The sequence below is a fragment of the Neobacillus sp. NPDC097160 genome (genome assembly GCF_044762155.1).
Lineage (GTDB): Bacteria > Bacillota > Bacilli > Bacillales > Cytobacillaceae > Neobacillus.
Map to the genome: position 1 here is coordinate 369,802 of NZ_JBIWDU010000003.1, position 57,671 is coordinate 427,472.

The window sequence follows — 57,671 nt, forward strand, 5'->3', positions numbered from 1 at the left end:
GGAGCAGCAAATCCGTTTAGCGATTGAAACGATGGTCCACTATGATTTTTTATTCGCTAAAGCGAAGTATTGCAGGTCTATTAATGGCTTTAAGGTTGGGATTAATGAATCAGGTGAATTGGAATTGATACAAGGAAGGCATCCCCTTTTAGGAGAAAAGGCAGTCCCATTGTCATGTAAGCTTGAAAAAGAACAGCGTGCTTTAGTGATTACCGGGCCAAATACCGGCGGCAAAACGGTGACAATCAAAACCATCGGTCTCTTAACCTTAATGGTACAATGCGGGCTCCATATCCCTGCGTCTGAACAAAGTAACCTTAGTATTTTTGAACGGATTTTAGTGGATATTGGGGATGGGCAAAGTATTTCTGAAAATTTAAGTACATTTAGTTCAAGAATAGTCAATATCATCGAAATATTAAAAGATACGAATGAGCATACATTGGCATTGTTAGATGAACTAGGTTCAGGAACCGACCCTGGTGAAGGAATGGGGCTTGCGACAGCTATTTTAGAAACTCTTTATGAAAAAGGAGCAACAATCCTGGCAACCACACATTATAGCGAAATAAAAGAGTTTGCCGAAACACATCAAGGATTTATCAATGGATCGATGGAATTTGATTTATCAACGCTGAGTCCGACATACCGCTTGAACTTAGGTAGAGGAGGAGAGAGCCAGGCATTTGCCATTGCATTAAAGTTGGGAATTCATCCGAAAATCATCGAAAGAGCCCATCAGGTCACTTACAAGGAAGAGAAGTGCTATCCAACCGATATTACTGATGCATGGAAGCTAAGGGAACTGGAAAAACAGGTGATTATCAATAAATATCAAAATGGAAAGAAAACACCCAAAACAGAAATGAATTTACCACTCTATCATCAAGGGGACAATGTGAAAATATCTCCGACAAATGAGTTTGGCATTATCTATGCAGGGCCGGATCAGCTAGGAAATTATATATTTCAAATAAAAGGAGAAAAGGTTTCAATTAATCATAAAAGAATCAATCTTTATATTGCTGCAAATGAGCTCTACCCTGATGATTATGATTTCGATATCATTTTTCTATCAAAAGAGAATAGAAAAAAGAGTAAACTTCTTTCAAAAAAACATGATGAAACGATTACGATTGAATATGATGAATAAGGAACACAAAAAGCAAAGGGTCAAACAACCCCTTTGCTTTTTCAACGTATTATTCCATTTCAAATAATGAGGTTTCCTCTTCATGGTTATGTAGCTCAAAAACAACGAGCAGTGCATCAAAATATGGAAGAATCTCTTCGGTCACTCCTTTATCTTCCTTCTTCTCCTTAATTGACATCACGATTAATTCTAAGATTTGATGGTCCCGTTTTAGTTTTATGATGGTGTCGTGCAGGTCAGGCTGTTCTTTTAGCTTTTCGACAAAAAAACCTTCCTCTTCGGATTGGGCATGTGCTAAGGTTCGTGTCTCCCAATGTTCAATCAGCGCATCACATACCTCATTACTATTTTCTGCTTTTTTTTCTCGCACTTGTTCTTTTAAGACATTTGTTAAATCCCTTGCCTCCGTAAAGATTCCATTGCTGCTTACCCTCATTATTATTACCGGATTTTTTAACACCGTTTGGATTACAGGCAGAGGGGTAGCCTTCGAATATAGGGAAACCATTAGTCCGTGGTTTCGTGGCATCCTTTCCCTTAATCCTATAATCCTACGCCTAGTTTAATGATTGGTATTCCGCTTGGCTTTCAAATCCATGTTGTTTCAGCCCTGTTACTGTTTGGACTATGGCCATTTACAAGACTTGTTCATGTGTGGAGTTTACCGTTAGAGTACTTAAGCCGCAAATTTGTTGTATATCGAGCAGTTTTTGGAAGGCGCCATTTAGCCATGTCTGCTGACAGGAAGGATAAAATAGAGTAAAAAAACGGAACCAACGGTTCCGCTTTTTTACTGTTTATTTTGCAGGTATCTTTCTGCAAGTAATTTTTTTACTTCATTATAACTTAAGCCCGACTTGCTGTTTAATCGTTTCACTTCATCGATATCTGTTCCGGCTTTTGTATATTGTTTATGATGAAATGCCATTGATTTTCAACGCTCCTAATTTAAATAGAATTTCTGGAAATGAAAAGATCATTTTTTGTGCATACTATAATAAAAGGAGGCGGTTCCCATTTTTTACGGTAAAAGGGCCAAAGAAGAAGAAATTGAGACCATACTCGTGGATACCGAAATCTATTCTTGTATGGATGATTCCTGTATTGGCTGGATGAGAAAGGACTTTGTCGCTGATGACCTGCTTTGTCCAATGTGTGGCAATGAAATGATACAGGAAATAAGAGAGCTTCCTAAGATTTAATGAGAATCATGCAATCAAAGACTGTCATCATAATTGGACAGTCTTTATTTTTAACCTTTTTTATCAAACAGCTTTTAAAGATTTTCATTTTGTTGGCGAATTTCATCCCCGCTTATAATGGTGTTTGCTTCTTCAAGATATTTATGCTCATCAACAGAATTTCCCGCCACATTCTTTTTATTAGGAAAAATGGAACCATTCGCAATCGTCATTTGAGGTTCTTTAGCCGCCGGTGTTATATAATCTTCCTTTTTAGTCATGCAACATCATCTCCTTACTTAAAGGGTTTGCATTGCAAAAAGGGTTTATACGTGCCTATTCATCCCCAATAAAGGAATATATTGGACATAAAATAAAAGCTCTCCGGAAATCCGGAGAGCTTTTGGCGTTATTCTTCACGTTTAGATAGGCAGCGATCGCATTCCATTAAATAACTTTCGGCTTGTTCCTCCATGTGCTGACCACATTCTGGACATTCCTTTTTTGGCAGGTTACGGAAAAATTCAACTGGACTCATTAACATTTTAAAACTCCTCCTTTATTAATACAGTTTATTTTATTCCCTCTTGTTATAGTACAGTATAAACAAAAATGACAAAAATGTGTAGACTTTTTTTAAAAAAATCTGCAAATTCATTAAAAATAAGTCTTTTATCACAAAAATCAATATTACGATTTTCCACGTTTAATAATATTGGGGAACTTAAATCTGGTTAAAATAAGCGACAGCTTGATAATTATTGCTTCCATAAGCAACTACTTTACATTACAATCATAGTAGAATGATATTGTGAAAATGAGGGGGGATGCTGGTCAATGAATGCGATGCTCGGGACTTTTCATCCTTATTTTATTATTATTGCCATCGGGTTAACCATCATGGCATCATATACAAGCTTGGATATGTTTACCTTAATAAGGTCTTCAAATCAAAATAAGAGGCTTCTCTTTATTGGTGGAACATTATCAATGGGAATTGGTATATGGGTGATGAATTTTATGGCACTCATCTCAGTAGATACAAATCGGTTTGCAAGTTATCATATACCACTGACAATTCTTTCTATTTTTATTGGAATCGCATTTACCGGAATGGCTTTCCTTGCGTTTTTTGGCAAAACCATTAGATTCTATCATTTGCTTGTTGGCAGCATATTTTTAACGTTTGCGGTTATTGCCATTCAAGTAATCGGTTTATATGCCATGAACGTAAATGTTACTTACAATATTGGTCTGCTGCTTTTTTCAGGATTAGTTATTTTTGGATCATTTTTATTTTCTTTGTGGATTCTTTTTTCATCAAGCTACTCACAAGGAAATCAGGCGTGGTTAAAACCAGTAAGTGCGCTGATCATTTCGGGCGCGATAGCTGAAGGTCATTTCCTATTAAAAAGGGCTGCTATTACGACAAGCGAAGTGGTAAATGACGCGAACGCAGATAGTCCATTCTTTATTTATTTGGTCTTATTTGTATCTGTTTTAATTACCGGCGGACTGATTATTTCGAGTACCTTGATTAGTAAACAATTAGCAGCAACGGATACAAATTTTAAGGACATCAAGGCAGCACTTGATGCTTCGACCATTGTGGCCATTACAGACCAGCATGGAACCATTGTGTATGTAAATGATAAATTTGAGGAGATTTCAAATTATAATAAAGAAGAAATTATTGGGAAAAATCATAGGATATTAAACTCAGGGTATCACCCGAAAGAATATTTTCAAAACCTATGGAAAACCATTCAATCCGGTCAAATTTGGCGTGGAGAGATTCGAAATAAAGCGAAGGATGGCTCGTTTTATTGGGTGGATACAACAATCGTTCCTTTTTTGAATAAAAAAGGGAGACCGATTCAATATATCGCTATTCGCTCAGATATCTCAAATCGGAAAAAGGCAGAAGAGCATCTTAAAGAGACAATTAAAGAGAATAATGATATTAAATTTGCTCTCGATCAATCTTCCATCGTGGCCTTTACGGATGCAAAAGGAAAAATTACAAGTGTAAATGAAAAGTTCTGTGAGATATCAAAATACAGTAGTGAAGAAATCATAGGAAGAGATCATAATATCCTTAATTCTGGTTACCACTCAAAGGAATTTTTCAAGCACCTTTGGAAAACCATTGGGGAGGGAAATGTATGGAAAGGGGAACTCAGGAATAAAGCCAAGGATGGCAGCTTTTATTGGGTGGATACCACGATTGTTCCCTTTTTAAATGAACATGGAAAGCCGTACCAGTATCTTGCCATTCGTAATGATATAACAGAACGGAAGAAAACTGAAGAGGTCCTTCACCGCCAGGATAAGCTTGCTGCCGTAGGTCAGCTGGCCGCAGGCGTCGCCCATGAAATTCGAAATCCACTTACCTCAATGAAGGGTTATACAGAATTCTTACAGTTAGATGAAAAAGATCCGGAACGGTTAGAGTTTTTAAATATCATTCTTGATGAAATTGAGCGGGTTAATACGATTGTTGAGGATTTTATGGTATTAGCTAAACCAAAGGCAGTCGAATTAGAGGAAAAGAATGTTGTTCCGGTAATAAGAAATGTTGTTTCTCTGCTTGAATTTGAAGCAAGGAAAAAGAATGTACGTTTGACATTCGATTGTAATCAAGAAATTATTCAAATTGAATGTGACGAGAATCGCTTAAAGCAGGTATTTCTGAACTTCATCAAAAATGGAATTGAAGCAATGCCAAATGGCGGAGATTTGCATGTTAAAACGATCATTCACGATGATAATGTTCAAATCTCGATTCAGGACTCTGGGGTCGGGATTCCGAAAGACAAATTGCAGAAGCTTGGCGAACCGTTTTACACCACGAAAAGGAATGGTAATGGACTAGGTTTAATGGTTAGCTTTAAAATTATTGAAAGTCATAACGGTAAAGTATTTGTTGAAAGCGAGCTAAATAAAGGAACAACCTTCAATATATTATTACCTGCAAAAATTGCCTAAAAACGAGAGGTTTTCTTTCTCGTTTTTTTATTTTTGGAAAATAGACATAATTTTTTATAAAAAGGAGCCTATTCATGTAATAAATAGATTAATATTATGATATAGATAGTAATGTTATTTTGGGGAGGGAAAATAGTGAGTGAAGCAAGTTTTGTAAAAACAATCTGCGGGTACTGTGGTACTGGATGCGGGTTAGTCCTTGAAGTTCAGGATAACAAAATTATGAAAATCCGCGGAGATAAGGAAGCACCGGTTAACAAAGGGCAAACATGTGTAAAAGGTGCATTTGCCTATGAGTACGTCCATGCAAAAAATAGATTAACATCACCGCTTATTCGTAGAGGCAGCCAGTTAGTTGAAACCACATGGGAAGAGGCCTATCAATTCATTGCCAAAAAATTAACAGGGATCAAAACTACATGGGGTTCAAATGCGATAAGTATGTTTGCTTGCGCCAGAAGCACGAATGAATCCAATTTTATTACCCAAAAGTTTATGAGAACGGTTGTTCAAAGTAACAATATCGACGGTTGTAACCGTACGTGACACGCTCCTAGCGTTGCCGGTCTGGCAACTGTTTTTGGAAGCGGTTTCCCAACAAATACGCTTGAAGATTTTGATAAGGCAGAGGTATTGCTTTTAATGGGCTCAAACACTACTGAAGCCCATCCTATCATTGCGAATCGTATGAAAAAGGCAGTAAAATCAGGACTAAAGATCATCGTAATTGATCCTAGAAAAATAGATATGGTGAAAGTGGCTCATCGCCATTTACAAATTAATGTTGGTTCAGATATCGCCTTAATAAATGCTTTTATCCGCGTTATTCTGAAGGAAGGCTTATATAAGCCTGAGTTTATCGAGCAATTTACGGTCGATTTTGATCTGTTAGCCAGCCAAGTTGAACCCTATACGCCTGAATATGCAGCATCAATCACAGGGGTTAACGCGGAAGAAATTGTGGCAACTGCTAGGGAATACGCAGGATCAAGCGGTTCGATGATTGCCTATACACTTGGGATTACAGAACATCATTGTGGTGTAAATAATGTGTTTGATATTGCGAATTTGGCATTATTAACTGGTAATATTGGGAAAAAAGGTACCGGTATCATGCCGCTTCGGGGACAAAACAATGTCCAAGGGGCAGGTGATATGGGTTGCTTACCAAACCAATTGGCAGGTGCGATGAGCTTAGCAAATGAGGAGCACAGGGCCCGTTATGAAATGGAATGGAAGGTAGAACTGAATCCACAAGCAGGTGATACACAAACCCGCACTTTTGATCGATTGGAGATGGGGGAGTTAAAGGCTCTTTATATTATTGGAGAAAATCCGTTGCTTGCTGATGTTAATATGAATCACACGAAAAAGCTTTTTGAAATGCTCGATTTGTTAGTCGTCCAGGATATTTTCATGACTGAAACGGCGAAGATGGCCGATGTTGTCCTGCCTGCTCGTTCATGGGGAGAAGTGGATGGGACGTATACCAATACTGACCGCAGAATTCAACGTGTTCGTAAAGCTGTCGATGCCCACCCTAATACGAAGGAAGACTGGGAAATTCTTTGTGAGCTTTCCACTCTTATGGGATATCCGATGCATTATCAAAACAGTGAGGAAATCTGGAATGAAGTGAGAAAGCTTGCGTGGGAGATGTACGGCGGTATATCTTATGAGCGGCTTGAAAAGGAGTATAGCGTTCATTATCCATGCCCTGATGAAAACCACCCGGGAACATTCATCATGCATGAACGGTTCCATAATCAGCAGCCAGTTGTGAAAAAGTCGCCATTTGTCCCAGTGGACTATACAGAACCATTAGAACTGCCCGATGCAGAATATCCATTTACGCTAACAACGGGAAGGCGATATGAGTCGTACAATACCCATACCCAGACACGCCACTATGCAGCAGGTGTCAAAGTGAAACAAACAGAAGAGACGGTCGACATTCATCCGGATGATGCGGCTATACTAGGTATTACCAACGGTGAAGTAGTACAGGTTCGTTCCCGAAGAGGGGAGCTGGAGGTGAAGGCGAAGATAACGGAGCAAGTGGTTCCTGGTCTTGTCTTCATGAGTTTTCACTGGAGTGAAACACCAACAAATGTGTTAACATTAAATGAGTACGACCCTATTTCCGGTACTGCTGAATATAAAGCATGTGCGGTTGCCATTTCGAGGGTTTAAAGAAAATTATTTTTATAGAATAGTGCAGAAAAGAATCCTGCACTATTCTTTTTTTGTTCATCATGGTAATAAGTGGCAACTAAAGCAATATCAAATGTATTTTCTAAATGTTCTGCTACCTAGAAATATTATTGTAATATAATTGCCATTCTTGTAAACGAATTAACATCCCCTTGTTCTTTGTATCAATAAAATCCATGTTATGATTGGTACAGTTAGCCACGAAAGAACATGGGAGGTAAAGAAATGATCAAAAAAATAAAAGCATTTATTGCAGTCGCTGCACTCTCAGGAACTGTAGGTGCTAATGTACAGGCGGCAGAGTTAACCGTGAAGAATGGGGACACCCTTTGGGAGCTTTCGCAGTTACATAATACATCTGTAGAAAATATTGAAAAATGGAATCACCTTACTACTGACATTATTCATCCTGGAGATGTATTAACCATTGCAACGGAAAAAAATTACACTGTTCAGCAGAATGATACATTATGGGATATTGCGATGAATTATCAGGTTTCAGTTAATCAAATTAAAGAGTGGAACAAATTAAATACAGATCTTATTCATCCAGGATTAAATCTTATCATTTATGATGAATTAAATGATAATGTTAAAACTGCTGAGTCAGCGAAAGTAGCTCAGAATAGTACAAGTAATCAAGCAGATCGTGTTCCTGACGCAACCTCTGCACAACCAAGGGAAACAGCAAGCGATAGTACTAAGACTGAGACAAATCAGGATAACAATGTGATTGAAACTTCAAATAGTGAAGAGAAGGCCACAAGGGAAATTACCGTTAAGGCAACTGCATATACAGCGTCCTGTGAAGGATGTTCCGGCACTACGGCAACTGGTGTTGATTTAATTGCTAACCAAGATGCAAAGGTTATCGCCGTTGACCCAACTGTCATCCCTTTGGGAAGTAAAGTATATGTCGAAGGGTATGGTGTGGCGACAGCTGCCGATACTGGCGGAGCGATTAAAGGAAATCGAATTGATGTGTTTATCCCTTCGGAACAAGATGCAATTAACTGGGGTAAGAAGCAAGTTACAGTAAAAATTTTAAATGACTAAATAAAATCACACTTCATCAATTAAAAATGAAGTGTGATTTTTTTCGGACTTTATTATTGTAAATTTGCGAACTTTTCTAGATCTCGATTTTCTCCAATGACTACTAGGACGTCACCATAATTAATCTGCTCATCTGGTAATGGTGAGATATTTATGTCATCATCATGGCGAATGGCAATAACGCTTAAATTAAATTTAGCCCTTAGGTCCAGCTCTCTTAGGGTTTTTTCCTTCATCCGGTCCGGGATTCTCACTTCTTCGACACTATAATTTTTGGATATCTCAATGAAATTTAAGACATTAGGTGATAGTAACTGATGGGCAACACGAATGCCCATGTCCCGCTCAGGAAATACAACCCAGTCTGCACCAACCTTTTTTAACACTTGGCCATGCAGCTTGTTAATAGCTTTGGCGATTACTTTCTTTACACCAAGCTCCTTCAAGAGTAAAACCGAAAGAATACTTGCCTGTATATCACTGCCAATCGCGACAATGACCGTATCAAAATTACGTATTCCAATCGATTTTAGCGCCTCTGCATCTGTTGAATCCGCAATTATGGAATGTGTTGCATATGGATGTGACTCTTCAACCCGTTCCTCATTTACATCAACTCCAAGTACTTCTTGACCGGATTCATACAACTTATTAGCAACGCTAAGCCCAAATCTACCCAAACCAATTACTGCGTATTGATCAGCCATATTACTATGATCCTCCTTGATGTAAAAAAACTACCCAATCATGATTTTTCCCTTAGGATATCGGAATGCATCAGGGTTTCTGCGCATCGTAACTGCATAGGCGATGGTTAATGGACCAACCCTGCCAGCAAACATTGTAAATGTTATTAACATCTTACCTAGAGGTGATAAATCACGTGATAAATCCATTGATAAGCCTACAGTTCCAAAAGCGGAGGTTGCTTCAAATAGAAGCTTTAAAAAATCTGTCCCTTGTTCAGTAATTGTCAATAACAGCGTAATGATCAAAACAAGAAACAGGGCACTAAAGGAAACGGTTAATGCTTTGTATATTGTTTCATATTCAATCCTCTGCCGATAAAAAATTACATCTTCTTTTCCTCGAATTTGCGACCAAACTGCACCTAATAATGTAGTAAATGTGGTTGTTTTAATACCACCTCCAGTTGAACCTGGGGACGCACCTACAAACATTAAAAATACAATTAACAATAAGGAAGACTGGGTCATTTCGGCAATATTTAATGTATTAGCTCCGTCTGTTCTTGCAGCAACAGATTGAAATAGCGCTCCTAGAATTTTCCCTGAAAAGGATAATGGCCGTAATGTTTTTTCGTTAGAATATTCAAATAAAAAGATTCCAAGTGTACCGACAATCAATAAAAAAGAAGTTGTTATCAAAACAATTTTGGTGTGCAAGGATAATCGTTTAGACCTACGGAACTCAAAAAGTTCATTCATGACGATAAAGCCAATGCCGCCAATTATAATTAATGCACAGATGGTTAACACAACTGTGGGATCACTTACATAACCTGTTAAACTTTGAAAATGGCCGATAATATCAAACCCTGCATTGTTAAAATTAGAGATTGAATGAAAAATTCCAAAATAAATTGCTGTTCCTAATGGCATGTCGAGAGAAAATCGAATGGATAAAATTAGTGCCCCTACAAATTCGATTACCGCCGTAAATACTAAAATCCGTCTTGCAAGACGAACTACCCCCTCCATCGATAGGTTGTTTAAAGATTCTTGCAGCAGAATTCTTTCCTTTAGGGAAATTCTTTTCCCTAGTAGAAATGCAAAAAGGGTTGCAAACGTCATAAATCCAAGTCCTCCGACTTGAATCATAAACAAAATAACTAATTGGCCAAATAAAGTAAAGGTGGTACCAGTATCCACAACCACAAGTCCTGTTACACATGTGGCTGAGGTGGCAGTAAACATGGCATTTAAAAAAGACAAACCATGACCATTCGTTGTTGCTGCCGGTAGTGTTAAGCAAATGGTTCCTAATAATATAATAATGGCAAATCCCAAAACAAGAGTCTTAGGTGGATCAAGAAAGTTCCTTTTTTGATGCATATTTTTCGTCCTATCCCATTTTTTTTTGACAATAAATCTTCTATATATATATAATGCGTAATGATAAAATACATATTACAGGAAAAATATACTACTAGATTAAATTTATGTAAATAATTTCTTTCATTTGTGTCATACCTCACTGTTTTATATAGGAAAGTGTTCTATAATACTGAAAGAAAATTTTTCAATTGTCTGGATTTACATCGTAAATATATAACGGTTGTTTAAGGGGATAATTAGTGGAAAGGGATTATGTGGGGGATGAAAATGAAACAAGGAACAAAACAACTTTTTGTTCAAACAGGAAGTCTTGTCGCTGGATTTATGGTTTGGGTGCTTATTTCCTCACTTATGCCTTTTATAAAGGCAGATACTCTTTAATTGGACTGGACATTATGCGATCGGGTTTATGTCCCTATCTGAATTCTCACTTGCTAGTCTAGTCATCGTTGTTTGGCTTTACTATCAAGATAAGCTCGACATATCAGTTAAGATCGTGAATCATGCATTGGATGGTATTTGTGTAACGGATGTCAATGGAATCATTCAAAGCGTCAACCCAGCCTATACAAAAATTACGGGCTATAGTCAGCAAGAAGTCGTGGGAAAAACACCAAGCGTTCTTCAATCTGGTGAACATGATAATGAATTTTATAAAAAAATGTGGTATAGCCTAAAAACAGAAGGAATTTGGAAAGGCTACATCTGGAATAAGCGGAAAAACAATGAGATTTATAAAGAATGGTTAACCATTACGGCAATCAAAGACGACGCCGGATAAACAAAAAACTATGTAGGAATGTTCAACGAAGAAAATAAAAATTCTACGGAAAAATAAATGCAAACAAAGAGATCTTCCCAAAAAGGAGGTCTCATTTTTTTGGGATTTTTCCGGATTAGGTAAAAAATATTACAACTTTTTGTCAAACCGCTTGAGTTCACAGTTCCTTCACTATTTTTGTGACGTACGTCACAAAAATCATGTTACTATGTGGTTTATATTAATATCATCAACACAACAACACAGATAATTAAAATTTTGATAACCATATAGGGGGAGAAAAGTATGGCACGATTAAATTATTGGAATCCAGAAGACGAGAAATTCTGGAACGCAGAAGGAAAAAAACATGCAAAAAGGAATCTATGGATCTCAGTACCATCATTGATGCTCGCTTTTATCGTGTGGCAAATTTGGTCAGTGGTGGCAGTCAGACTTAACGATATCGGCTTCCACTTTACCGAGGAACAATTATTTACCCTAGCAGCAATCCCAGGTCTTGTCGGTGCAACACTTCGTTTTGTCTACACATTCGCAGTTGGATCAATAGGCGGGAAGAACTGGACAGTAATTTCAACAGCTATCCTTGCGATTCCAGCAATTGGTATTGGATTTGCAGTCCAAAATCCTGACACACCATTTTCAATCATGCTATTACTAGCAGCACTTTGTGGACTTGGCGGTGGGAACTTTTCATCTTCTTCAGCTAATATTAGCTTTTTCTTTCCGAAAAAGGAAAAAGGAACAGCACTTGGAATTAATGGCGGATTAGGAAACATGGGTGTATCAGTTGTTCAGTTCGTTACACCATTAATTATTACTTCAGGAACTTTCGCACTTGTTGGCGGAAAACAAGTTCTAGCAAATGGCCAGGAAGTATGGTTACAAAACGCAGCATTTATCTGGGTAATCCCAATTGTGATTATGACATTGCTTGCCTTCTTTAAAATGGATAATGTTCCAGGTGCGACACAATCGGTTGCAGACCAATTCGTGATTGTAAAACGGAAACATACTTGGATTATGACGGCCCTTTATGTAGCAACATTTGGTTCATTCATTGGTTATTCTGCGGCATTCCCGCTTTTATTAAGGTCACAATTTCCTGAACACATCTCACTTGCATTTCTTGGTGCTTTAGTTGCAGCAGCTGCAAGACCAGTAGGAGGGTGGATGGCTGATAAACTTGGCGGTGCAAGAATAACAGCCTATGTTTTAGTCATTATGGGAATTGGAGCAACTGGAGTTATTTACTTCTTAAATGGTAAACAATTTGCAGGCTTCTTAATTGCTTTCTTAGTTCTATTCTTAGCATCAGGTATTGGTTCTGGTTCAACATTCCAAATGATTCCAAACATCTTTATTCTAAAAGAAGCAGCACCAGTGATCGGATTTTCAGCAGCATTTGCGGCATATGGCTCATTCTTTATTCCAAAGCTTTTCGGATGGTCTGTTAATGCGACTGGTACACCTGTAACTGCTTTCTACTTCTTTATCGGTTTCTACGTAATTGCTTTTGGACTTAACTGGTTCTTTTATCAAAGAAAAGCTACAGTGGCAAAATCAATTGCAAAACAAGTTGGATAATTTCCATTACATGAACAAAGGTGTGGTGTGAGGCAGGAATCCTATCCTGCCTTTCATTTTTTTTGTGCATGTAGGAAAATGAAAAAGGCCATCTCTTCGATGAAAAAATGGCCTAAACATGTTAATCTTCTACTAGTTCCCCAATTTCAACATTAGATCGTTCTTCAAGCGGGCCGCGCAAATGAACTGTTGCTGTTTTTCCGTCTTCATTTAATTGGTCAATCCATACGGAAGCCCCATTGTATTTAACTTCTATATTTGCTGAGGAAGACAGAATTTGTTTTACTCGATTAGCGTTCATGGTTTCACTCCTAAAAGAATAGTCATTATATTATTTGAACTGAATTATTTTTTCATACTAATGTCTATTTTGTAATCGCTTTCTTCTATTATATACATTTTTTTAGTGATCGAATGGATATTGAATCTGTACACCATTTAGAGTTCCAGGCTCTTCAAGAGTTTCAAGGCTAGCCAAGTAATTGTCTAACTCAATTTGTAGTCCTTTTGGGGCACCAGATTTTAAATGCCAATTTCCAGGTTCATCAACGAAATAAGGACTTTTTGTAAACTCAGGCCTAATTCTCGGCATAAATGATTCCTCTTTTCAGTTTAATTCTTATGTCCTTCGCGGTTATGCTTTCCAACAAAAAATAAAATTATTCAGTACACATTCTGTAAAAGATAAGACTAAATTCATCTTGCACCACACAACTTTCGAGTTTATGATATGTAGAAATGTTATCCCGATTTGGATTGTTTTTGGAAGATGCTGCCTGTAATGGTAAATTGAAAAAATATGAAACTATTTTTATGTCAATTCGTCTTATATAAATGAAGAATGAAAACAGTCATGTCCCACAAATGACGAACATACAAATTAAAGGAATGTTTCGATCAATGGAAACAAGCAAATTGTCATCACGATCGATGAATTCCGTCGAAACAATAAAAATAATGACATAAAATATTGTCATTAATAATACATTAAATGGCATGGTTTATGTTTTTATTTTTAAAGAAAATGTGATATAGTAATTGAGGTTCGTTTACCGAAGCTTAATTGGTAAGTGAGAGGAGAAGTTAGAAATGAATAAAATAAGACTACCTAAAAAATTCAACAATAGTCATATTACATTCTTCGCTATTGCGGTTATATTATTCTGGATCAAAACATATGCGGCATATCAAATTGAATTTAACCTTGGCATTGATAATAACCTGCAGAAATTTTTGTTACTAATCAACCCATTAAGTTCAGCGCTTTTCTTTTTTGGATTTGCACTGCTCTTTAAGAAGCGTACAAAGCTTGTTATGATTATCACTAATTTCCTATTATCTTTCTTGTTGTACGCAAATATTGCGTATTATCGTTTTTTTAATGACTTTATTACAGTACCTGTTTTAATGCAGACTAAAACAAATGCAGGACAATTGGGTGACAGTGCACTTTCTTTAATGTCCCCATTCGATATTTTATATTTCACTGATTTTTTTATTTTAATTGCGCTTGCACTAACAGTTTTCAAGAATGTTACGGTAACGAACAGGAAGTCATTTAAAATTGTGCTTTTATTTGCTATTACTACCTTTTTGTTTAATTTAGGATTAGCAGAAAAGGATCGTCCGCAATTACTTTCACGATCCTTTGACAGAAACTATTTAGTAAAATATCTAGGTGCGTATAACTTTACGATTTATGATGTCATTCAAAACGTAAAATCATCCAGTCAGCGGGCATTAGCGGATAGCAGCGATATTACTGATGTTGAGAACTATCGTAAGGCAAATTATGCAGCACCAAATCCTGATTACTTTGCTAAAGCAAAAGGAATGAACGTCATTTATATTTCTATGGAATCGTTCCAAAGCTTTATGATTGATTATAAAATGCCTGATGGTCAGGAAGTAACACCATTTTTAAATTCATTAGCACATGATGGCAGCACCTTTTATTTTGATAACTTTTATCATCAAACAGGACAGGGGAAAACATCTGATGCCGAATTTTTGATGGAAAACTCTTTATATCCAATGGCTCAAGGTGCTGTTTTTGTTAATAAAGCTCAAAATACGTATCAGGCTATGCCTTCCATTCTAAAAGGACAGGGTTATAGCTCGGCTGTATTACATGGGAACTATAAAACGTTCTGGAATCGAAATGTTATCTATAAAGCATTTGGTTACGATCAATTTTTTGATGCTGAATACTATAACATGACAGATGAAAATACGAAAAACTATGGTATGAAAGACAAACCATTCTTTAAAGAATCGATTCCGCTGCTTGAGAGCTTAAAGCAGCCGTTCTATACAAAGTTTATTTCTTTGTCAAACCATTTCCCATTTGAAATGGATCCAGAGGATACAGATTTTCCTGCCGGTGATTATGGTGATACGGTTGTTAACCAATATTTTCAATCTGCACACTATATGGATCAGGCTTTTGAACAGTTTTTTAATGACTTAAAAGCAAACGGTATGTATGATAATACTGTTATTGTTATGTATGGTGATCACTACGGTATTTCAGAAAACCATAACGAAGCAATGGCAAAGGTTTTAGGGGTAGACGAAATCACTCCAGCCATTAATGCTAAGCTGCAGCGTGTACCATTGTTTATCCACGTACCTGGTGTAAAAGGTGGAGTACAGCACCAAGTTGGCGGAGAAGTAGACGTAAGGCCGACAGTGCTTCACTTATTAGGAACAGATACAAAGGATTACATGGAATTTGGCTCTGATTTATTATCACCACAACATCGTAATTGGGCTTTATTTAGAAATGGTGATTTTGTTTCATCTGATGTCATTCAAATAAAGGATAAATGTTACGCTGATGCTACCGGTGAATTAATGGAAAATCCTGAAGCATGTAAGGATATTTCAGAAAAAGTAAATACAGAGCTGCAAATGTCCGACGAAATTGTCTATAAAGATTTATTACGTTTCTATAAACCTGAAGGATATACCCCAATTAACCCTAACGATTATGAATATTTAGGGCCAAAAGGGAGAACGACAAAAACAACTGAAAATAATTAATCAAGAGAGAAGATTTATTCTTCTCTCTTTTTTCAATATAGCCATATTGGACATGTTGGCATATAATAAGTAAAATCGTTATTTTGAAATATTTAGGAGGGAAAACGCATGAGAGACGTCACCTTATTAAATATATTCGAGCATCACATTGCTCAAAAATATTTGAACCGTTCCGGACTTGCCCATGCGATTGCTGTTGCTTATCATGCCTTTCATTTAGGAAAAGAACATCAACTAGATATCGATATAGCTGCCAAAGCAGGACTACTCCATGATATGGGTCATTATACCTGGTATAAAAATGGAAAATGGGATTATGACTTGTATAAGCAGAATGATATCCATCCGATTAAAGGGGCAGAAAGGGCACACAAGCTGCTAATTCGTCTTGGTGAGAATCCAATCAAAGCCAAAACCATTGCACTCGCCATACTCTTCCATACAGATTCCTTTTTACCTTCGAATGATATTATAAGGACGCCGTTACAGCAAATTGTGAAATGGGCGGATGAAAAGGATGAGGAAGAGGGTGGGATGCACCATTATCGTACCATTGACTATGAACGGGCCAGACAAATCATTATCCGCTTAGATCAATGGATTGACAGGGAGTATGAATAAGAAAAGCGCAAGCGCCCTGGAGCTGGACAATTCTCAAAGTCGAAATTTATACTTTTTTATCTTAAAAAAATAGAGGCTGTGCATATTGTATGCACAGCCTCTTGCCTTATCTTCGAGTAAATCCTTCTTCACGCAAAAATTCCTCTGCTTCTTCATATGTATCGAAGCTAGCATCAAGGTTTAGCCCAAAGTAAATATTCCAGGCTTCGTTTTCATAAACCAAGATTAGAAGATTGTTTTCCCCATCAACCCAACGCTCTTTATCTGAATCACCGACAATTGCTTCCTCTGCTGCAGTTTTTTCAATTGGTGATAGAGCTCGGATTGCTTCTTTTAACAAATGGTGCAATTGATCTGCAGAAAAATCGCGGATATTTACCAAACCTTTTTCATCACTGTCATAACTCGCCAAATGTCCGGCGTAAACATAGCCATTTCCATTTGGATGTAAGTGATAAACAATATTTTTCTTATCGGAAATACTGTTTTGAAATTGGAAATTGACACGTCCAAGTGAAACGTTTTTTCTTTCTAATTCGTCAAAAGCTTCGATAATCACTAGTTTTTCATTAAATGTAAGCATAATTTCCTCCATCTGTTTTTGTACATAATCCTTAATAATACAGATTTTTCACCTAAAGGTAAAACTAAATCACTTTTAGGAAAAAGAAACTATTTGTAATTTTTTATATATGGTGTAAAATTACACTAAAGAGGAAAAATAAGGTATGCCTTAGAGTTAATAATTGAGCTTTTACTATCAAGGGTATGAATTGAGGGGAGATTGAATGGAGCCGAATAGTAAAGAAGAGAGAAGAAGGATTTTTAGGACTGAGCTATTCACGTTAGGAGAAGAAGGATATTTATCTGCGGGAATCGTCGAGACCGTAGCTAAAGCACATCATCAATACCACTTAGATTTAGCAGATATAGAGGCAATTCCACTCACCACTGAACCGGATGCACCGGATGAACTTAAACCAAAATCAGTTCCGCAAAAACCGCAAAAGGTGAAAAAGACACTTACACCTGAAGAGGTTCGCGAAAGAAATATTACTTGGTTATTAAATATTGGGGTCATTTTTTTATTAATTGGCGGTTTGTTTGTGGCAACAAGTAATTGGGAATCAATGACAAGCTTTATGAAAAGTGGGTCTATTGCTATCGTATCGTTACTTTTTTACTTCATTGCTCTCTTAACGAGAAAAGTGTTGCATATCGATAAAACGGCATTTGCTTTTACTGTCCTAGGAAGTTTATTTCTGCCGATCTTTATCCTTTCCTTAGGCTGGTTTGGCCTTTTAGGATCGTATTTATCGATAGGTGGTGAAGGACGATATTTTCTCGGGATGCTCGGAAGCTTACTGCCGCTGATTGTTTATTTGTTATTTGCCAAGAACTTAGCTTCTAGACTATTTGTTTGGTTTAGTTATATTTCGCTATCTACTGGGGTGGCCTTTTTATTGGCAGGCGGCAAACTAAAGGTGGATTACTTCTATCTAGGGATGATGGCTTTTAACGCTATTCTCATTTTTATTTATCACAAGATTAAGGGCAAGGAATCGATTAAATTCTTTACGAAAGAATTTGTACCATATGTCCAGGTTAATCTTGTCTTATCGACTCTTTTTATGCTTTTTTTATACGAGAACGAGGTCATTTATAGCTTTAATCTTTTGGTGACTGCGATTATATATTTATCGATGATGTATGTCAGCGGGAAAAAAGAATATCATTTTATTTTTAGTGCTATGGTAGTTTATGGTGCCTATCAACTGATAGAACATAGCTTCCTAGATTATTTTGGCGAAATTGTCTATGCATTAATAGGATTTGGAATGGTTTTTGTACCTAAGGTATTAGATGATAAATTTTCATTAAATAAAGTATTTCACTATACTAGTGCAGTGATTTCAGGGTTTGCCTTTATTTACATTAGTTTAGAGGGCATACTGCTTCGTGCAGGGAATCCATCCGTTGTGCTCATGATCGCCTATTTAATCATTGCCGCGAATTTTATTTATTTATCCTATAATAGCCCAGGATGGTTATTTCCGTATTTAAGTTCAATCTTTGTTGCATCCGGTGTTTATGAAGCCATTGCGATACTGGTTCGTCCAGTTAATGTGTTCAATTTTTCGCTAACGTTAGCGATTACGGGGTTTATCCTGTTTACTGTCTTTGGGATTACCAATTTATCGAAGTATGTAAAATTCATTCGGACGGCATCAATGGACTTGGGATTAACAATAATGGGAATTTCCATCATGATGGCTCTTGCTTTTCTATTGTGGTGGGAATTGGGGGTTATGCTCTTCCTTTCCGGTATTGCCTTCTTTTTCCTTCACAAGTATGAGGAAAGGGAGGCATTAAAGGATGTAGCTATCTGGTTACTGCCGGTATCACTTGGTCTTGCTGTTGTCGCTTTTGGCGAAGAAATCAATACTAATTATCCTGTTTATTTTAACGAATATGGCTATGCCATTAATTTTGACATTGGGGCGATGCTGGTTTTATTAACCTACTTTAGTTGGAGAAAAGCATCCGAAATTAAATTAGCCCAAGCTTCATTGTATACATCACAAGCACTTTATTCGATTGCCATAATCCTGGCATTATTTAGCCCGATTAATCAATTATGGGTTCAGCCACTTGTATTGTTGGTAGGAATCGGCATGTATTATTATTTTTATAAAAAGAATGGGGCAAAATGGGACCCGTTTCTTGTTAGTATTGCGGCACTATTGTCCTACTTTTCGATTATTCATGCGACTACACTTAAGTTAACGATTAGTGAGCCGCTGAATTCGTTAATCGCTTCTACAAGTGCGGTAATCTTGCTAGTGATTGCATATCTTTACAAAACAAAGGATCCAAACTTATCAAATGCCTTTGCCTGGACAGGTCACATTATTTATCCCATCGTACTTGCATTTACTTGGTTTACTTTTCATACAGACGCAGTCTACAGCTTCATCCTCGCGTTGGCAGGATATTCAGTTAGCACGAGATTAGCTTTAATGGAATGGAAAATCAAAGTATTTCTTTATGGATGTTTTACTTCATTGTTTTTTATTGTTTCATCAGGGTTGGAAATGTTCGTTGGTCAAACAATCGGACGATATGAATTTCCAATCACGAGCGGCCTAATCCTTATTTTCGCACTGCTTGCCAAGGGGGAATTTAAAAAACGAACAGCCTTTTACTTTGTCCCATTTTCGATGATTGGGATCGTCTTTATGCTGATAACTTATCCGTTTGACTGGCTGCCGTACTTTATTACCTGTGCCTATATCTTTGGAATCTTATTCTATTTGCATAAGATTAAATGGGATGTATTTGGAATTGTGCCAATATTCTTATCGTTTTTGGCGACAGTTGAATTTTCATTTTTTAGTGAAATGACTGAGCTTGAAAAATTGCTTCTATCAGGCGGTTTGGGGATTCTGATGACGATTATCGGGCAGATTGTTTACAAAAAGCTGTTTGAAAGTGGAACAAAGCTTCAGGAAATAAAGATAGACGGATATTCAGTGGTGTCACTCTTATATTTTTGGTTTATGTACTTTTTTGCAGATCAGCATCTTTGGAGCCATGCGCTGCCGGGTATTCTAATTGCGGCTGTGCTCTTTCTGCAAAGAAAAAGAGTACCGTTGAGCGTCTCAGTCTTTATGCCAATTCTAGGTGGTGCCTATTTATTAGAGCCATACTATGGGATCATCAATCAGTTAAATCTCCCGTCATTATGGGAACGGGAAATCCTTGTTCTTCCTTATGTTATTCTCGTTATTTTCTTACGCCAAAGTTTAAAAGGGCGTTATGCGGATATTACAAAAGCTATCCAATGGGGAGTACTAATAATCGTATCTCTGATCTTAATTCAAGATGGTTTGGCGAGCAATACGATTTATGATGCGATTATATTAGGGTCACTCTCATTGATATCGATGCTGGCGGGGATGTTCCTGCAAATAAAATCATACTTTTTCGTCGGATCCGGTGTTTTACTATTAAATGTCTTCCTGCAAACAAGGCCATATTGGGGGAACATGCCGTGGTGGGTTTATTTATTAATTGCCGGTCTAATCTTAATCACCGTTGCAAGCTTTAATGAATGGCATAAGCAAAAAGCGCAAAAGGGCGAATCGACCTTTATCACCGTCCTGAAGGAAAAAGTAATTGATAAAATAAAAAAGTGGGATTAAATTGATTGGGTTGTGCCGGTATACCGGCATGATTCATTTTTTAATTGATAAATATCATAAGGTCTGTTACAATGATATTAATTAAATAATTGTTGAATTTGGAGGAGCCTGTCACCAAGGGATAACTATGTCCATTGGTTGATAGGCTTTTTTGCATTCACAAGGAAAGAGTCTGTTGCTTAGAAAACAGACTCTTTTTAATTTTACAAAAAAGGATAAGTGATTGGATGGAATTACTATTTGAATTAGCGATTATTTTATTTGCCTCGAAAATCGCAGGGGACATTAGTGTAAAGTTAGGGCAGCCCTCAGTGCTAGGGAAACTTCTGGTCGGAATTATTTTAGGGCCAGCGGTATTAGGGCTTATTTCCGAAACGAAAACATTGGAAGATCTAAGCCAAATTGGTGTCATTATGTTGATGTTTATTGCCGGTATGGAAACGGATTTAGATGAATTTAAACGGTCAGGGAAAGCCTCTACACTTGTTGGATTAAGTGGTATAATCGTTCCCTTATTTGTAGGATACTTGGCTGGTATTATGATGAATATGTCGACATTTGAAGCCATCTTTTTAGGGTTATTGCTTTCGGCGACAAGTGTTAGTATCTCCGTGCAAGCACTGAAAGAGTTGAATAAAATGCAGTCAAAAGAAGGAACTGCGATTTTAGGGGCAGCCGTAATCGATGATGTCGTTGTGATCATTGCCTTAGCATTTTTGATGAGCATGGCCGGCGGAGATGTTAATTTAACGCTGGTTATTGTGAAGAAGGTGCTCTTTTTTGCAGGTGCCTTTTTTATAGCTTGGAAGGTTGTTCCGTGGGTTTTAAATAAGTTTGCACCTTTAAAAGTGACAGAATCGCTGCTTTCTGCCGCATTAATCATCTGCTTTCTCTTTGCTTATGTGGCCGAGTTAACAGGCGTTGCCGCCATTATTGGCGCCTATATTGCAGGTGTAGCAATAAGTCAGACGAAATTTAAACATGAGATATTTGAAAAGGTGGAAACAATCGGCTATTCCATTTTTGTACCTGTTTTCTTTACATCTATCGGCGTCAAGGCAAGCTTCGATGGAATCTCGCAACATTTAGGCGTCATCATAGGGCTTAGTATTCTAGCAATCTTAACAAAGTTGATTGGTGCAGCTGCCGGTGCCAAATTAGCAAAATTCTCATGGAAGAGCTCCCTTGGAATTGGAGCGGCAATGGTCTCACGGGGAGAAGTCGCGTTAATTATCGCTGCCATAGGCTTAGAAACAAAATTAATCAGTCAGGAGCTTTTCGCGATATTAGTCATTGTCGTTTTAGTTACCACCATTGTTACACCTCCAATGATGAAATTCTTTTTTAAACAAAGTGATAAACAAAAAGAAATGAAAATTACCGCATAATCAAACAATCCAGCCAAACGAGAGGCTGGATTGTTTTCGTATTATGAAGCTGATTTAATGGCTTTTGGTTCTGCTAATTGGAGCGGCAATGGTCTCACGGGGAGAAGTCTTCATAAACGGCAATCACCGCCATATAAATCGTACAGTTTGCAAAAATATGACCAAACGCATATGTTAAATGTTTTGCGAGCATTGGATCAAAGGTAAATTTAGAATTTAAACTAGTAATCTTTTAAAAAAACTATTTCTTATTATTATTGTTAATTAAAAAGACCCCCATGATAATAAAGGGATGGTCGAATCATATTGTAAAGTGTTAAACAAAAACTATTCAATGGAGGTTAGGTATGGGAAACGTTTTAATTGATATCGACAAATTACTAGAAGCGACATCAGATCTAACATCTGAGAAAAGCAGTCACAAAGTAAAAAAAGTTGAGATTGATCAATTACTTGAGAATACCCGTGATTGGTAAGACACATATTTTTGTTCATCCATTCATAATTTAGAATATAGGATTGAATGCCTTCTATTAGCATAGAAGGCATTTTTTTCCTTATCTATAGTTATGCTGCTTTAAAGCAAAAAAATATTTTTGCGATTTCTATTGCTTTTGGACTAAAAAAATACTAGAATAATTTCTAATATATTTAATTTTTAGAAAATTAGGAAGCTAAATTTAGGGGGATGTAAACAAATGAAGAAAAAAGTTAAGGGATTATCGATTGCGTTGGCAGGAATGCTGCTGCTCGCCGGCTGCGGCAGTAAAGAATCAGCAGGCGGTTCGGAAAAGGGTGGAGCGGATAAGGAGTTTAAGGTCGGCATTAGCCAATTTGCTCCGCATCCCTCTTTAGATGCAGCGACAGAAGGGTTTAAAAAGGCTTTAAAGGACAAAGGAATTAAGGTAAAGTATGATGAACAAAATGCCCAGGCGGATCAGAATAATGTCCAGACGATTGCCAAGAATTTCGTTGGCGATAAGGTAGACCTGATTTTTGCCAATGCCACTCCAAGTGCAACAGCAGCATTGAATGCGACAAAGGAAATCCCTATTGTCTTTACATCAGTAACAGATCCGGTTGTTTCTGAATTGGTGGAAGCCCTTGATAAACCAGGAAAAAATATTACCGGAACAACTGACAACCATCCTGATGCTACTAAAACAACGATTCACTTTATTACTGACGAAGTAAAGGCAAAAAATATCGGTGTCATCTATAATTCAGGTGAACTGAATTCAGAAGTGCAAGTAAAAGAAGTGAAAAAGTTAGTTGAAGAAAAGGGTGCAAAGCTTGTCGAAGTTTCCGTAGCCACTACATCAGAAGTGAAACAAGCTACCGAGTCATTAGTCGGCCGTGTGGATGCGATATACGTTCCAACAGATAATACGGTTGTTACTGCTCTTGATTCTGTTATTGCCGTTGCCAACAGCAAAAAAATTCCACTTTTCGTTGGTGAGCTGGATTCTATGAAAAAAGGCGCGGTAGCAGCAAGCGGTTTTAGCTACTTTGACCTCGGTTATCAATCCGGTTTAATGGCGGTGGATATTTTAACCGGGAAGAAAAAGCCTTCTGAAATTCCAGTTGAACTTCCTAGTAGCTTAAAACTAGTTATCAATAAAAAAGCCGCCGAGGCACAAGGCTTAAAGGTAAAAGAAGAATGGAGCAAGCTTGGCGAGTTTTATGACGGTAAATAATCAATGATATTATTCAAGGAGGAGACCTTTTGGGAGGTTACCTCCTTGATTCTTGCATAAGAATATGGCCTAAATCCATTAAAACCTTAGGTCAAAGAAATAATGAAAGGATGATCTCAATGTTTACAGCCATATTTGGATCATTTGAAGCAGGTATCATCTATGCGATTATGGCGCTGGGCGTCTATCTTTCCTTTCGTATTCTGGATTTCCCGGATTTAACGGTGGATGGGAGTTTTGTAACGGGGGCAGCACTTTCAGCGGTTTTAATTGCGAATGGAGTAAACCCATTTATCGCTACAATTGCAGCCTTATTTGCCGGTTTTGCTGCCGGATGTATAACAGGACTATTGCATACATTTGGAAAAATTAACAACTTGCTCGCCGGAATCCTAATGATGATTGCCCTTTACTCTATTAATCTTAGAATCATGGGACGCTCAAATATTCCCTTATTAAATACAGATACCACTTTTACAAAAATCAGCGGCTTTTTTGAAAAAACAGGAATTGATTCGTTCTTCAATAGTATTCTCTCGGCGGTTGGTCTTGGTGACGATCTGCCGGAAACATGGGGAATTCTTATTTTCATGATCTTTGTGACCTTCCTGATTAAATTCTTTACGGACTGGTTTTTAAAAACGGAAATTGGTCTTGCTATTCGAGCAACAGGGGACAATAAACGGATGATTCGCAGCCTTTCCGCTAATACCAACCTGCTAGTCATTCTCGGCCTTGGCTTATCTAATGCGTTGGTTGCATTCTCTGGGGCCCTGATTGCCCAACAAAGCGGATTCGCAGATGTTGGGATGGGAATTGGGATGATTGTAATAGGTTTAGCTTCTGTCATAATCGGTGAAGCGCTATTTGGGACAAGAACGATTGCTAGAACCACCCTTGCCGTTATTGGCGGTGCTATTATTTATCGACTAGTAATTACCTTAGCTCTTCGTGTGGGTTTCTTAGAAACAGGTGATATGAAACTGATAACTGCGCTGATTGTCATTATTGCATTAACAGCTCCAAAAATTATCGACGGTTTCAAAGAAAAAAAGCGGAAAGCTCGAAGAAAATTAGAATTAATGGATATCATCCAAACTTCTGCAGAGGCGAAGGGGGAACATCATGCTGCAATTAAATCAGATTCATAAGATTTTTAATGAAGGGACACCTGATGAAAAAATTGCCATCGATCATGTGACTCTTTCCCTAAAGCCAGGAGATTTCGTGACGGTCATTGGCAGTAACGGTGCCGGGAAATCTACGTTGATGAATATCATTTCCGGTGTGTTAACCCCAGATGTCGGGGTTGTTCAAATCGGTGGAAAGAATGTTACCAATATGTCGGAATTTAATCGTTCAAAAATGATTGGGCGTGTCTTTCAGGACCCGATGGCCGGAACAGCCCCAAGTATGACGATAGAAGAGAATCTCTCTATGGCGTATTCTCGGAACAAAACGAGAACACTGCGGAGAGGTGTAACGAAAAAAAGACGGGATTATTTCCGTGAAGTATTGGAAACACTGCATCTCGGATTGGAAAACCGTCTTAATGCTAAGGTCGGCTTGCTCTCTGGCGGAGAACGGCAGGCCCTATCCTTATTAATGGCTACCTTCACTGAACCATCCATCCTTCTTCTAGATGAACATACGGCTGCCCTTGATCCATCGCGGGCTGAGGTGATCACGAACCTGACAAAGGAAATTGTCAATAAATACAACCTTACTACCTTAATGGTAACGCATAACATGCAGCAAGCCATTGATCTTGGTAATCGATTAATTATGATGGATAAGGGGCAAGTCATCTTAGAGGTTAATGAGGAAAATAAACAAAAACTAACGATTGAAGGTTTATTGAGTGAATTTAAGAGAATTCGCGGTGTGCAAATGGCGAATGACCGCGCGATTCTTTCGTAGGGAAAAAATAGTTTTTTACAAATTTAGACACTTTTTGTTTGTGAAAAATATATTTCCAATATATATGCAGTGGAAACATGCCTGTTTAGGTATGTTTCTCTTTTTTACTAAGGGAAATATTTGTGGCTTGACCTGCATTCTTTAGCACGCAAAAGCGGTATTGCTGTACATCCTGCTCTTGAGTGGACAACAAACCTTCATTTAAAATTAATTCTGAATATTAATACTTTTACTAAAATGGGGGTTTCTACATGAAAGAAAAGAGACTAAGGGCCGACCAGCTTGTTGATGACTTTTTTCCAGTACGGGATGTTGATTATATTGAGATATACACCGGAAATGCCAAACAAGCCTGTCACTTTTTCTGTACAGCATATGGATTTAAGCCTGTTGCCTATTCCGGCCTCGAAACCGGAAATCGTGAAACCGCTTCCTATTGTTTAAAGCAGCGAAATATTCGTCTCGTTCTTACAGGCTCCTATTCTGAAGACAGCAGGGTTGCCCAGTTTGTCAAGAAACACGGTGACGGTGTAAAGGACATTGCCCTCTTGGTCGACGATGTCGAGAAGGCGTTTGAAGAAGCGGTAAATAGGGGAGCAATTGCACATGCTGTTCCATTTACATTGGAGGACGCCCATGGTGTTGTCAAGAAAGCCGTTCTTGGTACATATGGCGATACAATCCATACGTTAATTGAACGGAAAAACTATCATGGTGCGTTTTTTCCAGGTTACGAACCATACACTACAGCATTGCCAATTGAGGATGCCGGTTTAATTGGAATTGATCATGTGGTGGGTAATGTGGAGAGGATGGAGGAGTGGGTAGAATATTACTCAAAGGTGATGGGCTTTAAGGAAATGAAACACTTCTCTGACAAGGACATTACGACGGAATACTCTGCGCTCATGTCAAAGGTGATGCATAATGGCGGCCGGATTAAATTCCCTATTAATGAACCTGCGGAAGGGAAACGTAAATCACAAATCCAGGAATATCTAGAATTCTACAATGGCCCTGGGGTACAGCATTTGGCGATTTTAACGGAAGATATTGTTTCAACTGTAACCACTTTGAAAAAGAATGGGGTAGAATTCCTTAAAACCCCAGCGACTTATTATGAATCCCTAGGAGAGCGGATCGGCAAAATTGATGAAGAAATTGAACAGCTTCGTGAACTCAATATTTTGGTGGATCGTGATGATGAAGGGTATTTACTGCAAATTTTCACAAAACCAATCGTCGACCGCCCTACATTATTCATTGAAATCATCCAGCGGAAAGGTGCCCGCGGTTTTGGTGAAGGAAACTTTAAGGCACTGTTTGAATCAATTGAAAGGGAACAAGAGAGACGCGGAAACCTGTAGATGATAGATTTATAAAAGGTATAGTAAAGGGGATCCCTACCATATGGTTCGGATAAGGGGAGAGTACATTTCTCCCTTTTTTCAAAGGAAAACATCGTTTTAGAAAGCGTGGTGGAATCAATTGGAAATCACTCCGGCGGCACTTGAATGGAGAGACGCCTACAAACTATTAGTTGGATCGATATTGCCTCGTCCGATTGCCTTTGTGTCAACAATGGATGAAAAGGGGACGGCCAATGCCGCGCCATTTAGTTTTTTTACCGCTATTTGTGCAGATCCCATGCTTATTTGTTTTTCACCAATGCGAAGGGGTACGGATGGTGCTAAAAAAGATACCCTCGTCAATATAGAAAGTAACGGTCAATTTGTGATAAATATTGTCAGTGAGAGTATGGCACAGCAAATGAATGATTGTGCCATTGAATTTGCCCCGGATATTGATGAAATGGATGAAGCGGGTCTGACAAAAGAAGCAAGTGTGTGTGTGCGGGTGCCGCGTATTAGAGAATCTCTTGTCCATTTAGAATGTGAACTACATCAAGTGCTGCATTTTGGAAATAAACCGGGAGCCGGCAGCCTAGTAATAGGCAAAGTGGTTCACGTCCATGTGAAGGATGAACTTTTTGACAATGGGAGAATTGATACGGAAAAATTACAACCGATTGGAAGAATGGCCGGCAACAGTTTTACCGACCCATTGGCCAAAACGTTTGAAATGATTCGAAAAACGGAAAAAAGGTGAGTACTGTGAAATTTGTAACCTTTGAAAAAGAAGATGGGTCAATCAGCGCAGGGTGGTTAATAGACGAAGAACATGTATTGGATATGTTCGAAGCATCCAGTGGGCTCCTTCCTAATAATCTTCTAGATTTTCTCGATCATTCTAAAGAATATATGAAGAAAGTGGCTAGTTTAACCCAAGTAACATGCGGGAAAAGAGGGGTGTACCAATTAAGTGAAATCCATTTAAAAGCACCAATCCCGATGCCTAGAAGCTTTCGTGACTTTTATGCCTTTGAGCAGCATGTGAAAACGGCCAGGGAAAACCGTGGACTCGAGATGATTTCAGAGTGGTACGAAATCCCTGTTTTTTACTTTTCTAATCATCTTGCGATTAAGGGACCAGGGGAAGATATTGTATTGCCTAATGAGTGCGAGCGGCTTGATTATGAACTTGAAATTGCCTGTATCATTGGTAAGGAAGGCAGGAATATACCCGAGGATGAGGCAGATGACTATATATTTGGGTATTGCATATTAAATGATTGGAGTGCAAGAGACCTGCAAAGAAAAGAAATGAAGGTAGGTCTTGGACCAGCAAAGGGGAAGGACTTTTCAACATCAATTGGTCCGTGGATTGTCACAAAAGACGAGCTTGCATCGCTTAAACGGGGGAAGGGCTTTGATTTATCGATGAAAGCACGTGTGAATGGGAAACTGCTGTCTGAAGGGAATATGAAGGATATTTATTATTCCTTTGGCGAAATGATCGTAAGGGCATCACAGGGCGTCACGCTTTATCCAGGGGAAATCATCGGTTCAGGAACTGTTGGAACTGGATGTATCCTCGAACTTGGCACGGAGATTCATCGCTGGCTTGAACCTGGGGATCAGGTAGAATTAGAGATTGATCATTTAGGTGTATTGAAAAATACCATTATCAATGGAAAAGAGGTGAAGTAATGTATTACCGTCAAATGGGAGAGGTTCCACACAAGCGACATACAATGTTTAAAAAAGTCGATGGTAGCCTATACAGAGAGCAGGTGATGGGAACAAGGGGCTTTTCGGGAACGCAATCGATTTTGTATCATCAGTATATGCCGACGGAGATCATGAAATCGGAATTGGTTGGCGACTATTTACCGGAATATGAGGAGAAGCAGCCGCTTAAGCACCGCCACTTTTTTACTAGTAAGGTATTCCTGAAGGGGGATGCGCTTAAAGCAAGAAATTATATACTAGGAAATCAGGATTTACTAATTGGAACAGCGAATGTGACGGCGCCGATGCAAAGCTTTTACCGGAATGGTGATGGGGATGAAATGCTTTATATTCATTATGGCTCAGGTAGTCTCGAAACGATGTTCGGAACGATTTCTTATCGTCCGGGTGATTACTTGATTATACCGATTGGAACAATCTTTCGGGTAATCCCTAATGAAAATGAAACGACGAAAATGCTTTTTATAGAATCCTTTAGCCAAATTTCGACCCCAAGGCGCTACCGCAACGAATATGGGCAGCTCTTAGAGCATAGTCCATTTTGTGAACGTGATATTCGCGGACCGGAAGCCCTAGTGACTTTCGATGAAAAAGGGGAGTATGAGGTATTAACGAAATCGAGAGGCATAATTTCCTCTCATATTCTTGGTCACCACCCGTTTGATGTGGTGGGCTGGGATGGCTATTTATATCCGTGGGCTTTTAATATCGAGGACTTTGAACCCATTACAGGAAGGGTACATCAGCCGCCGCCGGTCCATCAAACATTTGAAGGAAATAATTTTGTTGTTTGTTCCTTTGTTCCAAGATTGTATGATTACCATCCAGAATCCATTCCGGCGCCGTATTATCATAGCAATGTTAATAGTGACGAGCTCCTATATTACGTAGAAGGCAATTTCATGAGCCGTAAAGGCGTACAGGAGGGTTCGATTACGCTACATCCTGGTGGAATACCACACGGGCCACATCCAGGGAAAACAGAAGCGAGTATTGGAAAAAAAGAAACACTTGAACTGGCTGTTATGATTGACACCTTTCACCCGCTGAAAATTGTAAAATCTGCACAGAATATTGAAGATCCTGCTTATATGTATTCTTGGTACGAGAAGAAACAGTAAAGTTTTAGGAACAATCCAACCTAAACCAGTTGGGTTGTTTTTTTCATTCATTGGTTAAAAAGTGGTATTGTAATAGTAAGCAAAATTTTTAAAACGAATGGGGGTGAAATCATGGAGCTGGAAACGATTCTAACAAAGATAAAACGCCATACACCCAAAATACTTGGTAGTGAGCGTTTTTCGAAATATGCAATTTTGCTTCCTTTGCTTCAAAAGGAGGATGGGATTCATGTGTTGTTTGAGGTCCGTTCGCTTGAATTAAGGAGTCAGCCAGGAGAAATTTGTTTTCCAGGAGGTAAAATTGATTCACAGGATTTGGATGAAAAGGATGCAGCCATCCGTGAGACGGTTGAGGAGTTAGGAATTATCAAAGAGGAGATCACTGAAATTTACCCTTTGGATTATATGATTTCACCTTTTGGGATGATTCTCTATCCTTTTGTGGGATACATAAACAGGCCAGACGAAATTCAGCCAAATCCCATGGAAGTTGGCGAGATTTTTACCGTTCCGCTAACCTATTTAATTAAAAATAGTCCGGAAATTTATCGTATTCATTTTAAGGCAGTGCCGGAAAGGGATTTCCCGTATGATTTAATCCCTGGGGGTGAAAAATATAATTGGCGGACAAGGGAGTCAGAGGAATATTTTTACCGCTATGGGGATAGGGCAATCTGGGGACTAACCGCAAGAATTCTTGCCCATTTTATTGAAATGATTCGCTGATTTTTTAACAGTGAGATTTCATGATGAAATCTCACTGTTTTTGTATATTACAGAATGGATTGTCCTTCCGTTGAGGACAAATGTTCATGACTGGTGGAAAAAACTCTTGAATATTTCTGAATTTGTAATAAAATTAAGATTATATTTTTTATAGAGTAGGGGATGTATTGATGAAGGTCATAAAATTTGGCGGATCCTCTTTAGCATCCGGAAAACAGCTTGAGAAGGTATTTCAGATCGTCCTATCTGATCCTGAACGAAAAGTTGTTGTCGTATCAGCTCCGGGGAAGAGGTTTGCAGAAGATACAAAGGTTACAGATTTATTGATTGAATGTGCTGAACAATGTTTACAAAATCAAAATCCTAAGGAAAAGCTTGAAGCTGTTATGGAAAGATATTCTGCGATTGCCGAGGAATGTCATCTTCCGGATAGGGTGATAAAGGATATTTTTAATGATTTAGTAAATAGGTTTGCTAGTGACAAAAGTAAGCCTGATCGATATATCGATTTAATCAAGGCAAGCGGTGAGGATAATAATGCAAAATTAGTCGCTGCTTATTTCCTGGAGCGGGGTGTCGAGACAACTTACGTTGACCCTAAAGAGGCTGGTTTGCTGGTAAGTGCTGAGCCGGGGAATGCTCAAGCATTACCGGAAGCATATGAACGATTATTTTCATTGCGAGAGCGGCAAGGGATATTAATTTTTCCCGGATTCTTTGGTTATAGTGAAGAAGGAGAGGTGTTCACTTTTTCGCGCAGTGGTTCCGATATTACTGGTTCCATTCTGGCTAATGCGCTAAATGCAGACCTTTATGAAAATTTTACGGATGTAGATGCGGTATATTCCGTCAATCCTTCTATCGTAAAGAAGCCGAAGGAAATTAAAGAATTGACCTATCGCGAAATGCGTGAGCTCTCTTACGCGGGATTTTCAGTGTTGCATGATGAAGCGCTTGTACCGGCATTTAGAGCGGGGATTCCTGTGCAAATAAAAAATACAAATAACCCAAGCGCACCAGGGACGAGGATTGTGTATGAACGGGACAACACAAACGGCCCTGTTATAGGGATTGCCAGTGATCAAGGATTTTGCAGTATTTATGTTAGTAAATACTTAATGAATAGAGAAATTGGCTTTGGCCGCAAGCTATTAGGAATTTTAGAGGATTTTGGCCTTTCATATGAACATACACCTTCGGGGATTGACGATGTGTCTGTTATTTTAAGAGAAAACCAGCTGGATGACAAAATTGAAGCAGCAATCATTCAGCGGATTAAGACAGAATTACATGCTGATGAAGTGAAAATCGAACATAGCCTTGCACTAATTATGGTGGTTGGAGAAGGTATGCGCCATAATGTTGGGACGATGGCAAGGGCTTCTAAGGCATTAGCAAGGGCGAGTGTCAATATTGAAATGATTAACCAAGGCTCTTCAGAGGTTAGTATGATGTTTGGTGTTAAAGAAGTAGATGAAAAAAGAGCAGTTCAGGCGATCTACGAGGAGTTCTTTGCAGCAGTAACAGTTTAACGGATACCTAAAAAGGTACGTCAACTATGGCGTACCTTTTACTATGAACCTTTATTTAACTTAATCTTCGTGCGAATGCCAGACCATATGGCAATTACGAGCCCCCCAACGGTATCAGCGACTAAATCTGTCATCGTGTCTTTGTTACCCCCGCCCTGTAAGGTCATACTAAAAAATTGGTCACAGCTAAATTCATAGACCTCCCATAGGACTCCACCAAGTGCTGCGAACGAAAGAGTGAACAAGAAAACAAACCATGGCGAGATTTCATCACCTGCATTTCTGTGAATCAATCTTTCATATAAAGCAATTCCACAAAAGGCAAGGATGGCACCGCTGACGAGATGCATAAAAGTGTCCCACCAGCCAAGGCCATACCAGCCTAAAATTGAGCCGAGATATTGTGAACCAACTAAAAAAATTAAATAGGAAATGACAATGGGCAAATTGAATTGCAGCTTCGTAAACAGTGCCAATAAAAGGGGGATTGCACCACATACAATACCACCAATGGCAACGGTTGATTTAAAGGATTCACCATTTTTAAAGTAATAGACTGCTAAAATTGCCATGAAAAGGGCATATAATCCACTAAAGATAATAACAAGCTTCCGATTCAATCCTGCCACCTCTACTTAAACTTTCTGTTTTTTTATCAGGGAATAAACAGCAATAATGAGGCCACCTAAAAAACCATAAAGTAAATCATACATCGTATCCGTATTACCACCCCGCTGCATTGTACGTGTAAAAGTTAAATCGCCTACAAATTCATAAATTTCCCATAGAACGCTGGCGAAAACGGCTAACGAGAGAACGAAAAGAAAAAGGATCCATGCTGAGACATCATTGCGGACTTTTTCAGGGATCAATCGTTTATATAGACTTATGCCGACAATACCGACATATACTCCCTTATAAAAGTGAAGGGTAGAATCCCACCACTTATGATGCAGATAAAAACTGGCAATGGAGCCTAAAAATAATGAACAAAATAAGAAAAGATAATAACCGATAATAATAGGAATGTTAAAGGGGTTATGTTTCATCCGTAATAAGAGCAGCGGTAATTCACTAACAATGATGCCGCCAAGCGCTACTTGCCATCTTGATGAATCGCTTTTTATTAGGTAATAAATAAATAATGCTGCCATAAAAATGATAAACAAAGTGCTCAAAATAATAATAACCTTCCGTTTCATTTTCCTCACCTCATTTCAAATGCCTCTATACAATTATGTCCAAAGTTGTACAAAAAAATGGTATTATTTGTTGCGCTCGCAAAATTACACGAAAAACGGTATAGTGGAATGATATAAGACATTCATATTTATGAGAATCTTGGTGGAGGGTTCCAATGCAGAAAGCACAAATTCCGACTTATGAACGAATTGCCATTGATTTGGCAAATAGAATATACGATGGAAAGTTTAAAGTAGGAGAAAAGATCCACGGAAGATCCACCTTGGCTAGTGAATACAAGGTTTCCCCTGAAACTGTCCGAAGAGCAATCAAAATTTTAGAAGACGTGGAGATTGTTCAATCCACAAAGGGCAGTGGGATTGTAATTTCTTCACGGGAGAATGCCTATAAATATATTCACCGTTTTTCCAATTTAGCTAGTATTAAAGATCTCGAAAAGCAAATTAATTCGCTCATGTCAGAAAGAAATAAGCTTGATGAGCAGTTATTTGATACGCTAAGAAAAATCATAGATTACTCAGGAAAGCTTCGGCATACCAATCCATTAGCGCCCATTGAGGTGGAAATATTTCCAGGCTGTATTTATATCGGAAAAACGATTTCAGAAATGAAGTTCTGGCAAAATACCGGAGGAACGGTGATTGGGATGAAACGGAAAGGTGAGTTAATTATCTCACCGGGGCCATATGCTTTAATTCTTGAAGGGGATGTATTACTCATTATCGGTGATGATGAAACCTATGACAGAGTTTTACACTTTTTGGAGGATTAAAACGTAAAGAAAGAAGCCGTTCAATTCGAAACGGCTTCTTGCAATATAGAGCTCATTCTTAATCCAATAATCCTTCTTTTTCTAAAAATTCCTTTGCCACCTTAGCGGGTGACTGCTTGAGGCTGTCTACTTTATAGTTTAGCTCACGCATTTTTTCATCTGAGAGCTTACCTGATAAGGTATTAATTGCTTTTTTCAATTCTGGATGTTCTTTTAATGTTTCCTCTTTAATGATTGGAACGGCATAATATGGTGGGAAGAAGTTTTGATCATCCTTTAATACCTTTAATTTAAAGGCTTCTAGTAATCCGTCGGTTGAAAAGGCATCGATGACATCACTTTTATGATTTTTAAGTGCAGTATAACGTAAGCCGCCATCAACAGCTTTAACATCTTTAAATTCCATATTATATGTTTTTGAAAGACCGATTAATCCATCCTCGCGATTAGGAAATTCGATTGTGGGACCCATAATTAAATTCCCGCTTACTTTAGCTAAATCAGAAATGGTATTCAAACCGTACTCATTTGCTGTGTCCTGTCTTACCGCCAAAGCATAGGTGTTATTGAATCCTAGTGGTTTTAACAATTCGATATTATATTTTTGCTTAAATTCCCTTTGAACATAATCATAAACTTTATCCGGGTCACTTTCCGGCGGCTGGTTTAAAATATTCACCAAACCTGTCCCCGTATATTCTACATATAAATCAATATCTCCATTCTTAATGGCACTAAAAGCAACCTGTGTACCGCCAAGATTAAGCTTTCTTTCTACTTGAATATCAGTTTTGTTTTCTATTATATCAGCAAGCATATTCCCTAATATCATCGATTCACTGAAGTTCTTTGATCCAATGATAATTTTGTCTTCTGCATTGGCAAATGAATACACCTTGAAACCCCCAAAGGCAATGATGATGATCGAGGCAAGGGCTATCATCCACTTTTTTGCTTTCTTCCCTGACTTCGAGGCATTTTTCTGCTTGCTGGTATAGGAAAGGGATGTTTCAAGTTTCCCAACCACAAAGTCAATCAAGAGTGCTAAAATACAGGCAGGAATCGCTCCAGCCAAAATCATATGGTTATCAACTGTTTGTACACCTGAGAATACCAGGTAACCAAGTCCTCCTGCACCGACGAATGCGGCGATTGTCATCAAACCAACAGCTGTAACAGCTGAAATTCTGATACCCGCCATAATCATCGGGAAGGCTAGCGGCAGCTGAACCTTTCTCATGGTTTGACTCTTAGTTAGACCGATGCCTTTGGCGGCTTCCAGAATGTCTCCATCAATATTCGTCAAGCCTGTATACGTGTTCTTCACAATTGGAAGCAAGGAATAAAGAACGACCATCACAATCGCGGGCGCACTGCCAATGCCGATGAATGGGATTAAGAATCCAAGTAAAGCTAAGCTTGGAACAGCTTGAATAACGTTGGTCGTACCGATAATTGGTTTTGAAAGCTTTGGTTCGTTTGAAATTAAGATACCTAACGGAATACCGATAATAATGGCAATTAATACGGAAATTATACTTAAGTAGAGATGTTCTCCTAATAAGTTGAAAATCTGCTGGTAGTTTCCTGTTAGATAATTCCAAAATTCACTCATTAAAATGCCACCTCCAGGTCTATTAATTGACTGCTTAATGCCGATAAAATACTACTTCTTGTGATCAGTCCTGTGAGCTGTTTAGCACTGTTCACAACAGGCAAATAACCGATTTTGTGCTCATTCATTGCCGCTAACACTGAAATTAAATTGGCATCCTGTGATACAGACAGCACGTTTTGTTCCATAATCATTTCGATTGGGGTGGTGCGGTTAAGCAATTGAATGCTTTTTAATGTTACAAGCCCCTTAAGGACATTTTGTTTATCAGTCACCATCAAACTGTCAACCTTATGATCCTTCATAATCTCAATAGCCTGCAGGACATTTCGCATTGCCGTGATCTTTACAGGATTGGCAATCATAATATCTTCAGCCAGTAATAATTCAGGATTGTTCCAAACCCTTCTTTTCCCTATAAATCCTTCGACAAAATCATTCGCTGGATTTTTGAGTATATTTTCAGGGGTGTCAAATTGGAGAATGTCTCCATCTTTTAATATACAAATCTTGTCTGCTATTTTAATAGCTTCGTCCATGTCATGTGTGACAAAGATAATCGTCTTATTTAATTCCTTTTGCATTTGGAATAATTCATCTTGAAGTGAACTTCTCGTTACAGGGTCTAGTGCACTGAAGGGCTCATCCATTAAGATGATATCGGAGTTCGTTGAAAAGGCTCTTGCTACACCTACTCTTTGCTGTTGACCGCCGCTTAGCTCTTTTGGAAATCTGTGCAGGAATTCCTTTGGGTCTAATCCGACAAGATCAAGCAATTCTTCTGTTTTTTTCTCAATCAGGGAGGGCTCTTCGCCTTTGAGCTTTGGGATTAATTCTAAGTTTTCTTTAATCGACATATGCGGAAACAATCCGGTGTTTTGAATAACGTAGCCAATATTTCTCCTCAGCTCAATTGGGTTCATCGTGGAAATATCCGTCCCATTTACAAAGATTTTCCCTGATGTCGGTTGAATAAGTTTATTAATCATTTTGAGCAAAGTCGTTTTTCCACAGCCGCTTGGTCCGATAAAAACCACTAACTGACCGGCTTCAATATTTAGTGAAAAAGGATTTATGATGGTCTTTGTTCGATATTTTTTAACAATATTTTTGAATTCAATCAATTTCATTCCCCCTTAATAAATTTACGCTTATTAGTAACAACTTAACAATAACATATAAGTTGTTGGTTTGTCGAATGTGTTTCCAAAATGAAGGCTAACTTTTCTTTGCAAACCCAAATACATTCAGTACAATGAAGTGAGAAAACTGTAAGAAGGTGTTTAAGTGAAAACCATTTTAATCGTGGATGATGATGAATATATTCGCAGTTTAGTGAAAGGTTTATTAATGAAGGAAGGTTATATGGTAATGGCTGCTGAACATGGGGCGGCAGCCCTTGAATTATTAAAAACGGAGCCTTGCGATTTAGCGGTTGTGGATATTATGATGCCCGTTATGGACGGATACCAGTTAACATCCGAAATTCGCAAGTTATATGATATGCCAATTATTTTATTGACAGCAAAAGGCCAGATCGAAGACAAGGAAAAGGGATTCGAATCGGGGACGGATGATTATTTATTAAAACCTTTTGAACCTAAGGAGTTAATTTTTCGCGTTCATGCATTGTTGAGAAGATACGGTAATGCCAGTGAAACCAATATCAATTTAGGCTCTCTATACATAAACAAGAAGAGTTATGAGGTGAAAATTAATACCAAAACCTTCATGCTACCCTTAAAGGAATTTGAGCTATTAACCTTTTTGGCAACACATCCCAATCATGTATTTAGTAGAGGGCATCTCATTGAAAGAATATGGGGTCTTGATTTTGAAGGTGATGAAAGAACGGTGGATGTTCATATTAAACGATTGCGCGAACGGTTCGCGAGCATTGCAGATGATTTCACCATTAAGACAATTAGAGGGGTAGGCTATTCCTTGGAGGTTATCTAGAATAAAAATGAAATCTCTATATAGTAAATTTGCTTTCATTACGATAATGATCATGATCTTTAGTGGTCTAATTTCATTTATCCTTTCTAACGCCTATTATCAAGTAAAATTAAAACGGGAAAATGATGAAAAAATCACAAATTTTGCTTTTGAAATCGCGAATTTTGCAAGTTCGCATCCCTTAATAAGCTTGGAAGACTATTTTAATCACATTGGTGCCATCGGGTATCAAATTCTTTTGGTCAGCGGGGAGGGGAGCAAACAGTATTTTGGCTCAACTTTTAGAGTAAAGGATTTGCCTGAAACCACTTCCGAAAAGGTATTGAATGGCGAAGTTTACCACGGGGTAAGTCATTTTCCCCATAAAACCTTTGTAACTGGCTTTTTTGCAAACGAATTAAAAAATTCTGTAGGTGTTCCCCTGGAATACCAAAATAAACGCTATGCATTATTTATTAGACCTGATATTAAGCTCATGTTTAATGAGATGCATATTCTGTTCGGCTGGCTGCTGATGATCTCTATTTTATTAAGCATTCTTTTGGTCTTAATCAGTACAAAATATTTGGTAAAACCGATCAGAAAATTGAATCTGGCAACAAAGGAAATTGCTGAAGGAAATTTTTCAATTAGGCTGGATATTGATCGAAGAGATGAGCTTGGCTATTTAGCTGCCAGCTTTACGACCATGGCGAAAAAATTAGCGAAGGTTGATATGCTGCGCAAAGAATTAATCTCGAATATTACTCATGATATTCAAACGCCGCTTACCAATATAAAAGGATACTTGAATTTATTGGAAGATGACAGTAAAAGTGAACAAGAAAAACAGCAGTATATTCACGTCGTCCACTCTGAAGTCAATCGTTTGTCCAATATGACGAAACAGTTATTACTGCTTTCCACCATTGAAAGTAAGAGGGATTTAATGGAGGTCACCACAGTTGATGTCGCGGGGCAGTTAAAAAGCGTGATCCACCAATACCAATGGAGAATTCTTGATAAAGGAATTATGATGAGTTACTCTCTCCCAGATGCTGTGATTAAGGGGGATCAGTCATTGTTGTATTCTGTTTGGGAAAACCTATTAACAAATGCGATAAAATATAATCGTGAGAATGGGACAATTGATATTGAATTGACTGAATTAGAACAACAAGTTGAAGTTAGTGTGAAGGATACGGGGATTGGCCTGAATGCAAAGGAAGTCGCAAGAATATTTGACCGCTTTTATCGTGCGGATACCTCCAGGGATCGTTCGGTGGAAGGAACCGGACTAGGTTTGTCCATCGTCAAGTCCATTGTTGATATGCATCATGGGAAGGTGAACGTAACAAGTCAAAAAGGCAAAGGAACTATGTTTACGGTGATTCTTCCCAAAAAGTAAAGCAATGATTGATAGCTCCTTGGTTAAACTATTTGAAAATTTGCAATACTACTGATAAAAAAGTTAAAATAGGGATATAAAAGCTGTTTAAAAAGAGGGGCAACTTATTATGAGCTTTGTTCGGGATAAATTCAGTACGAAGTTTTTCCTTTTTCTGATATTGGCGTTTTTGCTAATTCATGTGCCAATCCTCGGGAATTATGTAAAAGTAATTAATACACTGATCCATGAATCCGGCCATGCCTTTATTGCACTTTTGGGTGGGAATGTTGAAAGAATTTCTTTATTCATGAATTCCGAAGGGGCAACGTACAGTAATCAGTCTACATGGATTGGCAGCTTTTTTACAAGTCTTGCAGGCTATACTTTTGCTTCATTTATGGCGTTTCTCTCCTTTTTGCTTATAGGAAGGAAAAAGTATATTCTTTTGATTGATATATTACTAGGTTTTATTATTTTGAATCTGCTTTTTTGGGTGCGGAATCCATACGGGTTGTTTTGGCTCTGCTCATTCGTGGTAGGTTTCCTTTTTTTACTCATTAAGGGAAGTCAAAATTTAAGAGATAACTTATTACTCCTGATTGCCTCCATTTTATTAGTTGATTCTGTTCAAAGTGCATATGAAATACTATATATTAGCATTTATCAGCCACAAGCGGCTGGGGATGCGGCCAATCTTGCCCGGTTAACAGGTATTATTCCGGCTCCTATATGGGGAGTACTCTTCTTTTTTCAAGCACTATGGTTCTGTTATTATGGGTTAAAAAGAGGGTATTATAGATTGGTGAAATAAAATACAAAAGCCAGCCTTCATTTATAAAGGCTGGCTTTGCCATTTTTTAAAATACAGGCAATGAAGAATCATTGGGATTGTTATGCTTGGAATCACAATATTCTTTTGTTAGATTGTCGATAATTGTTTTTACAGGGAGTATTGCTTTGATTTCATCTACCCTGGCACCGGCAAAAACCAACCCATTGTCAACATCACCATTAACAGACGTAAGGAGAGAATCAAGTGTACAAAAACGGTAAGAACAATTTTTTAAACAATCATGACATTTGGCTATTTTCAATTTGTCTGGTCCGGTTATCAATTTTGTAAAGTTATTTTTAATTGCTCTTCCCTGTAGGCCTACGGTGGTTTTAACTAAAACAAGATCCACTTTAACTGCATTCACATATTTTTGTTTAAAGGCTAATGGTGCATCACATTCCTCACTGGCAACAAATCGGGTTCCCATCTGTACGCCAGAGGCTCCCAATGCAAGTGCTTTGGCAATATCTCCGCCAGTCATGATTCCTCCGGCCGCAATGACAGGGATGGAAACCGCTTCTACGACCTCCGGAAGGATATCGAACATCGGCCTGTCTGTACCTAGATGTCCGCCTGCTTCAAAACCTTCAACCACAACCGCCGCAGCACCAAGCCGTTCGGAAATTCTGGCTAACTTTGCAGATGAGACGATTGAAATGACGGGAATTCCAGCTTGTTTTCCCCATGAATACATGTCCCTTGAGATTCCAGCACCGGAGATGATAAAATCAACCTTTTCTTCGAGGGCTGCTTTCATCTTTTCAGCAAAGTCATTCATGGCGAATAGAACATTTACACCAATATATCCTGCATTTTTGACTCGTTCCTTAGCCCGTCTGATATGTGACCGCATTTCGTCAACTGTAATACCAGTTCCAGAAATAATGCCAATCCCACCGGCATTTGCGACTGCAGACGCAAGCTTACTAAGAGAAATACCAACACCCATCCCGCCTTGCAAAATCGGAACCTTTGGTATCATATGACCTATTTTAAGTTGTGGAAAGTTCAATGTATAACCCCTTTTCAATTGCTATTAATAGGAACTTCCCGTGCATCTTACCATTTAATTAATCATATGTATGTGATAATTGTTACCAGGTCATAATGGCAGGTTTTATTAACTTGTATAATTTCAAGTCAAAAAAGTCGATTTAATCTTTCATTTAGTATATATTTAGCGAATAGAAATCAAATGATCTGTCTTATACAAGTTCTTGCGCTTGACTTTGTATAAGAATATTTTTCGAAACCAAACTATACGTTAGGGAATAAGATTGGATGGTGTCAGGTATGGTAAAACTTTTTACAGATATGGATCTCGACGGTCTTGGCTGTGGGCTGATTGCAAAAATAGCCTTTGGGGATAAAGCTAATGTATTCTATTGTTCATATCGGAATTTAAATCAAAGGGTTGAAACGTATATTAAAAATCCGGCCAATAACCAGGAAGAAGTCTATATTACAGATTTAGCAGTTAATGAGGATGTAGAGAAAAAACTGCAGGAACGGTTTAAGCATGGGAAACATATTCAGATGATTGATCATCATGTGACTGCCATGCATTTTAATGAATATAAATGGGGGTGGGTTAAACCGGAATATGAAAATGGGAAGAAAACATGTGCCACTTCCTTATTTTATGATTATCTCATTGAACAAGGTAAGATGGAGCGAAATCATGCGCTTGAGGAATTCATTGATTTAGTCCGCCAGTATGATACGTGGGAATGGGATGAAAATAATAATGTAACCGCAAAGCGGTTAAACGATTTATTTTACATAATGAATAGAGAACAGTTTGAAGAAGTAATGCTTAAGCGATTAAGGGAAAATACCGATTCATTCAGGTTAACAGACACGGAAAATATGATTCTTGATATTGAAGAGCAAAAAATTAACCGATATATCCATTCAAAGAGCAGACAGACGGTGCAAACCTTTGTAGATCATTATTGTATAGGGATTGTCCACGGCGAACAGTATTTGTCGGAGCTTGGCAATGCCTTAAATAATATTTATCCTCATTTGGATATGATTGTTCTTTTGAATGTCAGCGGAAAGAAAATGGGATTTCGAACGATTCATGATGAAGTGAATGTTGCCGAATTTGCGCAAAGGTATGGGGGTGGAGGACATCCGAAGGCTTCTGGATCGGAATTGACCAGGGAAGCATTTAAAACATTTGTGGTGGATGTTTTCGAGTTGAACCCGCTTAAACCAGATGCAGATCGGAATGAATATAATGTGAAAGAATCAGCTTTTGGAACGAGTTATCAAAACCATAAGAATGAAATTTCCTATATTATTCCAGCAAGTGATCGGGGATATGATCTTTTCCATAACGGGGAGAAAGTTGAACAAATATTTCCTTCCTTCAATGAGGCAGAACACTTTCTAAAAAGAAACTATTTATCTTGGCAGCGACAGGACCAAGAATACTTACAAAAGCTTTCCGCCACATTAAAGATTTCACTTGATGAATTAAAGGAAAATTATGATGAGATCATCAGTAACCACATGGTCGATATTATGAATGTATAATAGAGAGCTTGGGATGCCCCAAGCTCTCTATTTATTTCTTATTCGATATTAAGGTTTCATTAAGGATGGAGTGGTACATTATTCGTGGGTATATCGTAATGCTATTTTAAAATTGTAAATTCTATGCAACAGAAAGTTGTTTCAATTACATACCCCTGTAATATTAATAAGTTAAAATAGTCATACGGATATGCATCCATAATTATAGTCCACAACCAAAAATATTGTAAAAAACCTTTTTGAGTGAAATAAACAATGGGGTGATAGGATGGCTTTAACTTCAAAAAGGAGTAAATTTTTCGATAATGCAAAATTTATTTTGATTTTTCTCGTCGTTTTTGGGCATCTGATTAGTCCCTTAAAGGAACAAGATGGAATTCTTTTCACATTGTACACATTCATTTTTTTATTCCATATGCCAGCGTTTATCTTAATCTCTGGATACTTTGCTAAAGGATATAAAAAGAAAGGTTATTTGAAAAAGTCTGTAAAGAAAATATTAGTCCCTTATTTGATCTTTCAAATCATTTATTCGATTTATTATTATGTAATTGGGCAGGAAAATCGGTTAAATTTTGATTTATTGCATCCACATTGGACACTTTGGTTTTTATTGAGTTTATTTTTTTGGAATTTGCTGTTACATGCATTTGCACGAATGAAATGGATAGGCTTTGCAGCAGCCATAATAATGGGGATTGTCATTGGATATGTAGACAATGTGGGTAGTTTTTTAAGTTTATCAAGAACAATTGTATTCTTTCCGTATTTCTTATTGGGGTTCCTGCTAAATGGGAGTCAATTAAAACGGGTGATCCGGTCAAAATTTTCCCTTCCAGCAGGTATGGTTATCATGATGGTAACTTGGTTATTCATTGGGATGGGCTTCCCAAAAGATGCTGTTCCATGGCTGTTAGCAGATACCTCTTATGAGAATATGGGCGGGATGGAATGGACAGATGGGCTCATCCGAGCACTCCAATATGGGTTAACTTTAATGGTGGTGTTTGGATTTTTAGCATTAATCCCTTCCACACAAAATAAATTAACAAAAATTGGTGAACGAACACTATATGTCTATTTGCTCCATGGTTTTATTATTAAATCACTTCAAACTATTGTGCCAGATGAAAGTTTACCATTCATTTCAGGGAACTATCTTTTACTCATATTGCTTTCTTTTATCATATGTCTAATTCTAGGTAGTTACTTTATCAAAAAGTATACCCGGCCACTAGTTGAGCTTAGGGTGTAAATTCGCTCGAATTTAAACCTTAAGCTTTTGTAATATTAGACTGGCGACTTTTCAGTCTAAATATGGTAATCTTATACTAAGATCTTCCAATCAGCAAGAAATATGGAAGGTTTCATTTTTTTATTCAGGAGGAGTTAATGATGAATCAATTAATGAAGTTTTGCCGGAAGTTTGACCCTAGCTTGGAGGTTACTTATTATGAACCATAGTAACTTTTCTCGAGAATTTTATAAGCAGCAATTAGTGTATATTGATGAAAATATTAAAGAATTAACCACTCTTTATTTATCTTCAACGCCAGTCCAAGAAAGGATTAAAAACTTTTTTAACTTGTATGTCATAGAGGTTGAAGACTTGTTATCGAAAAATCGCAATAAAGGTTTCATTTCATTATTTCCCAAAGTTTTTATCGGCACAAAAGTGACGGTTCTTTACGACGAAGATAATGAATCAGAAGACTTTGTCATTTGTTTTCCAGAACAGTCAGACCCAGATAGAGGCTACATTTCCTTTTTATCACCGGTTGGAAGACAACTGCTTCTTAGGAAACTGGGTGAACAGCTCTCACTTAGAATTCCAACAGGGGATCTCCAAATGACAATCAAGGATATTTCATATGTTGGGGACCTATTTGAATTGGAAGAACAGTATAAGGAAGCCTAAATATTTCACTTATTGGCTGAGCTTTAATTTAAGAGAAATATGACTGACCGGTAATTTTCGGTCAGTCATATTTTTGTTCATGATAATCAAAAACCAAATATAGAACTTACGAAATTCTTCTTTTTTCTTTTTATTTTGCTATGATCAAATACGATTGGTTTTTCGGATTGTGTGGGAAAGTTAAGCTCATTATACTGTTTTTGAAGTAGGTCAAGCTGCTGTGTTAATGTGTTAATTTGGTCTTGCAAATCTTCTATTTCACGGCGATGCTGCAGGAGTTGATAGGAAGCAACCGAATCTGCTTTTGCATTCAGACTTATTTCTAATTCGTTCACCATCGTAAACAATTTTTCAATTGCTTTATCATTTTCAACTGCTTTTACGGCACCTTTTCGCACAGTTTTTTTCTCATTCATAGGGGTAATTTCATGCAGTAATGTTCCGTTTTGAAGTTGTTCATGAATTCCTTTTAATAGATTAATATCTTCTTCGCTAAAATGATAATGCCCTCGCTCATTTTTTTCCATTGGCAGCCCGAGCTGCTTAACCCAGCGCTGAACCGTACTTGCAGATACCCCTAATAATTTTGCTACTTCACTTGTATTCATGTAGGAATCCCCCTAATGATAAAATAACCTGAAACCACGAGTGACGATATGCTAATGCTAAGTAAAACACACAAGAATTAAAGGAGCTATATATAACTGTTACTTCCTAATTAAGACCAGAATTTCCACCATTTCTTATCTTTAGCGGCTGCTACATCACGAAAGGTGGTTAACATTTGTTGGAATGCTAATTCTCTTTGGGTAACTTCATAACGGTATTGATTCCGCTCTTCTACAAAGAATTCTCGGTCCATAGAAATCGCTTCTGATAGACTGGATATTTCGTTATTTGTCATATCAACATAATGAAATAATTCATTAGAGGTTTCTGCTAACTGCTTTGAGAGTGAAAAAATTTCTTCAGTGGTCTCAATTGACACGTTGGCAATATTATTGGCAAGATATTGTAAGGAGTCAGCCGTAACCTCAGTTGCTTTTTCAAGTGTCTTAGATAATTCGTGAATTTCCGCTTTTGTATTTGCTGTAGATTTATAAACTGAATCTGAAATGGATTTCACTGTATAATAAGTGCCTTTTGTGATTTCTTTTTTTACCTCTTCTAAAACTTCTTTACGAACAACGCTTCGGATTTCATCCTTCACTTCATTTAAAAACGTTTTTTTATAGGTTTCCATCGCCTCGAAAAAAAGCTCGGAATTTTTGAGGGTGCTTTCTTCAATCGACACTGGGGTAATCGCTTCTTCGGAAATGATTTCTAAAGATACTTCGGGTTCATGTGGGAATTCTTCAACAACCGGCTCTTGCATCTTTTGCAGGCATTGTCGGATCATATCCTTACTTTCCTTTATATCGGCCAGTTGTTTAATTTCTAACAATAGGTCAATTTCCAAATCTGTATAAATTCTTGCACCTTGTTTGGTACGGGGGATATCTAGAAAATCAACAAAATCTTTTTCCCACTGGCGTACTATTCCTGGTGCAATATTTATTTTTTTTGATACTTCTTTTAAGGTATAGGTCTTCAAACTTCATCATTCCTTTCAATCGTCTCTAGGAAATAATTCTTCTTTGCTTAGTTATTCACCATCCGGTAGCTGTTTTTCCTGCTGCATGACAAAAGCTATCAAAACAAGACTGAAATCACGAAATAACAACATATTCTTGCAAAAAAAGTGTTTTTCACAATAAAAAAAGTGCAGAGGAATGAATTCTGCACCTCTAAGATTTTTATTATGGATTGAAATAGAAAAAGGAGTTTTAGGAATAATAATGGGGTGTACTCCAAGATAATAAAAGCGGGGAATATTATGAAAAAATTTATTATCCTCTTCCTAGGTGTTCTCCTATTTGGACTTCCAGAAAAGGGAGCAGTAGCGCAAAAGGTTCCAATCTTAGTTTATCACTCTATTGCAGAATATAATGGGCATGGTTCCAAGGAGCTTTATGTAACTCCAGAAAACTTTGAGAAACAAATGATTTATTTACGTGACCATGGTTTTACCTTATTAACGTTTGAACGCTGGCAAGATTGGAAGAAAGTTAACAAACCGATTTTTATTACCTTTGATGATGGCTATAAAAATAATCTAAACGCATTAGCTATTTTTCAAAAGCTTCAATCAGGGCGATTTGTGCCTACGGGAACCGTATTTGTCATTTCGGACTTTATTGGCCGTTCCAATCGTCTTTCGATTTCAGATTTGAAACGGATGAAAGACTCAGGTTTAGTCTCGATTCAGTCACATACGGCGACACATCCGGATTTGACCAAAGTAGAAAATCTTAAATCCGAACTAATGGAGTCTAAAGAAAAAATACAGCAAATATCGGGTAAACCAGTTATAGCTCTGTCATACCCATATGGAAACACAAATGAAAAGGTTGTGACGGAGGCGAAAAAGTACTATTTATATGGCCTTACCACCACACCAGGTCCTTTTTCAAAAACCGGTATAAAAAATGAGCTATACTACCTTCCAAGAACCTATATTAAATATTCCACTACAATCGAAGAGTTCGCAAAAGCAATTCTGGCTGAATAACGGATGGCAGCGGTTACCGGTACTTGGTAATCGTTTTTTTATGTTATTTTAATCATTTGAAATAACAATCACAGTTTAAATAAAAATAAGTAAATTGCATTGATAAAATACTGTAAACTGTCCGAAATCTCAATGTAATCAAACATCGTTATAATAGTGTAAACATAATCTAGTCTCAAATAGGGCGGGTGTATATATGGAAGAAACATTAGCAAAATCATATTTACAGAAATCACTCGATGAGTGGAAGGATGATATTTCATTAGTCTTGACCGAAATTGCTAACGAGTATGATGAAGTTGCACAGGAATTAAAGGTATATTCTTATAAATATGGAATTACCAAGCAAGTGATTCAATCGACTGTAAATGAGGAAATCATTGAAAAAATTCGGGAAATGTACCATAAACCATTTGAAGAAAGTTATAACCAACTTAAGGAATACATAAAGGATCTCGAGGAAAAAAGAAGAGTTTTTCAAATGTTTATTCAAAAAATTGATGAAGTGACAAAAAAAGAATCGGCACGGATTACCACTTACTAAGAAACGTATATGAGTAATAAAAACCCAATCATTTTAGCGATTGGGTTTATTTGATGAAAGCAGTTGAAACAGCGTAAAACTGTCCTGCATATAGTGAACTAACAGGACATAATTGTAAGGTGTGAAACAAATGATCACTGCCACTATTGGAAGTAAAACCATTCGAATTCCGGATAACCTCGAGGAGTATTTTCAAACGTTTCGCTCACATGTGATTGGAATGAACCAGCAATTTGATACTCCCTTTGGAAAAAAGAAAATAATTTATGCTGACTGGACGGCAAGCGGGCGATTATATCGACCAATTGAACAAAAGATTTCAGAAGTGTTCGGGCCATATATGGCCAATACCCATACAGAATCCAATATTACTAGTTTAATGATGACGGGCATATATAAGCAATCCAAGACAATCATTAAAGAGCATGTAAATGCTGATCAACATGATGTCGTAATCCTTGATGGTTTTGGAATGACATCTGTTATTAATAAGCTGCAGCGAATGCTAGGAATCCGCGTGCCTGAACAATGGAAACAACGACTTCGACTCCCTGAGAAAGAAAGACCGGTTATTTTTTTGACCCATATGGAACATCACTCGAATCAAACATCCTGGCTCGATACGCTTGGGGAGGTTGTGATTATAAATCCTGATACGGATGGAAGGGTGAACGTTGATCACCTTGAACAGCTGCTTCATTTTTATCATGACCGTCAGTTGAAAATTGGCTCATTCACAGCTTGTTCAAATGTAACGGGGATTCAACCTCCCTATCATCAACTAGCAAAACTAATGCATCAACATGGCGGCCTGTGTTTTGTTGATTTTGCAGCATCGGCGCCATATGTAAAAATTAATATGCATCCTGACGATCCACTCGAAAAACTTGATGCAGTCTTTTTCTCACCACATAAATTTTTAGGGGGCCCGGGTACGAGTGGAGTTTTAGTCTTTGATTCAAGATTATATAATAATAAAATTCCAGACCACCCTGGAGGAGGAACAGTAACTTGGACAAATCCCTGGGGAGGGCACCAATATTATGAAGCCATTGAGTTACGAGAAGATGGAGGGACACCTGGAATTCTTCAAGCCATTCGTACTGCCCTTTGCTTAAATTTGAAAAATCAAATGGGTGTAGAAAATATAATGAAAAGGGAGAATCAACAGCTTCGACTGTTACTCTCAAACTTGGAGAGAATTTCAGGTGTTCATATATTAAATGGGCAAATAAAGGATCGTATTGGAATTGTTTCGTTTTATATCGATAACATCCATTATAATTTAATCGTTCGTTTACTAAATGACCGATTTGGGATCCAAGTTAGAGGTGGTTGTTCCTGCGCTGGGACGTACGGACATTACCTTTTTCAGATTGATAAGGAAGCATCCAAGCAGATTACGGATAAAATTGATCTTGGTGATTTGTCGGATAAACCGGGCTGGGTGCGCTTCTCCATACATCCGATCATGAAGAATGAGGAAATATTATTGTTTGTCAGCGCTGTAAAGGAAATTACGAAAAATATTGACGAATGGAAAAAGGATTATGTCTATGATTCAGCGAGTAATGATTATTTTTATATTCATCACATTCGAGAAGACATGTCACCATTGTTCCGCTTCGAATAATTCTTTAAAATAGAATTAGACCCCTTCCCAAATCGAAATTAGAATTTTAAAATAAAGTTAGACACTATAGTATGAAAGAAATTAGAGTACTTTAGTTATGGAGCAGCATGAGGGGAGACCTTAATTTTGAAAAAAGTTTATATTATCCACGAAAATAGCGAATGGACCGTTCATTTAACGAAGCGCTTAGATGAACTTGAAGTCCCTTATGAAGAATGGCATCTTGACAGCGGTCGACTTGATTTAGCAAAAGAGCCTCCCGAAGGTGTTTTTTATAATCGCATGAGCGCATCCTCACACACAAGGGGGCATCGTTTTGCACCTGAATTTACCGCACAAGTACTTTCTTGGTTGGAAGCCCATGGCCGAAAGGTATTTAACGGTACAAGGGCCCTCCAGCTTGAGGTTAGTAAGGTGAGTCAATATTTAGAACTAAATAAAATTGGCATCCAAGCGCCCCGAACAATTGCGGCAGTGGGGAAGGGGCAAATTCTTGAGGCAGCGGCTGAATTTAGCGGAATTCCTTTTATAACAAAACATAATCGTGCAGGTAAAGGACTTGGTGTTCAGTTATTCCAGACAATTGGTGGGTTAAGAAACTATGTTGAAGGACCAGCATTCGAAGAACCTGTTGATGGGATTACATTAATCCAAGAGTACATCCAAGCACCGGAAAGCTTCATTACCCGCTGTGAATTTGTCGGTGGGAAATTTGTCTATGCCGTTAAGGTGGATACTTCCGAAGGCTTCCAATTATGTCCGGCGGATGCCTGCCAAATCGGTGATTTATACTGTCCAGTAGGAGAGGGAAAAGCTGAACAACCAAAATTTGAAATTATTGAAGATTTTTCAGATCCCATTATTAATAAATATGAGCAGGTACTTGCTGCTAATCATATTCAAGTAGCCGGTATTGAATTTATCCGTAATGGTGCTGGCGAGATTTATACGTATGACATCAATACCAATACAAATTATAATTCGGATGCGGAAGCGAAAGCGGGAAAATTCGGCATGCTTGAGCTCGCGAAGTTTTTGAAAGCAGAATCAGATAAAATAAATGTTTAATTTTCAAAAAGAAAGAGGCTGTTCCACTAGGATCAGCCTCTTTCTTTATAAAAATGTCTAAGCTTTAGCTGCTTGGATTTGCAGGTTGATTTTTACTTTGTCGCCAACGAGGACGCCGCCAGTTTCAAGTGCAGCATTCCAAACTAAGCCATAATCTGAACGGTTAACAGTACCTTGTGCACTGAAGCCGGCCTTTTCATTTCCCCATGGATCTTTTCCTTGACCTTCAAAAATAACCGCGAAAGTTTCTTGTTTCGTTACACCGCGAAGTGTTAAATCACCAGTAACATTGTATTCGCCTTCATCTGTTTTTTCAATGGATGTAGATTTGAACGTCATATTTGGATGATTTTCAACATCAAAGAAATCAGCGGATACTAAGTGACCATCACGATCTTTATTGCGTGTGTCTACACTTGCCGTTTCAACTGAGAATTCAATGTTTGCAGTCGTTAAGTCAGCTGGATCAGCTTCAATCGTTGCGTTAAAGCTGTTAAATGTACCTTTTACGTTTGCAATCATCATGTGACGAACCGAAAAATCTACACTGCTGTGTGCTGGATCAAGAGCCCATTTAGTTTTAGTCATTTTATTTCTCCTCCACATTGTTTGTTTTTAATTCGTTTATCTTGAATTTAAAATAACTTATTTCAAGATAAATTATATGTCGAGTGCCATAAAATTGTCAATCTTTTTTTATTAATTAATTTTGGTTTTTTTCTAATACTATTTAAATAAACAATGCTGAGGAGGAAGGATTTGTATGAGGAGAATAAAAAGAAATAGTTTTCCTTTTTTAATATTATTTTTAATTCACACCTTTTTCCTTGGTTTAACCTTTTATCGAATCAAAAATAGAAAAAATATTTTTGTTTTGCTTGTCTCTAATATGGGATTTGCCTACCTATTCGAGTATTTTGTTTTAAACTTATTCAAGGCATACGTCTATAAACCGAATGCATTAAAAAACCGCTTTTTAGACAATATATTCGGTGCAGTGTTATCACAGGCAATTTTTATACCATTTACCGCAGTATTCTTAACAATTTCAAAATCAGGGTGGCCTGCAAAGATTTTCGGAAGCATTTACTTTTCATTAATTGAACTATTATTTTTGCGTCTTAGGGTCTTTAAACACGTATGGTGGAAAACGGTATATACCTTATTACTCCTGCCACTTTATTTTAAATGGAGCGATTCTTGGTATCACTATTTCGTTAAGAAAAATTCAATCGTTCGTTTTGTATCCTTTTTTTTGATGGTCATGGTAACAGAGACAAATTTATTTTTATTATTGGCGATCTTTCGTAAATTTCGATTTGGAATGGGCAGGTATCATTCATGGAGGGAACATTTTATTTTATCTCCGTTATATTCCATTACATTATCGTTCTTTACTGCGTACTCATTGAAAAAAGATAATGATTTGGGTGCGAAGCTAAGGGTAATCCTATTTTCAACATGTTTAAATTATTTATTTGAAAGGATTAAGCTTTTAAAAAATAATCTTCAATTTATTGAATATTTATTAGTAAGAATTGTCATGGTTTCTGTTTATGGGAAATACAGGGAGTGGGTATATGGAGAACGAGAAGGAAGTGAGAAATAAAAATAATAAACGCCCACAGGTGGCGTTTATTATTTGTTTAAAGAAACCTCCTATTGAAAATACCGGAGGATCATGATAGAATGACATTTGGAATAAATTGTTGAGATTAAAAATATTTATAAAGTATCTATTATAACATTAACACAGCTATTTTTGATTGTCAAGCAATTGGAGCTAAATTTAATCTGGAGAGTGGTTATATGAGCGAGTTACAGAATAAGGACTGGCAGAAAGAACAAGAAAGAGTCTGTGCAGTTGTAAAGGAAATTGATCAAAAGATATCCAAGCTAAAGCAAAATACTGGTAAGGTTCGCTCAGATGTTCTCGAGATTCGTAAAACCTTTTGGGAGGATGTTACCATAAATTTAGACGAACCTGATGATATGATCGAAACAGCCGCCAGTATAAAACAGCAGACTGAACTGCTTTCTGAACGGGAGCGGACACATAAACAATTAGATAAACATCTGAATACCCTCTCCCGGTTAAAATTTTCCCCGTACTTTGGCCGGATTGATTTTTATGAAGACGGTGAAAAATCCCCAGATATAGTTTATTTAGGGATCGCATCCTTGATGGATAAACATGACGAAAATTTCTTAATTTATGACTGGCGTGCACCTATATCCAGCCTTTACTATGACTTCTCTCCAGGGCCGGCACAATATAAAACGCCTGAAGGAACTATCGAAGGCGACATGACAGTAAAGCGCCAATTTATAATTAGGAATGCAGAAATTAAAGGGATGTTTGAAACAGGTGTAACGATAGGGGATGAAATGCTGCAGGAAGTCCTTGGAAACAACGCTAGCACACAAATGAAAAGTATAGTTGCCACGATTCAGCGGGAGCAAAACGAAATTATTCGAAATGAGCGTAGTAAAATCCTTATCGTCCAAGGAGCAGCAGGCAGCGGGAAAACCTCTGCGGCCCTGCAGCGTGTTGCCTATTTGCTGTATCGATATCGTGGAACATTGAATGCAGAAAACATTATGCTTTTTTCACCGAATCCTTTATTTAATAGTTATGTTGCAACGGTGCTGCCTGAGCTGGGCGAAGAAAATATGCAGCAATCTACTTTCCAGGAATACTTAAATCACAGGCTTGGAAAAGCGTTTGCAGTTGAGGATCCATTTACTCAAATGGAATATCTGCTCAGTGGGGAAAATGAAGTAGAGTATCAAACAAGAGTGGAAGGAATTCGCTTTAAGGCAAGCCTGAATTTTAAAAAAATCATTGATCAGTATGCATCCAAATTATCCAGTAATGGCTTGCTCTTTAGGGATTTATCCTTTAGGGGAGATGTAATCATAACGAAAAAGGAAATTTATGATTTTTTTTATGCTCTTGAAAAAAACTATTCCATTCCAAACAGGATACAGCTCGTCAAGGATTGGTTACTAAAAGAATTAAGACGTGCAATGAAACGGGAACGTTCAAGGAGCTGGGTGGAGGAAGAAATCCAATTCCTTGAAAAAGAGGATTATATGGAGGCATTCAAAAAACTTCAAGAGAAAAATCGATTTTCAGACAATACATTTGATGATTTTGAGCGGGAACAAAAGTTTCTTGCAGAAATGGTCGTAAAAGAAAAATTCAAGCCATTATTTGTAAGAGTGAAGAATTTGAAATTTATTGATACCACTCAAGTTTATCTGAAAATATTTGAACAAGATAAAATAACAGATGAAAGTCTTCCGCTAAACTGGTCAAAGATTTGTAAGTTAACAGTAGAGAATTTTCATAATAGGGTTATTCCTTATGAAGATGCCACTCCATACGTATACCTTCAGGATTTAATTGAGGGTAGGAAATCGAACACAGCGATTCGCCATATTTTCATTGATGAAGCACAAGATTATTCCCCATTTCAATTCGCTTTTATCCAAAGGCTTTTTCCTTATAGCAAAATAACGCTGCTTGGGGACTTCAATCAAGCGATCTTCTCAGGTGCGACGGGTTCAGAGACAGTTCTTACGGATTTGAATTTTAGCGATGAAGATGTTGAGGCATTTGTGTTAACAAAAACCTATCGTTCTACGAGGGAAATTGTCGAATTTACAAGCGGATTGATTGACGGCGGAGAAAAAATAGAACCATTTAACCGCAAGGGCAGTAAGCCGATAATTGAAGGGGTAAAACATGCTGAGGTGAATAGTGCAATTCTTACAAAAATGAAGGAATTTAAGGAGGAGGGACATCGCACGATTGCGGTTATTTGCAGGACTGTCACAGAGAGTAAGGCGGTTTATGAAACACTGAAAAACGAATTGCCGCTTCATTTAATCGAAAAAGGGACCGTGTCCTATGAAAAGGGCAATCTTGTGATTCCGTCCTATCTGGCAAAAGGGATCGAATTTGATGCCGTCATTCTTTATGATTGTTCGCAATATAAGAGAGAAAGTGAACGGAAATTATTCTATACAGTTTGTACCCGTGCCATGCATGAATTGCATATGTTTGCAACAGATGAAATCAGTCCGCTCATGGATTCTGTGTCTAAAGATTCGTATGAGTTAAGATAAAATCGTAAGCAAAAAAAGCTGTAGAATTCTTGTGAATCCTGCAGCTTTTTTATTGATAAGTATAAATTTCGACGTCGAGAAATGTCCAGCTCCAGCGCCCTAGCGGCTTTGTTTTCTTATTTTTTCCATTGCTTTTGGACTTGTTCAAAAGCAAGACGTAATATTTCATCTTCAGATGTTTCTCGATTTGTAATGACATTCGTTAAATAGGATTTTCCTTCGAAGGTTATTGTTACTTCCACTTGTACCATTTTATCACCTTTCTTTACGATTGAAATTGTTGAATGAAATATTTGATGAAGCAAAATTAGACAACGATTCATAGTATTACGGAAAATTATATTTTATGACGATAGTTGTTCGACAATTGTTACCGGACATTCAGGATTGGTATTTTATTCGAAAATATTAAAAAAACTTCCAAATGGAAGCTTTAAACCTCGAGCACCATAAATTCCTCTGCAAATAACTGCACTTGGTTTTTATCTATTTTGTTTTTTTTCAGTAAGGATTCTGCAATAACTAGATGTGCTTGAATAGAAACATTTCGTTTGAGATCGCGAATAGACACATCGCCATTCAATAATTGGATAGCTTTTTCTCGGATGTCTTGATTCTTAGAAGACTTGTATAGAAGATAAGCAATACATGTAACCTTGTCCACAAAGTAACCCCCAATCAAGAATCGATTATTTCTTAATAATTCGACTACAATTAAAAAATTCCTGCTAATTTTCTGAAAATTATCAAAAATATGATGGGGATTAAGGATGAACAAGCCACTTTTGAACCAGAAATTTTGTTGAATATTGCTTATTTGGTATAATATTTTATATAATATTGAAGGGATATAAGAAAAACGATGATAGTCTGCGAATCTCACCTTTCGTCCCAAAGGGGATGGGAGTTTTTTTATTTGTCATCTTGACTAGCGGGATGAATACAATCCTACTGACTATTAACTAAACCTTATACATATGATTTAGGAGGAAAACTCATGAAACAGGCCTTAATCAAGGATTTGTACAGAAATACGGAAAGTTATATTGACCAAAAGGTCCAGTTGTCTGGGTGGATACGGACGATTCGCGATTCCAAAACCTTTGGGTTCATTGAATTAAATGATGGCAGCTTCTTTAAAGGGGTGCAAATTGTATTCGATGAACAATTGGAGAACTTTAAGGATATTGCAAAGCTTCCGATTAGTTCATCGATAAAAGTAGTGGGGGACTTTATTCATACACCAACAGCAAAGCAGCCGTTTGAAATTAAAGCAACTGACATTTTTGTTGAAGGTACATCAAATGTTGATTATCCATTACAAAAGAAAAAGCATTCCTTTGAATATTTAAGAACAATCGCCCATTTACGTCCAAGAACGAATACCTTCTCAGCCGTTTTCCGTGTGAGATCATTAGCATCATATGCTATTCATAAATTTTTCCAAGATAAAGGATTTGTTTATGTGCACTCACCAATTATTACCGGCAGTGATACGGAAGGTGCAGGGGAAATGTTTCGAGTAACCGCACTTGATATGGACAATCTGCCTAAAAATGAAGAAGGAAAAACGGATTTGAGCAAAGATTTCTTTAATAGAGAAACAAATCTCACTGTCAGCGGGCAGCTTTCAGCGGAGGCATTTGCGCTGGCATTCCGAAATGTTTATACGTTCGGGCCAACGTTCAGAGCGGAAAATTCTAACACAGCTAGACATGCAGCTGAATTTTGGATGATTGAACCAGAGCTGGCATTTGCAGAACTTCCAGATATCATGGATTCAGCCGAAGAAATGGTGAAATATGTAATTGGGTTTGTTTTAGAGCAAGCTCCTGAAGAAATGGACTTCTTTAACAGCTTTATTGAAAAGGGGTTGTTAGAGCGTCTAAATAATGCCCATAAGGCAAACTTTGGCCGTGTGACGTACACAGAAGCAATCGAGATGTTGAAAGAGTCAGGGGAAACATTTGCCTACCCGGTGGAATGGGGACTTGATCTGCAAACAGAGCACGAACGTTATTTATGCGAAAAAGTATTCAAACGGCCAGTATTTGTTACGGACTATCCAAAAGAAATTAAAGCCTTCTACATGCGCTTAAATGAGGATAACAAAACGGTTGCTGCGACCGATTTACTTGTACCGGGAATCGGCGAATTGATTGGCGGCAGTCAGCGTGAAGAACGGGAAGACATTCTTGCCGGAAAAATTAATGAGCTTGGTATGACAGAAGAAGAATATTGGTGGTACCTAGAGCTAAGAAAATACGGCGGGACGAAACACTCAGGCTATGGCCTTGGGTTTGAACGTTTAATTATGTACCTGACTGGGATGTCTAACATAAGGGACGTAATTCCTTTTCCTAGAACACCAGGCAATGCAGAATTTTAAATGCTGAAGAAGTAAAAGAAGACCGATTCGCTGAATTGGTCTTCTTTTGCGTTGTCATTTTTTGGTTTATAAATCTTGCAGCTCTTCTTCGAAATAAAATGTACCTGGGTATTCTTTAACGATATAAGAATATCTCTTCATATTTTTTACATACTGCCATTTTAAAATTGTAACAACTTCACCTGTTTCTTTAATATTTACTGTTTGACCATTAATGTAGCGGTTATTTGAGTTTTTCAAATTCAACACCCCTTTACTATTCCTTCTTAAGTATACCACAAAATGAATGTTCCTTTTTGATACTTAACGGAATATGAAATCAGCAAATGGAAGAATGGAAGCCGTCCACCTTTCCATTATAATGTAACTATGGTATGCTTTACAAAAGCGAGGTGTCATTTTGACTAATTATAAAGCAAAAAAAAGTAACCTCAAAGATCTCTTATCCAAAAACGGTATGGACTTAGAAGGCTTGGAAAGGAATACAAACATTCCTCAAAGCCAGCTTAACGATTACTTGTCAAAGAAAGTAATGAACTTAAATACTGCGATGACAATTTCCAAGGAATTAAATTGCCAAATTGAAGATTTATATGTTTGGTCATCCGAGGAAAAGTAAAGCGTTATAATGTGTAGTCAAATAAAAAACAGACTCGAATAATGAGTCTGTTTTTTATATCCTTATTAGTTTG

Annotated in this window: 60 protein-coding genes (2 of these 60 only partly in view); 39 read left to right on the plus strand and 21 right to left on the minus strand. The window is 37.6% G+C overall.

The window, feature by feature from the left end; genetic code table 11:
- On the plus strand, window positions 1-1,153 hold the 3' portion of the coding sequence (locus ACIQXV_RS06280; protein ID WP_402957036.1) for an endonuclease MutS2. It extends 773 nt beyond the left edge of the window; the window shows 1,153 of its 1,926 coding nt (coding positions 774-1,926); the start codon falls outside the window, past its left edge; its stop codon occupies window positions 1,151-1,153.
- A 49-nt stretch (window positions 1,154-1,202) separates the two neighbouring features.
- On the opposite strand, the gene ACIQXV_RS06285 is transcribed toward ACIQXV_RS06280, so the two are convergent.
- Window positions 1,203-1,589 carry a hemerythrin domain-containing protein gene (locus ACIQXV_RS06285; protein ID WP_402957038.1) on the minus strand — a complete coding sequence of 129 codons (387 nt, stop codon included), beginning with the start codon at window positions 1,587-1,589 and terminating at the stop codon, window positions 1,203-1,205.
- Here ACIQXV_RS06285 and ACIQXV_RS06290 point away from each other — a divergent pair.
- Together ACIQXV_RS06290 and ACIQXV_RS06295 are read left to right on the plus strand one after the other, a co-directional pair.
- Window positions 1,573-1,719: a respiratory nitrate reductase subunit gamma gene (locus tag ACIQXV_RS06290; protein WP_402957040.1), complete on the plus strand. Its 147-nt coding sequence runs from the start codon at window positions 1,573-1,575 to the stop codon at window positions 1,717-1,719. The genes ACIQXV_RS06285 and ACIQXV_RS06290 overlap by 17 nt on opposite strands.
- Window positions 1,719-1,916 (plus strand): respiratory nitrate reductase subunit gamma, encoded by a 198-nt coding sequence (locus ACIQXV_RS06295; protein ID WP_402957042.1) that lies wholly within the window; start codon window positions 1,719-1,721, stop codon window positions 1,914-1,916. Before ACIQXV_RS06290 ends, ACIQXV_RS06295 begins: the two co-directional genes overlap by 1 nt.
- A 27-nt stretch (window positions 1,917-1,943) precedes the next feature.
- Here ACIQXV_RS06295 and ACIQXV_RS06300 read toward each other — a convergent pair whose 3' ends face one another.
- On the minus strand, window positions 1,944-2,081 hold the full coding sequence (locus ACIQXV_RS06300) for a hypothetical protein (RefSeq protein ID WP_402957044.1): 138 nt from the start codon (window positions 2,079-2,081) through the stop codon (window positions 1,944-1,946).
- An 88-nt stretch (window positions 2,082-2,169) separates the two neighbouring features.
- Between ACIQXV_RS06300 and ACIQXV_RS06305 the strand changes: the two genes are divergently transcribed.
- The gene (locus tag ACIQXV_RS06305; RefSeq protein WP_283923428.1) at window positions 2,170-2,355 is read left to right on the plus strand and encodes a cold-inducible protein YdjO-related protein; all 186 of its coding nucleotides are present in this window, start codon (window positions 2,170-2,172) and stop codon (window positions 2,353-2,355) included.
- A 74-nt stretch (window positions 2,356-2,429) separates the two neighbouring features.
- On the opposite strand, the gene ACIQXV_RS06310 is transcribed toward ACIQXV_RS06305, so the two are convergent.
- Together ACIQXV_RS06310 and yhfH are read right to left on the minus strand one after the other, a co-directional pair.
- Window positions 2,430-2,615 carry a hypothetical protein gene (locus tag ACIQXV_RS06310; protein ID WP_402957046.1) on the minus strand — a complete coding sequence of 62 codons (186 nt, stop codon included), beginning with the start codon at window positions 2,613-2,615 and terminating at the stop codon, window positions 2,430-2,432.
- Between the two features lie 128 nt (window positions 2,616-2,743).
- Window positions 2,744-2,878, minus strand: a complete 135-nt coding sequence (yhfH, locus tag ACIQXV_RS06315; RefSeq protein ID WP_149870597.1) for a protein YhfH — start codon at window positions 2,876-2,878, stop codon at window positions 2,744-2,746.
- Between the two features lie 293 nt (window positions 2,879-3,171).
- On the opposite strand from yhfH, the gene ACIQXV_RS06320 reads away from it, so the two are divergent.
- The 3 genes from ACIQXV_RS06320 (at window position 3,172) to ACIQXV_RS06330 (ending at window position 8,592) form a co-directional block, all read left to right on the plus strand.
- Entirely contained in the window at window positions 3,172-5,322 is a 2,151-nt protein-coding gene (locus ACIQXV_RS06320; RefSeq protein WP_402957048.1) for a PAS domain S-box protein, read from the plus strand.
- Between the two features lie 111 nt (window positions 5,323-5,433).
- Window positions 5,434-7,515, plus strand: coding sequence for a formate dehydrogenase subunit alpha (fdhF, locus tag ACIQXV_RS06325; protein ID WP_402957049.1), 2,082 nt, complete (start codon window positions 5,434-5,436; stop codon window positions 7,513-7,515).
- Window positions 7,516-7,761: 246 nt separating this feature from the next.
- On the plus strand, window positions 7,762-8,592 hold the full coding sequence (locus tag ACIQXV_RS06330) for a LysM peptidoglycan-binding and 3D domain-containing protein (RefSeq protein WP_402957051.1): 831 nt from the start codon (window positions 7,762-7,764) through the stop codon (window positions 8,590-8,592).
- Window positions 8,593-8,645: 53 nt separating this feature from the next.
- Here ACIQXV_RS06330 and ACIQXV_RS06335 read toward each other — a convergent pair whose 3' ends face one another.
- Both ACIQXV_RS06335 and ACIQXV_RS06340 read right to left on the minus strand, forming a co-directional pair.
- The gene (locus ACIQXV_RS06335) at window positions 8,646-9,299 is read right to left on the minus strand and encodes a potassium channel family protein (RefSeq protein WP_402957053.1); all 654 of its coding nucleotides are present in this window, start codon (window positions 9,297-9,299) and stop codon (window positions 8,646-8,648) included.
- A gap of 30 nt (window positions 9,300-9,329) precedes the next feature.
- Complete coding sequence (locus tag ACIQXV_RS06340) at window positions 9,330-10,715, minus strand: TrkH family potassium uptake protein (RefSeq protein WP_402957153.1); 1,386 nt, start codon at window positions 10,713-10,715, stop codon at window positions 9,330-9,332.
- Window positions 10,716-11,079: 364 nt separating this feature from the next.
- Here ACIQXV_RS06340 and ACIQXV_RS06345 point away from each other — a divergent pair, with 364 nt between their 5' ends.
- The gene (locus ACIQXV_RS06345; RefSeq protein ID WP_402957054.1) at window positions 11,080-11,451 is read left to right on the plus strand and encodes a PAS domain-containing protein; all 372 of its coding nucleotides are present in this window, start codon (window positions 11,080-11,082) and stop codon (window positions 11,449-11,451) included.
- A 285-nt stretch (window positions 11,452-11,736) separates the two neighbouring features.
- The gene (locus ACIQXV_RS06350; protein WP_402957056.1) at window positions 11,737-13,038 is read left to right on the plus strand and encodes an MFS transporter; all 1,302 of its coding nucleotides are present in this window, start codon (window positions 11,737-11,739) and stop codon (window positions 13,036-13,038) included.
- A 121-nt stretch (window positions 13,039-13,159) separates the two neighbouring features.
- Here the strand turns inward: ACIQXV_RS06350 and ACIQXV_RS06355 are convergent, their stop codons facing one another.
- Window positions 13,160-13,339, minus strand: coding sequence for a small, acid-soluble spore protein, H family (locus tag ACIQXV_RS06355; protein WP_402957058.1), 180 nt, complete (start codon window positions 13,337-13,339; stop codon window positions 13,160-13,162).
- Window positions 13,340-13,441: 102 nt separating this feature from the next.
- Entirely contained in the window at window positions 13,442-13,630 is a 189-nt protein-coding gene (locus ACIQXV_RS06360) for a hypothetical protein (protein WP_402957060.1), read from the minus strand.
- Window positions 13,631-14,127: 497 nt separating this feature from the next.
- On the opposite strand from ACIQXV_RS06360, the gene ltaS reads away from it, so the two are divergent.
- Both ltaS and ACIQXV_RS06370 read left to right on the plus strand, forming a co-directional pair.
- Window positions 14,128-16,083 carry a lipoteichoic acid synthase gene (gene ltaS / locus ACIQXV_RS06365; RefSeq protein WP_402957062.1) on the plus strand — a complete coding sequence of 652 codons (1,956 nt, stop codon included), beginning with the start codon at window positions 14,128-14,130 and terminating at the stop codon, window positions 16,081-16,083.
- A gap of 108 nt (window positions 16,084-16,191) precedes the next feature.
- Entirely contained in the window at window positions 16,192-16,704 is a 513-nt protein-coding gene (locus ACIQXV_RS06370) for an HD domain-containing protein (RefSeq protein ID WP_402957064.1), read from the plus strand.
- 106 nt (window positions 16,705-16,810) lie between these two features.
- On the opposite strand, the gene ACIQXV_RS06375 is transcribed toward ACIQXV_RS06370, so the two are convergent.
- Entirely contained in the window at window positions 16,811-17,287 is a 477-nt protein-coding gene (locus ACIQXV_RS06375; protein WP_402957066.1) for a hypothetical protein, read from the minus strand.
- Window positions 17,288-17,492: 205 nt separating this feature from the next.
- Here ACIQXV_RS06375 and ACIQXV_RS06380 point away from each other — a divergent pair, with 205 nt between their 5' ends.
- From ACIQXV_RS06380 to ACIQXV_RS06440, 13 genes are all read left to right on the plus strand, one after another.
- The gene (locus tag ACIQXV_RS06380; RefSeq protein ID WP_402957067.1) at window positions 17,493-20,909 is read left to right on the plus strand and encodes a hypothetical protein; all 3,417 of its coding nucleotides are present in this window, start codon (window positions 17,493-17,495) and stop codon (window positions 20,907-20,909) included.
- Window positions 20,910-21,136: 227 nt separating this feature from the next.
- A complete protein-coding gene (locus tag ACIQXV_RS06385; protein ID WP_402957068.1) occupies window positions 21,137-22,297 on the plus strand; it encodes a cation:proton antiporter in 1,161 nt (386 codons plus the stop codon).
- Between the two features lie 30 nt (window positions 22,298-22,327).
- Window positions 22,328-22,504, plus strand: coding sequence for a hypothetical protein (locus ACIQXV_RS06390; protein ID WP_402957069.1), 177 nt, complete (start codon window positions 22,328-22,330; stop codon window positions 22,502-22,504).
- 140 nt (window positions 22,505-22,644) lie between these two features.
- The gene (locus tag ACIQXV_RS06395; protein ID WP_402957071.1) at window positions 22,645-22,773 is read left to right on the plus strand and encodes a hypothetical protein; all 129 of its coding nucleotides are present in this window, start codon (window positions 22,645-22,647) and stop codon (window positions 22,771-22,773) included.
- A 222-nt stretch (window positions 22,774-22,995) separates the two neighbouring features.
- On the plus strand, window positions 22,996-23,994 hold the full coding sequence (locus tag ACIQXV_RS06400; protein ID WP_402957072.1) for an ABC transporter substrate-binding protein: 999 nt from the start codon (window positions 22,996-22,998) through the stop codon (window positions 23,992-23,994).
- 119 nt (window positions 23,995-24,113) lie between these two features.
- Window positions 24,114-25,145: an ABC transporter permease gene (locus tag ACIQXV_RS06405; RefSeq protein ID WP_402957073.1), complete on the plus strand. Its 1,032-nt coding sequence runs from the start codon at window positions 24,114-24,116 to the stop codon at window positions 25,143-25,145.
- Window positions 25,120-25,914 carry an ABC transporter ATP-binding protein gene (locus tag ACIQXV_RS06410; RefSeq protein ID WP_402957075.1) on the plus strand — a complete coding sequence of 265 codons (795 nt, stop codon included), beginning with the start codon at window positions 25,120-25,122 and terminating at the stop codon, window positions 25,912-25,914. The genes ACIQXV_RS06405 and ACIQXV_RS06410 overlap by 26 nt, the downstream gene beginning before the upstream one ends.
- Window positions 25,915-26,165: 251 nt before the next feature.
- On the plus strand, window positions 26,166-27,281 hold the full coding sequence (gene hppD / locus ACIQXV_RS06415; RefSeq protein ID WP_402957076.1) for a 4-hydroxyphenylpyruvate dioxygenase: 1,116 nt from the start codon (window positions 26,166-26,168) through the stop codon (window positions 27,279-27,281).
- Window positions 27,282-27,402: 121 nt separating this feature from the next.
- Complete coding sequence (locus ACIQXV_RS06420) at window positions 27,403-28,023, plus strand: flavin reductase family protein (RefSeq protein ID WP_402957077.1); 621 nt, start codon at window positions 27,403-27,405, stop codon at window positions 28,021-28,023.
- A 5-nt stretch (window positions 28,024-28,028) separates the two neighbouring features.
- On the plus strand, window positions 28,029-28,964 hold the full coding sequence (locus ACIQXV_RS06425) for a fumarylacetoacetate hydrolase family protein (protein ID WP_402957078.1): 936 nt from the start codon (window positions 28,029-28,031) through the stop codon (window positions 28,962-28,964).
- Complete coding sequence (locus ACIQXV_RS06430) at window positions 28,964-30,127, plus strand: homogentisate 1,2-dioxygenase (protein ID WP_402957080.1); 1,164 nt, start codon at window positions 28,964-28,966, stop codon at window positions 30,125-30,127. The genes ACIQXV_RS06425 and ACIQXV_RS06430 overlap by 1 nt, the downstream gene beginning before the upstream one ends.
- Before the next feature lie 111 nt (window positions 30,128-30,238).
- On the plus strand, window positions 30,239-30,853 hold the full coding sequence (locus ACIQXV_RS06435; RefSeq protein WP_402957081.1) for an NUDIX hydrolase: 615 nt from the start codon (window positions 30,239-30,241) through the stop codon (window positions 30,851-30,853).
- 170 nt (window positions 30,854-31,023) lie between these two features.
- Complete coding sequence (locus tag ACIQXV_RS06440; RefSeq protein ID WP_402957082.1) at window positions 31,024-32,385, plus strand: aspartate kinase; 1,362 nt, start codon at window positions 31,024-31,026, stop codon at window positions 32,383-32,385.
- Window positions 32,386-32,426: 41 nt separating this feature from the next.
- Here the strand turns inward: ACIQXV_RS06440 and ACIQXV_RS06445 are convergent, their stop codons facing one another.
- Window positions 32,427-33,005: a DUF2238 domain-containing protein gene (locus ACIQXV_RS06445; RefSeq protein WP_402957084.1), complete on the minus strand. Its 579-nt coding sequence runs from the start codon at window positions 33,003-33,005 to the stop codon at window positions 32,427-32,429.
- A 15-nt stretch (window positions 33,006-33,020) separates the two neighbouring features.
- On the minus strand, window positions 33,021-33,587 hold the full coding sequence (locus ACIQXV_RS06450) for a DUF2238 domain-containing protein (protein WP_402957085.1): 567 nt from the start codon (window positions 33,585-33,587) through the stop codon (window positions 33,021-33,023).
- Between the two features lie 155 nt (window positions 33,588-33,742).
- Between ACIQXV_RS06450 and ACIQXV_RS06455 the strand changes: the two genes are divergently transcribed.
- Complete coding sequence (locus ACIQXV_RS06455) at window positions 33,743-34,360, plus strand: GntR family transcriptional regulator (protein ID WP_402957086.1); 618 nt, start codon at window positions 33,743-33,745, stop codon at window positions 34,358-34,360.
- Window positions 34,361-34,418: 58 nt separating this feature from the next.
- Here ACIQXV_RS06455 and ACIQXV_RS06460 read toward each other — a convergent pair whose 3' ends face one another.
- Together ACIQXV_RS06460 and ACIQXV_RS06465 are read right to left on the minus strand one after the other, a co-directional pair.
- A complete protein-coding gene (locus tag ACIQXV_RS06460; RefSeq protein ID WP_402957087.1) occupies window positions 34,419-35,975 on the minus strand; it encodes an ABC transporter permease/substrate-binding protein in 1,557 nt (518 codons plus the stop codon).
- Window positions 35,975-37,099, minus strand: coding sequence for an ABC transporter ATP-binding protein (locus ACIQXV_RS06465; RefSeq protein ID WP_402957088.1), 1,125 nt, complete (start codon window positions 37,097-37,099; stop codon window positions 35,975-35,977). The genes ACIQXV_RS06460 and ACIQXV_RS06465 overlap by 1 nt, the downstream gene beginning before the upstream one ends.
- Window positions 37,100-37,262: 163 nt before the next feature.
- Here ACIQXV_RS06465 and ACIQXV_RS06470 point away from each other — a divergent pair, with 163 nt between their 5' ends.
- The 3 genes from ACIQXV_RS06470 (at window position 37,263) to ACIQXV_RS06480 (ending at window position 40,114) form a co-directional block, all read left to right on the plus strand.
- Window positions 37,263-37,934, plus strand: a complete 672-nt coding sequence (locus tag ACIQXV_RS06470) for a response regulator transcription factor (RefSeq protein WP_402957089.1) — start codon at window positions 37,263-37,265, stop codon at window positions 37,932-37,934.
- A gap of 7 nt (window positions 37,935-37,941) precedes the next feature.
- Entirely contained in the window at window positions 37,942-39,321 is a 1,380-nt protein-coding gene (locus ACIQXV_RS06475) for a sensor histidine kinase (protein WP_402957090.1), read from the plus strand.
- 109 nt (window positions 39,322-39,430) lie between these two features.
- Window positions 39,431-40,114: a M50 family metallopeptidase gene (locus ACIQXV_RS06480; protein ID WP_402957091.1), complete on the plus strand. Its 684-nt coding sequence runs from the start codon at window positions 39,431-39,433 to the stop codon at window positions 40,112-40,114.
- Window positions 40,115-40,160: 46 nt separating this feature from the next.
- On the opposite strand, the gene ACIQXV_RS06485 is transcribed toward ACIQXV_RS06480, so the two are convergent.
- Window positions 40,161-41,168, minus strand: coding sequence for an NAD(P)H-dependent flavin oxidoreductase (locus ACIQXV_RS06485; protein ID WP_402957092.1), 1,008 nt, complete (start codon window positions 41,166-41,168; stop codon window positions 40,161-40,163).
- 263 nt (window positions 41,169-41,431) lie between these two features.
- On the opposite strand from ACIQXV_RS06485, the gene ACIQXV_RS06490 reads away from it, so the two are divergent.
- The 3 genes from ACIQXV_RS06490 (at window position 41,432) to ACIQXV_RS06500 (ending at window position 44,600) form a co-directional block, all read left to right on the plus strand.
- Window positions 41,432-42,682, plus strand: a complete 1,251-nt coding sequence (locus tag ACIQXV_RS06490) for a DHH family phosphoesterase (protein WP_402957093.1) — start codon at window positions 41,432-41,434, stop codon at window positions 42,680-42,682.
- A gap of 268 nt (window positions 42,683-42,950) precedes the next feature.
- Window positions 42,951-43,937, plus strand: a complete 987-nt coding sequence (locus ACIQXV_RS06495) for an acyltransferase family protein (protein WP_402957094.1) — start codon at window positions 42,951-42,953, stop codon at window positions 43,935-43,937.
- Between the two features lie 198 nt (window positions 43,938-44,135).
- Entirely contained in the window at window positions 44,136-44,600 is a 465-nt protein-coding gene (locus ACIQXV_RS06500; RefSeq protein WP_402957095.1) for a GreA/GreB family elongation factor, read from the plus strand.
- Between the two features lie 86 nt (window positions 44,601-44,686).
- On the opposite strand, the gene ACIQXV_RS06505 is transcribed toward ACIQXV_RS06500, so the two are convergent.
- Window positions 44,687-45,208 (minus strand): MerR family transcriptional regulator, encoded by a 522-nt coding sequence (locus tag ACIQXV_RS06505; protein ID WP_402957096.1) that lies wholly within the window; start codon window positions 45,206-45,208, stop codon window positions 44,687-44,689.
- 110 nt (window positions 45,209-45,318) lie between these two features.
- Entirely contained in the window at window positions 45,319-46,194 is an 876-nt protein-coding gene (locus ACIQXV_RS06510) for a MerR family transcriptional regulator (protein WP_402957097.1), read from the minus strand.
- A gap of 282 nt (window positions 46,195-46,476) precedes the next feature.
- Between ACIQXV_RS06510 and ACIQXV_RS06515 the strand changes: the two genes are divergently transcribed.
- The 4 genes from ACIQXV_RS06515 (at window position 46,477) to ACIQXV_RS06530 (ending at window position 50,456) form a co-directional block, all read left to right on the plus strand.
- Window positions 46,477-47,211 (plus strand): polysaccharide deacetylase family protein, encoded by a 735-nt coding sequence (locus ACIQXV_RS06515; protein ID WP_402957098.1) that lies wholly within the window; start codon window positions 46,477-46,479, stop codon window positions 47,209-47,211.
- A gap of 196 nt (window positions 47,212-47,407) precedes the next feature.
- Window positions 47,408-47,755 carry a hypothetical protein gene (locus ACIQXV_RS06520; RefSeq protein WP_402957099.1) on the plus strand — a complete coding sequence of 116 codons (348 nt, stop codon included), beginning with the start codon at window positions 47,408-47,410 and terminating at the stop codon, window positions 47,753-47,755.
- 130 nt (window positions 47,756-47,885) lie between these two features.
- Window positions 47,886-49,388: an aminotransferase class V-fold PLP-dependent enzyme gene (locus ACIQXV_RS06525; RefSeq protein ID WP_402957100.1), complete on the plus strand. Its 1,503-nt coding sequence runs from the start codon at window positions 47,886-47,888 to the stop codon at window positions 49,386-49,388.
- 126 nt (window positions 49,389-49,514) lie between these two features.
- Window positions 49,515-50,456 carry an ATP-grasp domain-containing protein gene (locus ACIQXV_RS06530; protein ID WP_402957101.1) on the plus strand — a complete coding sequence of 314 codons (942 nt, stop codon included), beginning with the start codon at window positions 49,515-49,517 and terminating at the stop codon, window positions 50,454-50,456.
- Window positions 50,457-50,513: 57 nt separating this feature from the next.
- Here ACIQXV_RS06530 and ACIQXV_RS06535 read toward each other — a convergent pair whose 3' ends face one another.
- Window positions 50,514-51,044, minus strand: a complete 531-nt coding sequence (locus tag ACIQXV_RS06535) for a YceI family protein (protein ID WP_402957102.1) — start codon at window positions 51,042-51,044, stop codon at window positions 50,514-50,516.
- Between the two features lie 175 nt (window positions 51,045-51,219).
- Here ACIQXV_RS06535 and ACIQXV_RS06540 point away from each other — a divergent pair, with 175 nt between their 5' ends.
- Together ACIQXV_RS06540 and helD are read left to right on the plus strand one after the other, a co-directional pair.
- Entirely contained in the window at window positions 51,220-52,065 is an 846-nt protein-coding gene (locus tag ACIQXV_RS06540; RefSeq protein WP_402957103.1) for a hypothetical protein, read from the plus strand.
- Between the two features lie 200 nt (window positions 52,066-52,265).
- Window positions 52,266-54,590 (plus strand): RNA polymerase recycling motor HelD, encoded by a 2,325-nt coding sequence (gene helD / locus ACIQXV_RS06545; protein WP_402957104.1) that lies wholly within the window; start codon window positions 52,266-52,268, stop codon window positions 54,588-54,590.
- 116 nt (window positions 54,591-54,706) lie between these two features.
- Here helD and ACIQXV_RS06550 read toward each other — a convergent pair whose 3' ends face one another.
- On the minus strand, window positions 54,707-54,841 hold the full coding sequence (locus tag ACIQXV_RS06550) for a BA3454 family stress response protein (RefSeq protein ID WP_402957105.1): 135 nt from the start codon (window positions 54,839-54,841) through the stop codon (window positions 54,707-54,709).
- 182 nt (window positions 54,842-55,023) lie between these two features.
- A complete protein-coding gene (locus ACIQXV_RS06555) occupies window positions 55,024-55,254 on the minus strand; it encodes a hypothetical protein (protein ID WP_402957106.1) in 231 nt (76 codons plus the stop codon).
- A gap of 333 nt (window positions 55,255-55,587) precedes the next feature.
- On the opposite strand from ACIQXV_RS06555, the gene asnS reads away from it, so the two are divergent.
- A complete protein-coding gene (gene asnS, locus ACIQXV_RS06560; RefSeq protein WP_402957107.1) occupies window positions 55,588-56,979 on the plus strand; it encodes an asparagine--tRNA ligase in 1,392 nt (463 codons plus the stop codon).
- A 66-nt stretch (window positions 56,980-57,045) separates the two neighbouring features.
- Here asnS and ACIQXV_RS06565 read toward each other — a convergent pair whose 3' ends face one another.
- Window positions 57,046-57,219 (minus strand): hypothetical protein, encoded by a 174-nt coding sequence (locus ACIQXV_RS06565; protein WP_402957108.1) that lies wholly within the window; start codon window positions 57,217-57,219, stop codon window positions 57,046-57,048.
- 160 nt (window positions 57,220-57,379) lie between these two features.
- On the opposite strand from ACIQXV_RS06565, the gene ACIQXV_RS06570 reads away from it, so the two are divergent.
- Entirely contained in the window at window positions 57,380-57,598 is a 219-nt protein-coding gene (locus ACIQXV_RS06570) for a helix-turn-helix domain-containing protein (protein ID WP_402957110.1), read from the plus strand.
- A gap of 65 nt (window positions 57,599-57,663) precedes the next feature.
- Here the strand turns inward: ACIQXV_RS06570 and ACIQXV_RS06575 are convergent, their stop codons facing one another.
- Window positions 57,664-57,671, minus strand: the final stretch of a protein-coding gene (locus tag ACIQXV_RS06575; RefSeq protein WP_402957111.1) for an amino acid permease. 1,474 nt of this gene lie beyond the right edge of the window; the window shows 8 of its 1,482 coding nt (coding positions 1,475-1,482); its start codon lies beyond the right edge, outside the window; the stop codon is at window positions 57,664-57,666.

Excerpts from the sequence above, each read along its gene's own strand:
- ACIQXV_RS06285 (WP_402957038.1), bottom strand. The coding sequence starts at position 1,589 with ATGAGGGTAAGCAGCAATGGAATCTTTACGGAGGCAAGGGATTTAACA.
- ACIQXV_RS06295 (WP_402957042.1), top strand. The coding sequence starts at position 1,719 with ATGATTGGTATTCCGCTTGGCTTTCAAATCCATGTTGTTTCAGCCCTG.
- ACIQXV_RS06300 (WP_402957044.1), bottom strand. The coding sequence starts at position 2,081 with ATGGCATTTCATCATAAACAATATACAAAAGCCGGAACAGATATCGAT.
- ACIQXV_RS06310 (WP_402957046.1), bottom strand. The coding sequence starts at position 2,615 with ATGACTAAAAAGGAAGATTATATAACACCGGCGGCTAAAGAACCTCAA.
- yhfH (WP_149870597.1), bottom strand. The coding sequence starts at position 2,878 with ATGTTAATGAGTCCAGTTGAATTTTTCCGTAACCTGCCAAAAAAGGAA.
- ACIQXV_RS06320 (WP_402957048.1), top strand. The coding sequence starts at position 3,172 with ATGAATGCGATGCTCGGGACTTTTCATCCTTATTTTATTATTATTGCC.
- ACIQXV_RS06330 (WP_402957051.1), top strand. The coding sequence starts at position 7,762 with ATGATCAAAAAAATAAAAGCATTTATTGCAGTCGCTGCACTCTCAGGA.
- ACIQXV_RS06335 (WP_402957053.1), bottom strand. The coding sequence starts at position 9,299 with ATGGCTGATCAATACGCAGTAATTGGTTTGGGTAGATTTGGGCTTAGC.
- ACIQXV_RS06345 (WP_402957054.1), top strand. The coding sequence starts at position 11,080 with ATGTCCCTATCTGAATTCTCACTTGCTAGTCTAGTCATCGTTGTTTGG.
- ACIQXV_RS06350 (WP_402957056.1), top strand. The coding sequence starts at position 11,737 with ATGGCACGATTAAATTATTGGAATCCAGAAGACGAGAAATTCTGGAAC.
- ACIQXV_RS06355 (WP_402957058.1), bottom strand. The coding sequence starts at position 13,339 with ATGAACGCTAATCGAGTAAAACAAATTCTGTCTTCCTCAGCAAATATA.
- ACIQXV_RS06360 (WP_402957060.1), bottom strand. The coding sequence starts at position 13,630 with ATGCCGAGAATTAGGCCTGAGTTTACAAAAAGTCCTTATTTCGTTGAT.
- ltaS (WP_402957062.1), top strand. The coding sequence starts at position 14,128 with ATGAATAAAATAAGACTACCTAAAAAATTCAACAATAGTCATATTACA.
- ACIQXV_RS06370 (WP_402957064.1), top strand. The coding sequence starts at position 16,192 with ATGAGAGACGTCACCTTATTAAATATATTCGAGCATCACATTGCTCAA.
- ACIQXV_RS06375 (WP_402957066.1), bottom strand. The coding sequence starts at position 17,287 with ATGCTTACATTTAATGAAAAACTAGTGATTATCGAAGCTTTTGACGAA.
- ACIQXV_RS06380 (WP_402957067.1), top strand. The coding sequence starts at position 17,493 with ATGGAGCCGAATAGTAAAGAAGAGAGAAGAAGGATTTTTAGGACTGAG.
- ACIQXV_RS06385 (WP_402957068.1), top strand. The coding sequence starts at position 21,137 with ATGGAATTACTATTTGAATTAGCGATTATTTTATTTGCCTCGAAAATC.
- ACIQXV_RS06395 (WP_402957071.1), top strand. The coding sequence starts at position 22,645 with ATGGGAAACGTTTTAATTGATATCGACAAATTACTAGAAGCGACATCA.
- ACIQXV_RS06400 (WP_402957072.1), top strand. The coding sequence starts at position 22,996 with ATGAAGAAAAAAGTTAAGGGATTATCGATTGCGTTGGCAGGAATGCTG.
- ACIQXV_RS06405 (WP_402957073.1), top strand. The coding sequence starts at position 24,114 with ATGTTTACAGCCATATTTGGATCATTTGAAGCAGGTATCATCTATGCG.
- ACIQXV_RS06410 (WP_402957075.1), top strand. The coding sequence starts at position 25,120 with ATGCTGCAATTAAATCAGATTCATAAGATTTTTAATGAAGGGACACCT.
- hppD (WP_402957076.1), top strand. The coding sequence starts at position 26,166 with ATGAAAGAAAAGAGACTAAGGGCCGACCAGCTTGTTGATGACTTTTTT.
- ACIQXV_RS06430 (WP_402957080.1), top strand. The coding sequence starts at position 28,964 with ATGTATTACCGTCAAATGGGAGAGGTTCCACACAAGCGACATACAATG.
- ACIQXV_RS06435 (WP_402957081.1), top strand. The coding sequence starts at position 30,239 with ATGGAGCTGGAAACGATTCTAACAAAGATAAAACGCCATACACCCAAA.
- ACIQXV_RS06440 (WP_402957082.1), top strand. The coding sequence starts at position 31,024 with ATGAAGGTCATAAAATTTGGCGGATCCTCTTTAGCATCCGGAAAACAG.
- ACIQXV_RS06450 (WP_402957085.1), bottom strand. The coding sequence starts at position 33,587 with ATGAAACGGAAGGTTATTATTATTTTGAGCACTTTGTTTATCATTTTT.
- ACIQXV_RS06455 (WP_402957086.1), top strand. The coding sequence starts at position 33,743 with ATGCAGAAAGCACAAATTCCGACTTATGAACGAATTGCCATTGATTTG.
- ACIQXV_RS06460 (WP_402957087.1), bottom strand. The coding sequence starts at position 35,975 with ATGAGTGAATTTTGGAATTATCTAACAGGAAACTACCAGCAGATTTTC.
- ACIQXV_RS06475 (WP_402957090.1), top strand. The coding sequence starts at position 37,942 with ATGAAATCTCTATATAGTAAATTTGCTTTCATTACGATAATGATCATG.
- ACIQXV_RS06480 (WP_402957091.1), top strand. The coding sequence starts at position 39,431 with ATGAGCTTTGTTCGGGATAAATTCAGTACGAAGTTTTTCCTTTTTCTG.
- ACIQXV_RS06490 (WP_402957093.1), top strand. The coding sequence starts at position 41,432 with ATGGTAAAACTTTTTACAGATATGGATCTCGACGGTCTTGGCTGTGGG.
- ACIQXV_RS06495 (WP_402957094.1), top strand. The coding sequence starts at position 42,951 with ATGGCTTTAACTTCAAAAAGGAGTAAATTTTTCGATAATGCAAAATTT.
- ACIQXV_RS06500 (WP_402957095.1), top strand. The coding sequence starts at position 44,136 with ATGAACCATAGTAACTTTTCTCGAGAATTTTATAAGCAGCAATTAGTG.
- ACIQXV_RS06505 (WP_402957096.1), bottom strand. The coding sequence starts at position 45,208 with ATGAATACAAGTGAAGTAGCAAAATTATTAGGGGTATCTGCAAGTACG.
- ACIQXV_RS06515 (WP_402957098.1), top strand. The coding sequence starts at position 46,477 with ATGAAAAAATTTATTATCCTCTTCCTAGGTGTTCTCCTATTTGGACTT.
- ACIQXV_RS06520 (WP_402957099.1), top strand. The coding sequence starts at position 47,408 with ATGGAAGAAACATTAGCAAAATCATATTTACAGAAATCACTCGATGAG.
- ACIQXV_RS06525 (WP_402957100.1), top strand. The coding sequence starts at position 47,886 with ATGATCACTGCCACTATTGGAAGTAAAACCATTCGAATTCCGGATAAC.
- ACIQXV_RS06535 (WP_402957102.1), bottom strand. The coding sequence starts at position 51,044 with ATGACTAAAACTAAATGGGCTCTTGATCCAGCACACAGCAGTGTAGAT.
- ACIQXV_RS06540 (WP_402957103.1), top strand. The coding sequence starts at position 51,220 with ATGAGGAGAATAAAAAGAAATAGTTTTCCTTTTTTAATATTATTTTTA.
- helD (WP_402957104.1), top strand. The coding sequence starts at position 52,266 with ATGAGCGAGTTACAGAATAAGGACTGGCAGAAAGAACAAGAAAGAGTC.
- ACIQXV_RS06550 (WP_402957105.1), bottom strand. The coding sequence starts at position 54,841 with ATGGTACAAGTGGAAGTAACAATAACCTTCGAAGGAAAATCCTATTTA.
- asnS (WP_402957107.1), top strand. The coding sequence starts at position 55,588 with ATGAAACAGGCCTTAATCAAGGATTTGTACAGAAATACGGAAAGTTAT.